Source organism: Geothermobacter hydrogeniphilus (genome assembly GCF_002093115.1).
Lineage (GTDB): Bacteria > Desulfobacterota > Desulfuromonadia > Desulfuromonadales > Geothermobacteraceae > Geothermobacter_A > Geothermobacter_A hydrogeniphilus.
Window position 1 is genome coordinate 1 of the sequence record NZ_NAAD01000013.1, and the last position, 57671, is coordinate 57671.

General features: G+C 58.4%; 56 protein-coding genes (1 of these 56 running past the window's edge). 8 read left to right on the top strand and 48 right to left on the bottom strand.

Annotated features, from left to right (window positions below; all coding sequences use genetic code 11):
• Positions 1–51: 51 nt before the first annotated feature.
• From B5V00_RS10665 to B5V00_RS10735, 15 genes are all read right to left on the bottom strand, one after another.
• Positions 52–438, bottom strand: coding sequence for a RidA family protein (locus B5V00_RS10665; protein WP_085010784.1), 387 nt, complete (start codon positions 436–438; stop codon positions 52–54).
• A gap of 28 nt (positions 439–466) precedes the next feature.
• A complete protein-coding gene (locus B5V00_RS10670; protein ID WP_085010785.1) occupies positions 467–2626 on the bottom strand; it encodes a RelA/SpoT family protein in 2160 nt (719 codons plus the stop codon).
• 236 nt (positions 2627–2862) lie between these two features.
• A complete protein-coding gene (rpoZ, locus tag B5V00_RS10675) occupies positions 2863–3069 on the bottom strand; it encodes a DNA-directed RNA polymerase subunit omega (RefSeq protein WP_085010786.1) in 207 nt (68 codons plus the stop codon).
• A 24-nt stretch (positions 3070–3093) separates the two neighbouring features.
• Positions 3094–3750, bottom strand: a complete 657-nt coding sequence (gene gmk / locus B5V00_RS10680) for a guanylate kinase (RefSeq protein WP_085010787.1) — start codon at positions 3748–3750, stop codon at positions 3094–3096.
• A complete protein-coding gene (locus B5V00_RS10685) occupies positions 3747–4622 on the bottom strand; it encodes a YicC/YloC family endoribonuclease (protein WP_085010788.1) in 876 nt (291 codons plus the stop codon). Before B5V00_RS10685 ends, gmk begins: the two co-directional genes overlap by 4 nt.
• A gap of 195 nt (positions 4623–4817) precedes the next feature.
• Positions 4818–5363 carry a dTDP-4-dehydrorhamnose 3,5-epimerase gene (rfbC, locus tag B5V00_RS10690; protein ID WP_085010789.1) on the bottom strand — a complete coding sequence of 182 codons (546 nt, stop codon included), beginning with the start codon at positions 5361–5363 and terminating at the stop codon, positions 4818–4820.
• Positions 5364–5371: 8 nt separating this feature from the next.
• On the bottom strand, positions 5372–6241 hold the full coding sequence (gene rfbA, locus B5V00_RS10695; protein WP_085010790.1) for a glucose-1-phosphate thymidylyltransferase RfbA: 870 nt from the start codon (positions 6239–6241) through the stop codon (positions 5372–5374).
• Complete coding sequence (gene rfbD, locus B5V00_RS10700; protein WP_085010791.1) at positions 6231–7121, bottom strand: dTDP-4-dehydrorhamnose reductase; 891 nt, start codon at positions 7119–7121, stop codon at positions 6231–6233. Before rfbD ends, rfbA begins: the two co-directional genes overlap by 11 nt.
• Positions 7122–8189, bottom strand: a complete 1068-nt coding sequence (rfbB, locus tag B5V00_RS10705) for a dTDP-glucose 4,6-dehydratase (RefSeq protein WP_085010792.1) — start codon at positions 8187–8189, stop codon at positions 7122–7124.
• Between the two features lie 250 nt (positions 8190–8439).
• Positions 8440–9015 (bottom strand): D-glycero-beta-D-manno-heptose 1,7-bisphosphate 7-phosphatase, encoded by a 576-nt coding sequence (gene gmhB / locus B5V00_RS10710; protein ID WP_085010793.1) that lies wholly within the window; start codon positions 9013–9015, stop codon positions 8440–8442.
• Positions 9012–10469, bottom strand: coding sequence for a D-glycero-beta-D-manno-heptose-7-phosphate kinase (gene rfaE1 / locus B5V00_RS10715; protein ID WP_085010794.1), 1458 nt, complete (start codon positions 10467–10469; stop codon positions 9012–9014). Before rfaE1 ends, gmhB begins: the two co-directional genes overlap by 4 nt.
• On the bottom strand, positions 10466–11062 hold the full coding sequence (locus B5V00_RS10720) for a D-sedoheptulose-7-phosphate isomerase (RefSeq protein WP_085010795.1): 597 nt from the start codon (positions 11060–11062) through the stop codon (positions 10466–10468). The genes rfaE1 and B5V00_RS10720 overlap by 4 nt, the downstream gene beginning before the upstream one ends.
• A 90-nt stretch (positions 11063–11152) precedes the next feature.
• Complete coding sequence (locus B5V00_RS10725) at positions 11153–12109, bottom strand: glycosyltransferase (RefSeq protein WP_085010796.1); 957 nt, start codon at positions 12107–12109, stop codon at positions 11153–11155.
• Positions 12110–12111: 2 nt separating this feature from the next.
• The gene (locus B5V00_RS10730; RefSeq protein WP_085010797.1) at positions 12112–12873 is read right to left on the bottom strand and encodes a sulfotransferase family protein; all 762 of its coding nucleotides are present in this window, start codon (positions 12871–12873) and stop codon (positions 12112–12114) included.
• 94 nt (positions 12874–12967) lie between these two features.
• Positions 12968–13879: a glycosyltransferase gene (locus B5V00_RS10735; RefSeq protein ID WP_085010798.1), complete on the bottom strand. Its 912-nt coding sequence runs from the start codon at positions 13877–13879 to the stop codon at positions 12968–12970.
• 334 nt (positions 13880–14213) lie between these two features.
• Between B5V00_RS10735 and B5V00_RS10740 the strand changes: the two genes are divergently transcribed.
• Genes B5V00_RS10740 through B5V00_RS10760 form a run of 5 tightly spaced genes read left to right on the top strand, consistent with a single transcriptional unit; the run spans position 14214 to position 18763 of the window.
• Complete coding sequence (locus B5V00_RS10740; protein WP_085010799.1) at positions 14214–15239, top strand: glycosyltransferase family 10 domain-containing protein; 1026 nt, start codon at positions 14214–14216, stop codon at positions 15237–15239.
• 52 nt (positions 15240–15291) lie between these two features.
• On the top strand, positions 15292–16092 hold the full coding sequence (locus tag B5V00_RS17200; protein ID WP_172399711.1) for a glycosyltransferase family protein: 801 nt from the start codon (positions 15292–15294) through the stop codon (positions 16090–16092).
• A gap of 49 nt (positions 16093–16141) precedes the next feature.
• Entirely contained in the window at positions 16142–17140 is a 999-nt protein-coding gene (locus tag B5V00_RS10750; protein WP_172399712.1) for a glycosyltransferase family 10 domain-containing protein, read from the top strand.
• A 19-nt stretch (positions 17141–17159) separates the two neighbouring features.
• A complete protein-coding gene (locus B5V00_RS10755; protein ID WP_172399713.1) occupies positions 17160–17990 on the top strand; it encodes a glycosyltransferase family 25 protein in 831 nt (276 codons plus the stop codon).
• Between the two features lie 32 nt (positions 17991–18022).
• Positions 18023–18763, top strand: coding sequence for a glycosyltransferase family 25 protein (locus tag B5V00_RS10760; protein WP_085010803.1), 741 nt, complete (start codon positions 18023–18025; stop codon positions 18761–18763).
• Positions 18764–18827: 64 nt separating this feature from the next.
• Here the strand turns inward: B5V00_RS10760 and B5V00_RS10765 are convergent, their stop codons facing one another.
• From B5V00_RS10765 to B5V00_RS10870, 22 genes are all read right to left on the bottom strand, one after another.
• The gene (locus B5V00_RS10765; protein WP_085010804.1) at positions 18828–19940 is read right to left on the bottom strand and encodes a glycosyltransferase family 4 protein; all 1113 of its coding nucleotides are present in this window, start codon (positions 19938–19940) and stop codon (positions 18828–18830) included.
• A complete protein-coding gene (locus tag B5V00_RS10770; RefSeq protein WP_085010805.1) occupies positions 19940–20836 on the bottom strand; it encodes an ELM1/GtrOC1 family putative glycosyltransferase in 897 nt (298 codons plus the stop codon). The genes B5V00_RS10765 and B5V00_RS10770 overlap by 1 nt, the downstream gene beginning before the upstream one ends.
• Positions 20833–22095, bottom strand: coding sequence for a tetraacyldisaccharide 4'-kinase (lpxK, locus tag B5V00_RS10775; protein WP_085010806.1), 1263 nt, complete (start codon positions 22093–22095; stop codon positions 20833–20835). Before lpxK ends, B5V00_RS10770 begins: the two co-directional genes overlap by 4 nt.
• Positions 22092–23387, bottom strand: a complete 1296-nt coding sequence (locus B5V00_RS10780) for a 3-deoxy-D-manno-octulosonic acid transferase (protein ID WP_172399714.1) — start codon at positions 23385–23387, stop codon at positions 22092–22094. Before B5V00_RS10780 ends, lpxK begins: the two co-directional genes overlap by 4 nt.
• Positions 23368–24060 (bottom strand): lysophospholipid acyltransferase family protein, encoded by a 693-nt coding sequence (locus B5V00_RS10785; RefSeq protein WP_085010808.1) that lies wholly within the window; start codon positions 24058–24060, stop codon positions 23368–23370. The genes B5V00_RS10780 and B5V00_RS10785 overlap by 20 nt, the downstream gene beginning before the upstream one ends.
• Positions 24044–25813 (bottom strand): lipid A export permease/ATP-binding protein MsbA, encoded by a 1770-nt coding sequence (gene msbA / locus B5V00_RS10790; RefSeq protein WP_281249692.1) that lies wholly within the window; start codon positions 25811–25813, stop codon positions 24044–24046. Before msbA ends, B5V00_RS10785 begins: the two co-directional genes overlap by 17 nt.
• A gap of 2 nt (positions 25814–25815) precedes the next feature.
• Positions 25816–26973, bottom strand: coding sequence for a lipid-A-disaccharide synthase (gene lpxB / locus B5V00_RS10795; RefSeq protein WP_139800743.1), 1158 nt, complete (start codon positions 26971–26973; stop codon positions 25816–25818).
• 19 nt (positions 26974–26992) lie between these two features.
• Positions 26993–27763 carry an acyl-ACP--UDP-N-acetylglucosamine O-acyltransferase gene (gene lpxA / locus B5V00_RS10800; RefSeq protein ID WP_085010811.1) on the bottom strand — a complete coding sequence of 257 codons (771 nt, stop codon included), beginning with the start codon at positions 27761–27763 and terminating at the stop codon, positions 26993–26995.
• A gap of 4 nt (positions 27764–27767) precedes the next feature.
• On the bottom strand, positions 27768–28208 hold the full coding sequence (gene fabZ / locus B5V00_RS10805) for a 3-hydroxyacyl-ACP dehydratase FabZ (protein ID WP_085010812.1): 441 nt from the start codon (positions 28206–28208) through the stop codon (positions 27768–27770).
• Between the two features lie 3 nt (positions 28209–28211).
• Positions 28212–29243 carry a UDP-3-O-(3-hydroxymyristoyl)glucosamine N-acyltransferase gene (lpxD, locus tag B5V00_RS10810; protein ID WP_085010813.1) on the bottom strand — a complete coding sequence of 344 codons (1032 nt, stop codon included), beginning with the start codon at positions 29241–29243 and terminating at the stop codon, positions 28212–28214.
• Between the two features lie 15 nt (positions 29244–29258).
• Positions 29259–29780, bottom strand: a complete 522-nt coding sequence (locus B5V00_RS10815) for an OmpH/Skp family outer membrane protein (RefSeq protein WP_085010814.1) — start codon at positions 29778–29780, stop codon at positions 29259–29261.
• 27 nt (positions 29781–29807) lie between these two features.
• Positions 29808–32081 (bottom strand): outer membrane protein assembly factor BamA, encoded by a 2274-nt coding sequence (gene bamA / locus B5V00_RS10820; protein WP_085010815.1) that lies wholly within the window; start codon positions 32079–32081, stop codon positions 29808–29810.
• Between the two features lie 115 nt (positions 32082–32196).
• Positions 32197–32862 carry an ABC transporter ATP-binding protein gene (locus B5V00_RS10825; RefSeq protein ID WP_085010816.1) on the bottom strand — a complete coding sequence of 222 codons (666 nt, stop codon included), beginning with the start codon at positions 32860–32862 and terminating at the stop codon, positions 32197–32199.
• 162 nt (positions 32863–33024) lie between these two features.
• Entirely contained in the window at positions 33025–34275 is a 1251-nt protein-coding gene (locus tag B5V00_RS10830) for a lipoprotein-releasing ABC transporter permease subunit (RefSeq protein WP_085010817.1), read from the bottom strand.
• A 36-nt stretch (positions 34276–34311) separates the two neighbouring features.
• Positions 34312–35796 (bottom strand): lysine--tRNA ligase, encoded by a 1485-nt coding sequence (gene lysS, locus B5V00_RS10835; protein WP_085010818.1) that lies wholly within the window; start codon positions 35794–35796, stop codon positions 34312–34314.
• Positions 35797–35996: 200 nt separating this feature from the next.
• Positions 35997–37095, bottom strand: a protein-coding gene (gene prfB, locus B5V00_RS10840; RefSeq protein ID WP_139800744.1) for a peptide chain release factor 2 whose coding sequence is annotated in 2 segments (ribosomal slippage) — positions 35997–37025 and positions 37027–37095 — 1098 coding nt in all. Because the reading frame shifts where the segments join, the coding sequence is not laid out codon by codon here.
• A 121-nt stretch (positions 37096–37216) separates the two neighbouring features.
• A complete protein-coding gene (lnt, locus tag B5V00_RS10845) occupies positions 37217–38755 on the bottom strand; it encodes an apolipoprotein N-acyltransferase (RefSeq protein ID WP_085010819.1) in 1539 nt (512 codons plus the stop codon).
• A 2-nt stretch (positions 38756–38757) separates the two neighbouring features.
• Positions 38758–39627 carry a hemolysin family protein gene (locus B5V00_RS10850; protein ID WP_085010897.1) on the bottom strand — a complete coding sequence of 290 codons (870 nt, stop codon included), beginning with the start codon at positions 39625–39627 and terminating at the stop codon, positions 38758–38760.
• Between the two features lie 53 nt (positions 39628–39680).
• Entirely contained in the window at positions 39681–40391 is a 711-nt protein-coding gene (locus B5V00_RS10855; RefSeq protein ID WP_245803951.1) for a diacylglycerol kinase, read from the bottom strand.
• The gene (gene ybeY / locus B5V00_RS10860) at positions 40388–40756 is read right to left on the bottom strand and encodes an rRNA maturation RNase YbeY (protein WP_245803952.1); all 369 of its coding nucleotides are present in this window, start codon (positions 40754–40756) and stop codon (positions 40388–40390) included. Before ybeY ends, B5V00_RS10855 begins: the two co-directional genes overlap by 4 nt.
• A complete protein-coding gene (locus tag B5V00_RS10865; RefSeq protein ID WP_245803953.1) occupies positions 40743–43085 on the bottom strand; it encodes an HD family phosphohydrolase in 2343 nt (780 codons plus the stop codon). Before B5V00_RS10865 ends, ybeY begins: the two co-directional genes overlap by 14 nt.
• Positions 43086–43110: 25 nt before the next feature.
• On the bottom strand, positions 43111–44118 hold the full coding sequence (locus B5V00_RS10870; protein ID WP_085010899.1) for a PhoH family protein: 1008 nt from the start codon (positions 44116–44118) through the stop codon (positions 43111–43113).
• Positions 44119–44338: 220 nt separating this feature from the next.
• Between B5V00_RS10870 and eno the strand changes: the two genes are divergently transcribed.
• On the top strand, positions 44339–45631 hold the full coding sequence (gene eno / locus B5V00_RS10875; RefSeq protein ID WP_085010822.1) for a phosphopyruvate hydratase: 1293 nt from the start codon (positions 44339–44341) through the stop codon (positions 45629–45631).
• A gap of 95 nt (positions 45632–45726) precedes the next feature.
• Here the strand turns inward: eno and B5V00_RS10880 are convergent, their stop codons facing one another.
• The 6 genes from B5V00_RS10880 to B5V00_RS10905 all read right to left on the bottom strand — a co-directional run bounded on the left by B5V00_RS10880 (position 45727) and on the right by B5V00_RS10905 (position 50928).
• Positions 45727–46107, bottom strand: coding sequence for a hypothetical protein (locus B5V00_RS10880; RefSeq protein WP_085010823.1), 381 nt, complete (start codon positions 46105–46107; stop codon positions 45727–45729).
• 52 nt (positions 46108–46159) lie between these two features.
• A complete protein-coding gene (locus B5V00_RS10885) occupies positions 46160–46480 on the bottom strand; it encodes a TFIIB-type zinc ribbon-containing protein (RefSeq protein ID WP_085010824.1) in 321 nt (106 codons plus the stop codon).
• Positions 46481–46557: 77 nt separating this feature from the next.
• Complete coding sequence (locus B5V00_RS10890; RefSeq protein ID WP_085010825.1) at positions 46558–47493, bottom strand: hypothetical protein; 936 nt, start codon at positions 47491–47493, stop codon at positions 46558–46560.
• Positions 47494–47560: 67 nt separating this feature from the next.
• Positions 47561–48313, bottom strand: coding sequence for a succinate dehydrogenase/fumarate reductase iron-sulfur subunit (locus tag B5V00_RS10895; protein WP_085010900.1), 753 nt, complete (start codon positions 48311–48313; stop codon positions 47561–47563).
• A 14-nt stretch (positions 48314–48327) separates the two neighbouring features.
• Positions 48328–50241, bottom strand: coding sequence for a fumarate reductase/succinate dehydrogenase flavoprotein subunit (locus tag B5V00_RS10900; protein ID WP_085010826.1), 1914 nt, complete (start codon positions 50239–50241; stop codon positions 48328–48330).
• Positions 50242–50253: 12 nt separating this feature from the next.
• Positions 50254–50928 carry a succinate dehydrogenase cytochrome b subunit gene (locus B5V00_RS10905; protein WP_085010827.1) on the bottom strand — a complete coding sequence of 225 codons (675 nt, stop codon included), beginning with the start codon at positions 50926–50928 and terminating at the stop codon, positions 50254–50256.
• Positions 50929–51383: 455 nt separating this feature from the next.
• Here B5V00_RS10905 and tgt point away from each other — a divergent pair, with 455 nt between their 5' ends.
• Both tgt and B5V00_RS10915 read left to right on the top strand, forming a co-directional pair.
• Positions 51384–52499, top strand: coding sequence for a tRNA guanosine(34) transglycosylase Tgt (gene tgt, locus B5V00_RS10910; RefSeq protein WP_085010828.1), 1116 nt, complete (start codon positions 51384–51386; stop codon positions 52497–52499).
• Between the two features lie 8 nt (positions 52500–52507).
• On the top strand, positions 52508–53284 hold the full coding sequence (locus B5V00_RS10915) for a hypothetical protein (RefSeq protein ID WP_085010829.1): 777 nt from the start codon (positions 52508–52510) through the stop codon (positions 53282–53284).
• A gap of 36 nt (positions 53285–53320) precedes the next feature.
• On the opposite strand, the gene B5V00_RS10920 is transcribed toward B5V00_RS10915, so the two are convergent.
• The 5 genes from B5V00_RS10920 to B5V00_RS10940 all read right to left on the bottom strand — a co-directional run.
• Positions 53321–53959 (bottom strand): outer membrane protein, encoded by a 639-nt coding sequence (locus B5V00_RS10920; RefSeq protein WP_172399715.1) that lies wholly within the window; start codon positions 53957–53959, stop codon positions 53321–53323.
• A gap of 19 nt (positions 53960–53978) precedes the next feature.
• The gene (locus tag B5V00_RS10925) at positions 53979–55679 is read right to left on the bottom strand and encodes an Ig-like domain-containing protein (RefSeq protein ID WP_085010831.1); all 1701 of its coding nucleotides are present in this window, start codon (positions 55677–55679) and stop codon (positions 53979–53981) included.
• 93 nt (positions 55680–55772) lie between these two features.
• Positions 55773–55952, bottom strand: coding sequence for a rhodanese-like domain-containing protein (locus B5V00_RS10930; RefSeq protein WP_085010832.1), 180 nt, complete (start codon positions 55950–55952; stop codon positions 55773–55775).
• 3 nt (positions 55953–55955) lie between these two features.
• On the bottom strand, positions 55956–56738 hold the full coding sequence (locus tag B5V00_RS10935; RefSeq protein WP_085010833.1) for a septal ring lytic transglycosylase RlpA family protein: 783 nt from the start codon (positions 56736–56738) through the stop codon (positions 55956–55958).
• Positions 56739–56767: 29 nt separating this feature from the next.
• Positions 56768–57671 carry the 3' portion of an acetyl-CoA carboxylase carboxyltransferase subunit alpha gene (locus tag B5V00_RS10940; protein WP_085010834.1) on the bottom strand. It continues 50 nt past the right edge of the window, so 904 of the gene's 954 nt are visible here — the last part of the coding sequence; the start codon falls outside the window, past its right edge; the stop codon is at positions 56768–56770.

Consider the following 57671-nt stretch of genomic DNA (forward strand, 5'->3'; position numbering starts at 1 on the left):
TCTCACATCTCACATCTCACATCTCACATCTCACATCTCACATCTCACATCTCACGCGTCATCGTGCGCGATCCATTCGATCTCGACCGATACCCCTTTCGGCAGGGCAGCCACTTCAACGGTGGCGCGAGCCGGCGGCGCGACGGGAAAGAAGCGCCCGTAAATCTCGTTGACAACAGCAAAATCAGCGAGGTCGACAAGATAGATGGTGGTCTTGACAACCTGGCCGAAATTGAGCCCGGCGGCAGCGAGAACTGCACCCATGTTTTTCATCACCTGTTCGGTCTGTTCGGCGATCCCACCGGACACCACCTCGCCGCTGACCGGATCAAGCGGAATCTGTCCGGAAAACCAGACCTGATCGCCTACCCGTACGCCCTGGGCATAGGGTCCGATAGCTGCCGGCGCATTGTCGCTCTGAATAATCTCTTTCGCCATGAATGCTCTCCCTTTTCTGGTGACACCCTCAGCCGCGCAACCGCTCCACCTTGTAAACACCCTTGAGGTTGACAACCGCCTGGCGCACCCGGTTGAGATGTTCAAGATCCTGAACATCCACTTCAAAATTGTTGATCCCCTTGTGATCGGCGGTTGAATGGACGTTGGCACTGATAATGTTGGCGTCGCAGTTGGTGATGGCAGTGGTAATGGCGGCCAGCATCCCCCGCTGGTTCTCGCAGTAGACCCTGATTCTGACCGGACGCGACGCCTTCTTGCGTCGATCCCACTCAACCGGAACACGGCGTTCCGGATCGGTTTCCCGCACCTGGGGGCAATCGCTGGCATGGACGGTCACCCCGCGGCCACGGGTGATGAAACCGACCACTTCATCTCCCGGAAGCGGGTTGCAGCACTTGGCGAAGCGCACCAGGATATCCTCGACCCCGTGCAGTTTGATGGCATTGGAGGGCTTTTTACGAATCTTGTTGACCACCTTGCCGAGGGGCCCGGGCGCCGCCGGCCGGGTCTCGATCTGCTCACGGGGAACCAGCTTGGAAATGATCTGGCCGAGAGTCACCTTGCCGTAACCGAGAGCTGCCAGCAGATCCTCGCCGCCGCTGAAGCCGAATTCCTCCCAGGCTTTCCGCCAGTCGGCAGACGACAGTACTTTTTTCAGGCTCATACCGTACTTGCGGAGACGTTTTTCCAGCAGATCTCGTCCGAGTTCGACGCTGCGTTCACGCTGTTCGGTCTTGATCCAGTGGCGAATCTTGTTGCGCGCCTTGGACGTGCGGACAAACTTGAGCCAGTCCTTGCTCGGATGCTGGCCGGCCTGGGTGGTCACTTCGACGATGTCACCGTTGTGCAGTTCGGTCTTGAGCGGCACCAGCTTGCCGTTGACCTTGGCGCCGCTGCAGTGATTGCCGACATCGCTGTGGATACTGTAGGCGAAATCGACCGGGGTCGAACCGCGCGGCAGCTCCTTGACATCGCCATTCGGGGTGAATACGTAGACTTCCTCGGGAAAGAGATCAACCTTGACCGAGGAGAGAAATTCCCGCGAATCGGTCAGGTCCTTCTGCCATTCGAGCATCTGCCGCAGCCAGGCGAAACGCCGGTCGTGCCGGCCGCTGGCGGCAATCGGGGCCCCCTTTCCTTCCTTGTATTTCCAGTGCGCCGCGATGCCCTCTTCGGCAATCCGGTGCATCTCGATGGTCCGCAGCTGGATCTCCATCCGTTCGCCATGCGGGCCGAGAACCGTCGTATGCAGCGACTGGTACATGTTGGCCTTGGGCATGGCGATATAATCCTTGAAGCGTCCGGGAATCGGCTTCCACAGGGCATGGACGATACCGAGCACCGCGTAACAGTCCTGCACCGAAGGCAGGATGATGCGAAAGGCGATCAGGTCATGCACCTGGTCGAAATCGATCTGCTGCCGCTTCATTTTCTGGTAGATGGAATAAAGATGCTTGGCGCGACCGGAGATCTGGCCGTCAAAACCGTTGTCTTTCAGCATCCGCCCGAGGGTCCGCTTGACCTCTTCGATATAACGGGACTGCTCGCGCTTGCGGCGCGCGATCCTGGCGGACAGATCCCGATAGTCGTCCGGCTCCTGGTAGCGGAAGGAAAGATTTTCCAGTTCGTTCTTGATCCAGCTGATCCCCATACGGTTGGCCAGCGGCGCGTAGATCTCCGCTGTCTCCCGGGCAATCAGCTGCTGCTGTTCGGGCGGCAGAGCGTCAAGAGTACGCATGTTGTGCAGCCGATCGGCAAGCTTGACCAGGATCACCCGGATATCGCGCGCCATGGCGAGCAGCATCTTGCGAAAATTTTCCGCCTGCTCCTCGGCCCGGGTCTTGAATGTCACCCGGCCGATCTTGGTCACCCCGTCAACCAGCTCAAAGACTTCATCCCCGAAAAGTTCGCGGATTTCCGTCTCGCCGGTCAGGGTGTCTGCAAAGGTATCGTGCAGCAGGCCGGTGACGATGGAAGGAACATCGAGCTGTAGCTGGGCGAGGATATGGGCAACTTCGAGGGGATGATGCAGATAGGCTTCGCCGGAGAGGCGCACCTGTCCCTGGTGAACTTTTCCGCAGAAGACATAAGCCTTGCGGATCGGTTCGAGGTCGGCGGTCGGATGATAGCCGGCCACCATGTCAAGGATGTCGTCGAGACGGACCATCAGGGCTCGGGCAAAAAACGGGCAGACAGCTCGGCGGCCGCCTGCCCGGATTTACACCTGAATCAGTGAGCTCCTTGTCGGCGGACAGCACAAGTCATTGATCTGCCTGAGCTTCCCAAAAATCACCAGCGAACCTGTGGGTGCGCTTCAGATTTTTGAAAATCTCACTCAGAGCAAGCACTTGCACTCTCCATCCAACAGGAACTCACTGATTCAGGTTTCAGCCGGCTTTACTTTCAGCTCTTGCGGGTGGGGATTTCGAAATCAACCTTTCCAGCGGCGATTTCACGCAGCGAAACAACGACCTTCTTGTTGTTGGCCTTGTTGTCGATCAGGGGCGCGGCCCCCTTGTAAAGCTGCTTGGAGCGTTTGGACGCGACCATGCAGAGCAAAAAGCGGTTGGGGATCACATCCAGACAATCTTCAACTGTGACACGTGCCATAATCAGAACTCCCTTGGTGTTGACCTATTTTTCCAACCCGAACCAGACCGCCGGCGCACTCTTGAAGCGTCTGGTCCGACAGCGTTCTGCCCGGACGATGGACGCCAGCTGCAGGCGGGCGGCTTCCAGGTCGGCATTGACAACCAGGTAATCATACCACCTGGCGGCGCGAATTTCCTGTTCGGCATTGCGCAGACGATGCCGGATCACCTCATCGCTGTCGGTCTGCCTGGAACGGAGACGTCTTTCCAGCTCCGCGAGCGACGGCGGCAGGATGAAGACGAAGACAGCGGCATCAAGCCTGTCACGCAGTTGCGCGGCTCCCTGGCAGTCGATATCGAGCAGAATATCCTCGCCCCGCCGGCGGGACTCGTCCAGGGTCTTCAGCGCCGTGCCGTAGCAGTTGCCGTGGACCTCCGCCCACTCGGCGAATTCCCCGGCCGCGACCATGCGGTCGAATTCAGCCTGGTCAACGAAATGGTAATCGACGCCATCCCGTTCCGAGCCACGCGGCTTACGGGTCGTGAACGAGACAGACTGACGGATATTGCTGAAATTGTCAACCAGATGTCGGCAGAGGGTGGTCTTGCCGGCCCCGGATGGAGCGGAAACGACGATCAGCAACCCTTCACGGGGCGCTTCGATCGGCTGAAGCCGTTCTGCTGCAGATTTTTCATTCATGCGACGTTCTGTACCTGTTCACGGATTTTTTCCAGCTCCGCCTTGATCTCGACCACCTGGCTGCCGATAACGGCGTCATTGGCCTTGCTGCCGATGGTGTTGGTTTCACGGTTGATTTCCTGCACCAGGAAGTCCATTTTCCGGCCGACCGGTTCCTCCGCAGCAAACAGTCCGCGAAACTGGACCAGGTGACTGCGGAAACGGGTCAGTTCTTCGCTGATGTCACAGCGGTCGGCGAAGACGGCCAGTTCCTGGGCGACCCGCTGCGGTTCAATATCGACATCGGCGGCATAACGTTCCAGCCGCTGGCGCAACTTCTCCTGCCATTCCAGGGGGACTTGAGGCGCCCGTTCGGCCACCCGTTCGATCAAACTGTCGAGTTTTTCCAGCCGCTGCTCGAAATCGGCCTGCAGGGCCTCCCCTTCCGAACGCCGCATCTGGCGAATCTGCTCCAGGGCCTCGTCCAGAGCCTGTTCCAGACACGGCCGCAACTCGTCGAGCGAAATACTTTCGGAGAACTGCAGCACATCCTTCTGTCCGACCAGCAGGTCGAGCGAGACCTTGTCGTCCAGGCCATAGGCCTTCTGCAGCTTATTCAGCGACCGGACCAGGGCGTCGGCCAGCGGCTTGTTGATCCGGGCCTCGTAGGCCTGCTCGCCGATGATTTCCAGGTTGATGAAAATATCGATCTTGCCGCGCGCCAGGCTCTCGGAAACCTTTTTCTTGAGCACGCCCTCAAGGGGCATGGCGGCCCGTGGCCCCTTGACATTGACATCACAGAAGCGGTGGTTGACCGATTTGATTTCGATGCCGATGGCGATATTCTCACCGGCCGCCCGACCCTTGCCGAAGCCGGTCATGCTGTAGATCATCTTATCTCATCCTCTCATGAACTCACGGATTCAGGTCAGAGGTGATGCTTTCGCAAAAAAGCAACAAGTGTGTTGGCTAAGCAAAAAGCGCCGGCAGCAAGGCGCGCGATTGTCGAGCAATGAGGCGTACTTACGTACGTTGAAGCAGCGAGACAAACGCAGCAACGCAGCTGCTGGTGAGTTTTTGCGACGCCATCAGGGGTAACATTCAGCATCGCGAAACGCGGTTCCCGCCGCGTCTTTTTCCGACAGCAGGGGCTGAACATCACGCGGCCAGTCGATCCCCAGGTCCGGGTCATCCCAACGGATCGTCCGCTCATGCTGCGGGGCATAGTAGGCGGTGGTCTTGTAAAGGAGATCCGCCGTCTCGGAGAGTACCATAAATCCATGGGCAAATCCTTCAGGAACCCAGAGCTGCCGCTTGTTTTCATCCGACAGAACAGCTCCGACCCATTGTCCGAATGTCGGTGAAGAACGACGCAGGTCGACGGCGACATCGAAGATCTCTCCGCCGACGGCCCGCACCAGTTTGCCCTGGGGCTGCTGAACCTGGTAATGCAGACCGCGCAGAACTCCGCGACAGGAACGCGAGTGGTTGTCCTGAACGAAATCGTTTTGCAGCCCGGTCAACTCTTCCCAGCGGGCCCGATTGAAACTCTCGAAGAAAAATCCGCGTCGGTCCGGGAATACCCGCGGCTCCAACAGCAGGACATCGGCAATGGCGGTGGTAACAATCCGCATACAAACTCCTATTCGCGGCTGAGCTGTTCCAGGTAGCTGCGGTAACTCGATTTCGGCATGGCCTCGATCACCAGCAGCAGCTGGTCAAGGCCAATATAGCCCTTACGGTAGGCGACCTCTTCAAGACAGCCGATCTTGACTCCCTGGCGCGCCTCAAGAGTGCCGATAAAATGGCTCGCCTCCAGCAGGCTCATGTGGGTGCCGGTGTCGAGCCAGGCGATGCCCCGTTCGAGTTTCTCCACCAGCAGCTCTCCTCGTTCGAGGTAGGCCAGGTTGAGGTCGGTGATTTCCAGTTCCCCGCGCGCCGAAGGCTGAAGCCCGCGAGCCAGTTCAACGACCTTCTCATCGTAGAGATAGAGCCCCGGCACGGCGTAACGTGATTTCGGCTGTCGCGGTTTCTCTTCGATGCCGAGAACCTTGCCCGTGGCGTCGAACTCGACCACGCCGTAACGTTCCGGATCCTGCACCGGGTAGCCGAATACCCTGGCGCCGCCGGCAAAGTCCCGGAAAATACGCGACAGGCCCATTTTGCCGTAAAAGATATTGTCGCCGAGAATCAACGAAACCGCCTTTCCGTCAATGAACTGCTCACCGACCAGAAAAGCTTGGGCGATTCCTTTGGGCTCAGGCTGCACCTGGTAGCTGAGCCGAATTCCCCACTGCGAACCATCACCCAGCAGGGCCTCGAAACGGGGGGTATCCTGGGGCGTGGAAATGATCAGGATATCCTTCACCCCGGCCCGCATCAGGGTCGAGAGCGGATAGTAGATCATCGGTTTGTCATAAATCGGCTGCAGTTGCTTGCTGGCCACCAGGGTCAGCGGATAGAGGCGGGTGCCGGCGCCACCGGCCAGCACAATGCCTTTTTCAATAGCCATGGGTTTTATCCCCTCCCTGTCTCTGTTTGAAATAACGCTTCAGGCTCTCCCGCCAATCGGGAATCTCCACACCGGAGATCTTTCCGATCTTCTGCTTGCTGAGGACGGAATAACGCGGACGACAGGCCGGCAGCGGATAGTCCGCGGTCGTGATCGGGCGAATCTGCCGCACCGCGAGTTTTTCATCATGCCGGGCCAGTTCAATGGCGGCACAGGCGAAATCATACCAGCTGCAGGCACCATCATTACTGTAATGATAGATGCCGTAGTCACCCTGTTCCAGCAGCCGCAGCATCGCCCGGACCAGATCGTCGGTCCAGGTCGGGGTACCGATCTGGTCGGCGACGATGCCAAGACTTTCACGCTCACGGGCGAGACGCACCATGGTCTCGACGAAATTGCCGCCGCCAGCTCCGTAAAGCCAGCTGGTGCGGATAATGAAGCAGCGCTCCAGGCCGCCGGCGAGAATCGCCTGTTCACCGTGCAGCTTGCTCAGACCGTACACCGACAGGGGGTCCGGGGTATCCGTCTCCAGGTAGGGACCGTCCTTTTCGCCGTTGAAAACAAAATCGGTCGACACATGCACCAGCGTCGCCCCGCAATCACGGGCCAACTCCGCCAGGTAGCCGGGGCCCCTGCCGTTGACCGCCTCGGCCTGCTCGACCCGACTCTCGCAGCCGTCGACATCGGTCAGGGCGGCGCAATTGATAATCAAATCCGGGTTTTCCCCTGCCAGGTCAAGAACAGAGGTCCGGTCCGTCAGGTCAAAACCGGGCAGATCATAACCGTGAATATCCCAGTTCCCGGGAGCGAGACGCTGCACCGCGTCGGCCAGCATCCCCCTGGCCCCGATCAGGGCGACCTTCAGCGAAGCACTCATTCAGCGATCTCCGTACATCCGGTCGTAGTAGGCCTGGTAGGAGCCGTCAAGGATAGCGGCACACCAGGGCTGGTTGGCGAGGTACCAGTCGACCGTGCTGCGGAGTCCCTCGTCGAAACGGACCGTCGGCTCCCAGCCGAGTTCCCGCCGGATCTTGCCGGCGTCGATGGCGTAGCGGCGATCATGCCCGGCGCGGTCCTTGACGAAGCGGACCAGCGAACGACGCGGTTCGCCCGAGGCCAGCGGGGCAACTTTTTCATCGAGAATATCGCAGATGGTTTCGACCACCTCGATATTCCGTTTTTCGCTGTTGCCGCCGATATTGTAGGTTTCACCGCACCGGCCGCCGTCCAGGACGACCAGGATCGCCCGGCAGTGATCCTCGACAAACAGCCAGTCACGGATATTGCGGCCGTCACCGTAGACCGGCAGTTCCCGTCCGTTGAGGGCGTTGTTGATAATCAGCGGAATCAGCTTTTCCGGAAACTGGTAGGGGCCGTAATTGTTGGAACAGTTGGTGATCAGCACCGGCAGACCGTAGGTATGGCCATAGGCACTGACCAGGTGGTCGGAGGCCGCCTTGCTGGCCGAATAGGGAGAGCGGGGATCGTAGGGGGTGGTTTCGGAAAAATAACCGGTCTCGCCCAGGGATCCGTAAACCTCGTCGGTGCTGACATGCAGGAAACGCCTGCCGTCACCCTTCCCTCCGTCCCCGAGCCAGGCGCTGCGGGCCGCCTCAAGGAGCGAGAAGGTGCCGTTGATATTGGTCCGGATGAATTCTCCGGGCCCGTCGATGCTGCGATCAACGTGCGATTCGGCGGCAAAATGGACCACCGTATCGATCTCTTCTTCGGCAAACAGCTTCTGCACCAGCTCACGATCACAGATATCGCCGCGCACGAAACGATAGCGGGGATCAGCGTCGAGACCAGACAGGTTCTCGGGATTGCCGGCATAAGTCAGCTTGTCGAGGTTGACTAGGCGGATCTCGTCAGGGCTCTCAAGCGCCAGCCGGATAAAATTGGCGCCGATAAACCCGCAGCCGCCGGTAACAAGAATATTTTTCATGGCAGAAATAACTCCCCCTCAGTCGCATCACTGGGTATTTCCTGAATCAGTGAGGCCCTGTTGGATGGGGAGCGCATGCTTGGTCTGAATGAGATTTTTAAAAACCTGAAGCGCACCCATAGGTTCGCTGGTGATTTTTGGAAAGCTCAGGCAGATCAATGACGGGTGTTCTCCGCCGACAAGGGGTTTACTGATCCAAGTATTTAATCCGGGGCGGAATGGTAGCATCCCCGGCGTGGAAATCAAAGCGTCAATCCTGAACCTGCCGCAGGACAAGGTCGACGGCCTCGACCAGGCTCTCGACCACCGGAACCCTGAGTTCCATCGCCTCGGCAACCGCGGCATTCCCGTATCCGGTTTTCACCAGAATCGAGCCGCAGCCGGCCGACAACCCGGCCCGGATATCGGCCAGCTTGTCGCCCACCATCCACGACCGCGCCAGGTCGATCCCTCTTTCTGCGGACGCCCGCAGCAGCAGACCGGGAGCCGGTTTGCGACAGTCGCATTTCGCTGAACTGTTGTCCGGGAGGTGCGGACAGAGATACCAGGCGTCGATTCGCGCTCCGGCAGCGGCCAGCAGCCGGTCAACATGACGGTGCAGCGTCTCGACATCGGACCGGCCATAAAAGCCGCGCGCGATTCCCGACTGGTTGGTGACCACGACCACCGGCAGACCGGCCCGGTTCAGGCGCCGGATGGCGGCCGGAACCCCATCAATAAATTCAAAATCCTCCACCCGGAAAAGGTAGTTTTTCTCGACATTGATGGTTCCGTCCCGGTCGAGAAAAACTGCGGACCGGGATGTATCAACTGCCCCCGACGTCACGACTGGTAGGCCTGCAGGATCTTTTCAATAAGGTTGCTGGTCGACTTGCCGTCAACCACCCGGATCAGCTCCACCCGCCCGCCCTGACTCTCGACGAACTCCCTGCCGACCACCTCTTCCGGTGTGTAGTCGCTCCCCTTGACGAGGATATCCGGCCGCAGCGATTCGATCAGCGCCAGCGGCGTATCCTCATCAAACATGACCACGAAGTCGACGCAGTCCAGCGCCGCCAGGATATGGGCCCGCTCTTCAGCACCGATCAGGGGTCTCTTCGGCCCCTTCAGACGACGGATCGAGGCATCGGAATTAAGACCCAGCACCAGCAGGTCGCCGAGTTGCCGCGCCTGTTGCAGGTAGCGGACATGGCCGACATGCAGGAGATCGAAGCAACCGTTGGTGAAGACAAGGGTCTGTCCCTGCCGACGTCGGTCAGCGAGAATGGCCGCCAGTTCCGCGAGCGGACGGATCTTGCGGTTCAACCCGGAATCATCACCGGCGACGGTGAGCAGATCAGCGGCGGTCACGGTCGAGGTACCGACCTTGCCGACGACGATGCCGGCGGCGGCATTCGCCAGGGCGGCCGCCTCAATCACCGACAGGCCGGTCGCCACACCGAGGCCGACGAAAACCAGCACCGTGTCACCGGCACCGGAAACATCGTAGACATCCCGGGCACGGGTCGGCATCGGGGTCACCGAACCATCCTCCAGAAAAACACTCATCCCCTCTTCGCTGCGGGTCAGGACCAGGGCCTGAAGAGAGCACTGCGCCATCAGAGCCCGACCGGCGGCACTGGCTGACGCCTCATCCTCAACCGGGATGCCGGAGGCCAGACCGGCCTCGCGCCGGTTCGGCGTCAACAGAAAGGCGCCCCGGTAGCGCAGGAAATCCGCACCCTTGGGATCAACCAGCACTGGAACCCCGGCCGCCCGACCGGCGGCAAGAACGTCCCGCAGCACCCGCTCGGTCAGAACCCCCTTGCCGTAATCGGAAACCAGCACCACCCGCTGCCGGGGGACAAGCGGCAGCACCGTCTCCAGCAAGCGGGCCTCGACATCGGGAGAAATCTCCTCACGACTTTCCCGGTCGATGCGCAGCATCTGCTGACTGTTCGAAAGAACCCGGGTTTTACGTCCGGTCCGGCGATCGGCAACAACCTGCAGAGCCCGACAATCGACGCCAGCCGTCTCAAGCATTTTGCCGAGCAGTTCCCCGTCATCATCCTTGCCGACGACACCCGCGGCACTGACCCGGCAGCCGAGTTCAACCAGGTTCCGGATCACGTTGCCCGCACCGCCGAGTCTGATTTCCTCGTCGGCAACGTCAACCACCTGCACCGGCGCCTCGGGAGAGATGCGTTCCACATCCCCCCACAGGTATTCATCCAGCATCAGGTCGCCGATCACCAGGATCGGACAATCGCGGGCCTGCTCCAGGAATTGACCGACGTTCATGACCTCTCCCGTCGCTCGAAATCATGGTGATCAACGGCTTCGCACAACAGGTGAATCAGCAGAATGTGCATCTCCTGCACCACGGCTGTTGATTCAACCGGAACGGTCAGCGGCAGATCAACCAGATCGCGCAGGGCACCGCCGTCCCGCCCCAACAGACCAATGCTGCGACAACCGATCTCGTTCGCCGTCCGAACCGCGGCCACGACGTTGCCGGAATTGCCGCTGGTGGAGAGGACCACCACCAGGTCCTCCGGACGTGCCAGAGCCGCCACCTGGCGGGCGAAGACCTGCTCAAATCCGTAATCATTGCCGACCGCGGTCAGAATCGAGGAATCGGTGGTCAGGGCAATGGCGGGCAATCCGTCCCGCTCAGCCCGATAACGACCGACCAGTTCGGCGGCAAAGTGCTGGGCATCGGCGGCCGATCCGCCGTTACCCATGATCAGCAGTTTGCCATCATCCTCAAGGCAGGTCACAATCATTTCGACCGCCTGATGAATCAGAGGGACAAGATCCTGTCCCACGGACATCAACGCCTGATGGTGCAACGTCAGATGGGAGCGAAACGGATCATCTGTCTCAGTTGCCATGACCAGCCCCTTAGCTAGAACGAAACAGGATTGTCTAATCACCTAGTTTACCAACAAATTGATTCAAAAATTCAATAAAATTATTTCGTTTCATACAAAGAAAATACGATAATACAACTCACCCCTTGCTATTCTACGAATCCTTTTTCGCAACTTTGGCGGAGACAGATTCAGTGAGCCACCATAATTATGTTTCAGCAACTCCCGATAGAGGGTGCGATTAAAAAAACGCCTATGAGAAGTCTCCAGATGATCGACGTACAGCCGCAACAAATCCTTGTGTGGAAACTCACCGACGGGGATCCTGAAGAGTTGACGCAATAAATCACGCTTTATTGCGCAATCTTCACGAAACCTCATGAGTCTGCCGCTTTTTTTACCGCCAGAATTCGTTTTTCTGAGTTCAGGATTATTTTGCGCATTTGAGTTATGCATACGATGCCTGACCAGCTTGAGGTCAAGAAACCTGATCCCGTTCAGGAGACAGGCAACCAACCCGAGCCACTTGTCGTACATGCATGCGTCGCAGAACGGAAGAGCTTTTGCGACGAGTTCACGAGTCGCCAGGACATTATGGCCAGATATGGAATTTCCCTCAATCTGATAAAACAATGGTGTTCCCTGTACAGCAGGAACTCTTAAAAATTCAAGTTCATTTTCATGGATGATTTCCCCTTCCCCGTCAATGATCATGCCGTTGGAGTAAAGCAGGCTCGCATCGCCTCTATGGGCAACCATGACCTCGATCTTCTCCTCCTCCCAAATATCATCCTGGTCAGAAAAAAAAATCAGCTCACCGGTGGCAAGGGTCGCAGCTTTTTCAAAATTTTTGTTCACCCCCAGTCTTTCGGTATTTTGAAAAACTCTTACCCTGTCAGGAAAACGATCCTGGTACGCCTGAACGATAGTGAAGGATTCGTCATCTGAAAAGTCATCAACAATGATCAACTCATCCGGCAGAAGGGTCTGATTTAAGATACTGTCAATCTGGCTACTTAAATACCTGGCACCATTACAGGTTGCCATAACAACAGAAATTTTATTCATATTTACGATATATTAGTTTTTTCTTCCAAAGAAATAAGCCTCTGATAAATATCAAAACAATTCTTCTTTAATCCAGCATCTTTAATGTTATCAAAATTATCTTCAATTTTATTCCTATAAAGCCCCTTATCAACAAAGCCAAAATCATCAATGGTTGACACATTCATGTCAATATTTAAATTTTCAAAAACTTTATCAATAAACATTTTTGTATTACTTACTATTTTCCCATACGAAAAAAAAACACTATCATTACTATCCACAAAATCAATAATTGACTTGTTATATGCAATCCATATTTTTATACTTTTCTCTAAAGAAAATCCGTCTCTTTTTCTTAAGGATTCTGCAACTTCAAATGGAGACCTGAATACAACGATATATTTCTTATCATAGGGTTCGGAAAATTTTTCCCACACCGGCAACAGACGAGAAATTCGCGGGTCCTTGACACCAAAAATTGTTTTCCCTGAAAATTTTTCACCCAATTTTGTCCTGATCATTGATAGATACTTATAGTATCTAATAAATCTAAAAAAATTGAATTTTATAGGCTCATGATCATACCATGAAGACTTGTACTTCCTAAGAATAGTGTTATTAATGTTGACAAAATCTAGATCTTCAAAATAGCCTTTCGGATTATCATCTGTTGCAGGCATCAAGTTGTCACCGAAATCTATTCCACACTTGCAAAGAATACCTGCCGCAAGAGAAGTCCCACTTCTATGCATACCCAAAACAAGTACAAGCTTTTTATCCATGGCACAATATTCCTATTTACAATTTAATCAATATACAGAACAGACTTACGGCTTAACCGCATGAAAAGGTTTAACCAGCCAAGAAGTTAAAGAATCAATCCATCTGGAGAAAATCGGTTAAACACTTAAAATTTTCCTCATCAGGGCGCAAAAAATAGCTTCCAAGAACCTTTTTCGTCATCACCGGCAGAAGGCTTCTATTTTCCTTCTTTGCCCATCTCCAGACCCGTCTGACATCTTTCTGATAACATTTCATCAATACATTCTTGTCGATGTTGTCTCCGAACTCTTCTATAAATTTATGATGGATGGCGATAGTTGCCTTGAGCATCTCTTTCTTGTCGGCACTATAGTTGCCGCCATGCCATCGATAACCGCAGACAACCTTGTTTATCTTCCCGATACGAAACTTGCTGGAAAGTTTCAGCCAGCTGAAATAATCTTCGATGGTGAATGTTTCTGCATAGCCCCCCATCTCCACCAGGGCATCCCGACGCACCATCGCGGTTGGAGTCTTGATGTAGTTATTCAGCAGCAGGGTTTCGAAAGCCCTGGCAACGGGCCCCTCGGTTTTCCAGGATGAACAGTGCGGACCGACAACATTCCCTTCCGCGTCGATCAGCTCCGCGTCAGCATGCACCAGAGCCAGATTCGGTTCTTTCCACCGGCAGCACGCCTCCCACTCGGCGGCAATTTTTTCCGGATAGAGCATATCGTCGGAGCCGAACAGGTGGAACCATTCTCCCCGGGCGAGGTCCAGCAGCCGGTTGCAGGTCGGTGCGATCCCCCGGTTCGCCTGCCGCAGCAACTCGACCCTTTCAAACCTGTCGGCATGCTCAGCCACGAACTGTTCGGCCAGATTGAATGTCTGATCGGCGGAACCATCGTCCACCACGATCAGTTCCAGACGGGGATAGGTCTGACGCCTGACGCTGTTCAGGCAGTCAAGAATGTACCGCTCATGGTTGTAGGAAGGGATACAGACGGAATGCAGCGGCAAACTCATGACAAATCCTCAAGATCAACCCGAAATCAAAACCGGAAGATTCAATATTTGATTGCTTTCACAAGAAAGCCGAAATGGTGTTGGCTAAGCAAAAAGGGCCATCAGTGAGGCGTGCGTTTGTCAAGCAATGAGGCGTACTTACGTACGTCGATGCGACGAGATAAACGCAGCAACGCAGCTATTGATGAGTTTTGCGACGCCATCAATAATTGACAATGCGGCGGGCTCGGCCTTATAAGTACTATCCTCATTTAAGACAGAATGAACGTGCCTGCAAACTGAAGACAGCAGGACCCTCGTAAAGCCAGTCGACTCTAGCAAACAAGTAACTCGCATGGCAAATTCTAAATCTGATATCCGCGTCAAACTCGTTACCCGCTGGGGAAAGGCAAAAGGCTTCCCCTGGACCACCCAGTGCCCGGGCCGGACTCCCCGCTGGGACCGCTGCGAGTTTACGTCCGACCCCTTCGCGCGTGACTACGACTGGCTGGTCGCTGTCGACGATATCCCCCGGATCATGCCCGGCAACCGGGAGGAGTTGGCCTGCCCGCGAGACAACACCATTCTGGTGACCTCCGAACCGTCTTCCGTGACCCGCTACGGCAAGTCCTTTGCCGCCCAGTTCGGACACCTGCTGACCAACCAGGAGGAAGGGGCGCTGCCCCACCCTCGGGCGATCCGCTCCCAGACCGGCAATATCTGGTTCTACGGCAAGAGCTATGACGAAATCAAAGCGACCGCCGCGATCCCGAAATCCGAACTGATCTCCACTGTCTGTTCCTCCAAGCGGCAGCCCCATACCATGCACGCCCGGCGCTATGACTTCACCTGGAAGCTGAAAAAGGCGCTGCCGGAGCTGGAGATTTTCGGCCACGGCGTCCGTTTCGTCGAGAAGAAGCACCAGGCGCTCGATCCCTATCAGTTTCATCTGGTGGTGGAAAATCAGATCGGCCCGCACCTGTGGACGGAGAAACTGGCCGACGCCTTTCTCGCCGAAACCGTTCCCATCTACTGCGGCTGTCCCAATGTCTTCGACTACTTCCCGAAAGACAGCCTGATCCCCATCGACATCAACGACTTCGAAGGCTCCCTGGCGACCATCCGTTCTATTTTATCCAGAGAAGGTGAATATGAACGCCGCCGGGAGGCCGTGCTGGAGGCCAAGCGGCTGGTGATGGACGAATACAACCTGCCCGCCATGCTCAACAGGATCATTCTCGACCATGAGAGCACCGGAAGCCGTCCCGGCGGCGTAATCTACAACCGCCGGCTGATGCGGATGCGGCACCCGGCCGACTTCCTCTCCTTCGCCGCCTGGAAAACTGGAAATTTGCTGAAAAGTGTGCGAGTATTCCGCTGATTTTCCCGACAGTCTGACATTATTACACAGTTCGCATCCCCAGGCCGCCGACATGACAGCAAAGCAACCCGTCAACATCATCAGCATCCTCTGGGGCAAGGCCTACAGCGAAGAAGATGTCAATATTCTCTTCGCCATGATCCGGCGCAACTCCAGCCGTCCTGTCAACTTCCACCTCTTCAGCAACGAGGCCCTGCCGGAGCTGAACCCCGCCATCATCCGACACCCTGAACCGGCGATGCGGATCAGCCCTCACCAGAACCGTTATGCCTACCGCAAGGAGGCCGGACTCTGCGCCGATGATCTCGGCGGACTGACCGGGCAGCGGGTCTTCTTCTTCGATCTCGACGTGCTGATCATGGACGATCTCGACGAGTTGTTCGCCTACCCCGAGGGGGACAAGTTCTACATCATCAATGACTGGAACAGCAAGGGGGACCGCGTCGGCCAGGCCACCTGCTATTCCTTTGTTGTCGGCACCCTGGGATCTATCCGCGAAACCTTCGAAGCCGATCCCGATCCCATCATCGAACAGTACGGGACAGCGTCGCAGGAATACCTGTCGGCCATGGTAATTCAAAAATACGGCCGATTGAACTTCTGGCCCGAGGCGTGGTTCCGGTCCTTCCGCTTCCACTGCCTGCCCTTCGCCTTCATGCGGCATTTCCAGACCCCGTCACTGCCGCAAAAGGGGACCAAGGTGCTCGCCTTTCATGGTCATCCCGATATCCATGACGCCCTGGCAGGGCGCTGGTCGCCGCCGGATATCCGCAAGGCCGCGCGCGGCTGGAAGCGGATCTACAAGGCCTGCCGGCCCACCCCCTGGATCAGGGACTACTGGTACGAATCCTGATGTGCGCCTCCTGTTCGCAATCATGCTCTCAGCCGCCCGGACGGTCATCATGAGCAATCCCGTCAAACGCATCGCCGTTGCTGATTCACAACGCGACTTCGTCGAGAATATCCTGCAATTCGTTCAGGACCGCTACCGGTTCGAATGGACCGACGACCGGGACGCGGATTACGTCTTTCACTCCATCGACGGCTACGATGTCCTGAAGTACAGTGGGGTGCGGATCTTTGTCACCGGAGAAAATGTCACTCCCGATTTCGCCATCAGCGACTACGCCCTGTCCTTTGAACGGCTCTCCTTTGCCGACCGCGCCATCTGGCTGCCGCTGATCAGACTCTACCGCCCCGATTACGAGGCGCTGACCCGCCCTCGCCCGGAGCCGCAGCAGGCCCTGGAGCAGAAAACCGATTTCTGCGCCTACGTCATGTCCAATACCCGCAGCAGCGCCGAGGAACGCGTGCGGATTTTCGAGCTGCTGTCGCGATACAAACAGGTCAACTCCGGCGGACTCTGGCGCAACAATGTCGGCGGCCGGGTCGCGGACAAGCTGGCGTTTCAATCCCGGCACAAGTTTGTCATCGCTTTCGAAAACTGTTCCCACCCCGGCTACCTGACGGAAAAATTCGCCCAGGCGGCGGCCGCCAACGCGATTCCGATCTACTGGGGCGACCCCGGCATCGGCGAGATTTTCAACCCCGATGCCTTCGTCAACTGCCACGACTTCCCATCTCTTGAGGAGGCGGTCGAGGAGGTCGCCCGCATCGACCGGGACCCCGCCCGCTATGAAAAGATGCTGCAGGCGCCCTGGTTCAGGGACGGGAAGGAGCCGGAAGCACTGCAGGCCGAAACCTATGCCCGATTCCTCGCCAACATCTTCGATCAGCCGCTGCCGACGGCCTATCGACGCAACCGCAGCCGCTGGGGACAGAAACGGGAACAACAGTTGTTCGACATGTATCACCGCCCGCACCTGCAGGCCTTCCGCAACGGCCGCCGGGCCTGGAGACGCTTCTGGCACCGTTTTCTGCCGCGCCGCAAAATGTACTGACGCAGCCCACGGAGTTTTGATGCACACCACCCGACGACACTGCCCGATCTATGTCATCACCCTGGATCACGCCAAAGAGAGACAGCAGACCATCAGCGCCAGGCTGCGGGAACTCGGGCTGGCCTTTGAATTCATCAGCGGCGTGGACGGCCGCGGACTGAAACTGGAGAATCATCCGGACTACGAGCCGATCAAAAGACGGCTCTTCTACGGCCGGGACCTGTCGCAGGGAGAGTTCGGCTGCATCCTGGCTCACCGGAATGTCTACCGACACATGCAGGAACAGCAAGTCGAGATGGCGGTCGTCCTCGAAGACGACTCGATTCTTACCGAAGAACTTCCCGATGTCATTGAAGCTCTGGAACGGATCGCCGACAACTGGGATCTGGTACGCTTTCTCGGGCGCGACAAGAATTACCGTTCCACGCGCCCCATCCGCCCCCTGGAGGGGACCTCGGCCATGCTGGCCCGGCAGCTGGGCATCCCCGGCGGCGCCTACGGCTACATGCTCAACCTGAAAGCCGCGAAACGCCTGAACCGGATGACGCAAAAAAACTGGCTGGCCATCGACACCCTGCACGGGGCGGTCTGGCTGACCGGGCTCAGAACCCTGGCGGTCGCCCCGTCACCGGTCCTGCCCAACGATGAATCCCCCTCCTGCATCGACACCCAGGACGACAATCTGCGCTGGGACAAGACCGTACGCCTTGAAGGAGGCATGCGCCTCATTTATCCGGTCACGCGCGGTCTGTGGAAATTTTACCTGGCCTGCTGCACCGGATGGATCAGGCTGAAAAGCTTACTATGTGATCGGGGAGATGTGAAACGGGTCGGGACTCACGGCTCATAACGGATTCCGAAACTTTTGTTTGAAGGAAAACCATGAATTTTCATGCCTATGTCATCAACCTGGAACACGCGACCGCCCGCTGGGAGCATATGCGCGACCAGTTGGAGCATTCCACCATCCCCTACACACGCATCGAGGGGGTCTATGGTGACCGGCTCAACGAACCGGTTGCGGACTATGACGAACGCCGTTACCAGGTCCGTACCGGCAAGGAGACCAACAAGCGGGAGATCGGCTGCTACTTCAGCCATATCAAGGCGATGCGGACCTTTCTGCAGTCCGACCTCCCCTACGCGCTCATCCTCGAAGATGACGTCAGCCTGCCGGAAAACATCATTCCGCTGCTGACCGAAGCGACAACGCACGACGAAAACTGGGACATGCTGCGCCTGACATCGTCACGAGAGGGCGACTTTCTCCATTTCGCCCAGCTGAGCGGCTGCTACCAACTGGCTTACAACCTGAAGGTTCTGAAAAACACCGGAGCCTATTTCCTCAACCGGCATGCGGCCGAGTGCTGCGTCAACAGGATGCTGCCGATGAGTCTTCCCTACGATGTCGCCCTGGACCGGGACTGGGATTTCGGCTTTAAAACCGCCTGCATCGTCCCCTTCCCGATCCAGCTGGAGGAGGAGTTCCCGGGGCAGATCCCGAAAGCCAGACGCATCCGGCTTTACCGGTCAACGACCTTCCACCTGTTTCACCTGCGGACCCTGCTTGAACGGCGGCGGCATCGCCGGCGCTATTACCGGCAGGCACAGGCAGGTCAATGACTTGTGCTGTCCGCCGACAAGGAACTCACGGATTCAGGAGGATGATAAAAAATCATTCACCCGTTCAGCAGATCCCGTTCTCCCGTCTCACCGATAACTCGTTATAAACAGAGACCGTTTTTTCAACCATCAGGTCAAGGTTGAAATTCGTCGCAACATACTGCCGCAGATCCCGGAAAGTCTGCCCGCGGGCCGCCTGGATCCGCTGACCGAGTTCGTCACAGTCTCCGGGAGCAAAAAGAAAACCGGTCCTGCCGTCCAGAACGATATCCAGCACGCCCCCATGAGCCGTCGCGATCACCGGCACCTCCATGGCCAGAGCTTCAGCCGCGGCCCGGCCGAAACTTTCCGGCTTCTTTGAAGAGGAAACCACGACATCACTCAAGGCATAGATTTCCGCGATCTTTTTCTGACTGCCGGTGAACAGCAGGTGTCCCGCCAATTGCTGATCTCCGGCCCGTCGCTTGAGGACTTCGAGGTAGGTCCGTTTATCCTCACGGACACCGCCGACAATCAAACCGAGGATATCAGGCATGCCCCTCCGCAGTCCGGCAATGGCGTCGATGAAAGTTTCAAAATCCTTCAGCTGGGTTATCCGCCCGACAGAGGTGACAACCCATCGGCCTTCGAGCCCGTGGTCGGCCCGGAAACGGGCCATGAACTCCCGGTCAAGATTATCGGGATCGAAAGCCTCCAGGTCCACCCCGCGCGGAATCACCACCAGTTTTTCATCGAGCACGCCATAGTGCTGTTTGACGTAATCCCTGATCGCCCCGCTGACGCAGATCACCCTGTCGCCGTAAGTCATCACCCGGCTGTAGGCATTGACGCTGTTGAAACCATGCACGGTGGTGACGAAGGGGACCCGCAAGGAACGATTGGCCAGACAGCAGAGCCAGGCCGGAACCCGGCTGCGGGCATGCAGGATATCGGGTTGCAGCTCCATCAGCAGGCGGCGCAGCCGACGGATGCGCGCCGGCGCCGTCAGGGGGTTCTTGCTGCAGACATCCAGTCGGCAATGACGTCCGCCGTCCTGCTCGATGACCTCAGCCAGGCGGCCGCCGTTGCTGATCACGGTGCTGGAAATTCCCCGGGCGACCAGTTCGCGGCTCAGCTCGACCGTTCCCCGCTCAACCCCTCCTTCGTTCAGTTCCGGCAGCACCTGCACAACGTGCATCACAACACCCCCTTGAGCAACTGCTGAAGGTCAATCTTGGCACGGCAATGACCGAGGGTACCGTCGAAGAGATGCACCATCCCCTGCTCTTCCAGGTGACTGATCATAGCGGCGATCTTGCTGTCCGGACGGCGATAATCAACCGGCAATATCTCCACGCAACCGTTCCCGAAACTGACCGCTTCGCTGACCATGGAAGTCGAGTCGCCGGTCAGAAAAACATGGTCACTGTAGGCGAGGTAATCGGGGATCGGGTTCTTCGGCGTTCGGGAATAAATCACCCGGTCGGCGAAATCGAACGTTTCCAGCATCCGTTCCACCTCGTCCGGAGTTCGCCGGGAGGTGGTCACCAGCTTGTCCGCCGCGGGAAAAAGAGCAAAGATCTCCTCGACCCGGACCTTCAGCGCCGCCGCGTCCAGGCGGCAATGGCGACTGTTGCCGCCGATAATCAGGGAAATATAACGGCGATCGGGGTCGGGACGGAAAACGCCTCGGGGTGAGACGCGGCAAAGATTGATCGGCAGAGAGACCAGGTTGTCCCTGGACGGAGGGTTGTCATGCTCCTGGGCGAGGATGAGATCGAAATCATAGCGAAACCCCCGCGGCAGCATGATCGCCACCGAACGGGCCCGCAACCGCCGGGCAAGCACCTTGTTGGCGTAATAGGTCTCGGAACCGGCAGAGACAACCAGGTCGTAATGCCTGTCACAGGTCACCGGAGTAAACAGCGAAGAGGAATAGACACCGCAACGGTCAAACAGGTAGCCGAGGCCTTTGGCCAGCCTGCCGCGAGTCCGGACTTCGATCAGGTCATGATCACACCCTGACAGTTCGGCAAAAGCGAGGGACTGGTTGACATGTCCCGGTTTACCGTCGCTGAGAACCAGAGCCTTCATTCGCCGGGTGCAGATCCTCCGGGCAGGGATTGGGCTTCATCGATCAGCATCACCGGAATATCGTCCCGAACCGGGAAGCTGAGCCGGCAATGATCGCAGAGAATCGCGGTCTGATCTTCGTTGCAGTGCACCTCGCCCTTGCATTGCGGGCAGGCGAGAATTTCGAGCAGATCTTTTGAAAGCGGCATGGCCTGACCATCCTTGTTCAGCAATCCTTCGAGCATCCCCTCCAACCGATCCTGCCCCGAAACAAACTCCATGCGCAACGGCACCTGGTAGCAGGGACGGGGCAGATCTGTATCAGCCAGTTTAACACCGTCCTTCTCGGTGGTGAGGAAAAAATCAATATTTTCAGCCAGTCCGGCAACCTGGTCAATCATCGCCGGAGAATAGTCACAATGGTCGGCAAAAACCAGCGTCGCCTCCAGCCGGAACCCCATGTCGCGCAGCTGGTTGAAAAACGATTCCGGGTCGGCGATACCGCAAAAGGCGGCGGCACGCCCCTGTGGGGCATCCCTCGGAACGAGCTCACCATTCAATCCCCGCAACCGGTCACCGAGACAATGTCGGGCACGAACCGCGTCGTCAAGAGTGGCGGGAAGCTTCACTCCGGGATGCCAGCGGGTGAGAATGACCAGATCGGCCCGCTGCCGGGCACTGGCCGGTTCCCGCAGATAACCCGCCGGCAGAACCCGGCCGTTGGCAAACGGCCGCCTGGCGTCCAGCAGCAGCAGGTCGAGATCGCGCTGCAACCGCAGATGCTGAAAACCATCATCGATCAGCAGAAGTTCGGCGCCATGTTCCCGGACCGCGCACTCGGCGCAACCGACCCGGTCACTGCCAACCACGACCACCGCCTGCGGATGACGCGAGGCCAGCAGCCAGGGCTCGTCTCCCGCCTCGGTCGCCGAGACCAGGGGCCCGTTGCCGGCACAGACGGTCAACACCCCGTCGTGACGTCTCCCGCCGTAACCACGTGAAATAACAGCGGCACGCACCCCTTTACGCTGTGCCCAGTCCAGCAGCCAGGCGACCATCGGCGTCTTGCCGGTTCCACCTGTCGCCAGGTTGCCCACGGAAACCACCGGCACCGGCGGTCGGTAAGAACGCAACCAGCCCTTGCGGAAGAACCACACCCGCGCCCTGCCGACCCATCCATAGACCAGGGAGGCGGGGAGCAGCAGGGTAAACAGCAGGGCCTCAATCCCCTTCTCCGGCCCCTCGATGGCGAAGCGGCGATACCAGCGGGTAAACTTCATCCCCGCCGCTCCAGCAACACCGAAAGCAGTTCCAGGCTGCGGTCCGTGGCACCGGCATGACGATCAAGCAGTGCTTTTCCCGCCCGCCCCATCCGCTCTCTCTGCTCGGGGTGAGCCAGCATCTCGTTCAGCACCCGCACCAGGTCGGAAAGGTCGTTGACCTGCCGACCGCCGCGGGCGAACAGCACCAGCCGGGAAATTTCCCGGAAATTATTCATGTGCGGACCGAACAGGACGGGTTTCTGCAGCAGCGACGCTTCGAGAATATTATGCCCGCCGACCGGAACCAGGCTGCCACCGACGAAAACGATGTCGGCGAGGTCATAAAACTTCAGCATTTCGCCCAGGGTATCACCGATCAGGATCGTCTCCGCGTCCAGCGGCAGGCCCTCGCACTGGCTGCGCAGCCGGGTCTCCAAGCCGGCCTGGGTGATCATCCCCGCCACCTCCGGGGTTCGCTCGGGATGCCGGGGCACCAGCATCAGGCGGAAACCGGGGTTGCTCTCCAGGCACGCCCGGTAAGCCTGCACCAGCAGTTCTTCCTCGCCGTCATGGGTACTGCCGGCCACCAGCAGAACCTGCTCGGGAACCAGACCGAGCCGGGTTCTGAAAAGATCCGTTTCACCGGTTTCGAAAACCGGCGAGCCCATGTCGAACTTGAGATTCCCGGAAACTCCGATCCGGTCGCGCCCGGCGCCGAGGTCATGAATGCGTTCGGCGTCCAGCTCGGTCTGCATGGCATAGAGCTCAATGCAGTCGAGAATCGGCCGGAGCAGCCGGCGGAAACGCTTGTAACGCGGATAGGAACGATCAGATATCCGGCCGTTGACCAGGGCAACCGGAATGCCCCGACGATGGGCGAGGCGGACAAAATTGGGCCAGATTTCGGTTTCGACCAGCACGATCAGCTCGGGCCTGATCCGACCCAGAACCCGGCGGATAACGACGGAAATATCAAAGGGGAAAAACAGGCAGAGATCTACGCAGTCCAGTTCAGCGGCGATGGAATGGCCGGTTTCAGTGACATTGCTGAGGACGATGGCATGGTCGGGATGAGCCCGGCGCAGGCCTTCCAGCAGGGGGACGGCAGCCCGGGTTTCACCAACCGAGACCGCGTGGACCCAGATGACCTTGCGGCCGTCAAGCGGCGCCAGGTGCCCGGCGGCGTACAAACCGAGCCGATCCCGGATACCGCGCCGGCTTTTGCCATACTTCAAGCCGCGCAGCAGGTAATAGGGGATCAGGCCCAGGCCCGCCAGAATCAGCAGCAGGTCATACAGCAGATACACCACGTTCCTCCAGTCGTGAAACGGCCCGTGCCTCATTCTCCGCCATGGACCGGGCAAGCCGCTCGCAGAAGACTTCGGCCTGCTCGCCCGGTTGATGCCAGATCGGCGGGCCGAAGGAAAAAACCCCGCGGGCGAACGGTGCCGGCAGCAGAAAACGGTCCCAGGAAGAGAAACGATGCCCGCGGCTGGAAACGTAAGCCATCGGGATCACCGGTCGGCCGGAAATCCTGGCCAATTGGGCAACGCCCGGCTTGACCTGGTGGCGGGGGCCACGGGGGCCGTCGGGGGTGAAAACCAGATCAAACGGCTCGCGCATCAGTTTGACCATCTCCCGCAACGCGCGGCTGCCGCCCCGACTGGACGAACCGCGAACCGTTCCCTGGCCGAAAAGCTTCATCGTCCGGGCGATCAATTCGCCGTCCTGCGATGAACTGATCAGGATCCTCGCACCGCCACCATCCGCCACGCCCTTCCTGACATGCTGATAGCCCTTGACCATCAGCAGCAGTTGATCATGCCAGAAAGAAATGATGATACGCTCTCCCCTGGTGAACAGCTCCCGGACATGGTCAACGCCCAGATACTCGGTTCTCTGGCTGGCGTGGATCAGGTTGATGACTCCCCACCCCAGCACCGGAACGCAGGCCGCGGCCAGGCGCTCAGTCCAACGACCCATCAGTATCCTCTTTGAACTGCATGTCATGCAATCGGCGGTACATGCCACCCCGCGCCAGCAGTTCCTCGTGGGTTCCGATTTCGCAGATGGTTCCCTTGTCGAGAACAACGATGCGATCGGCATGTTTCACCGTCGAGAGCCGGTGGGCGATGACGATCGTCGTCCGGTTCTCCACCAGGTTGTTGAGCGCCTCCTGGACAATCGCCTCGCTTTCGGTGTCCAGAGCGCTGGTCGCCTCGTCGAGAATCAGCACCGGCGCATTCTGATAGACGGCACGGGCAATGCTGATCCGTTGCCGCTGACCGCCGGACAGTCTGAGACCACGGTCACCGATTTCAGTCTGGTAGCCGTCAGGAAGCTCTTCGATAAACCCGTCGGCATAGGCCTGGCGGGCGGCTTCCCGCACCCGGTCAAGTGAGCCCTCGGCGCTGCCGTAGCTGATGTTGTTGGCGATGGTGTCGTTGAAGAGAAAAGCCTCCTGGTCGACCATGGCCATATTGCGATGCAGACTCTCGGCGCTGATCTCCCGCAGATCATGACCGTCAAGCCGGATCGATCCTGAATCGGGATCGAAAAACCGCAGCAGCAACCCCATCAGGGTGGTTTTTCCCGAGCCGCTCGGCCCGACCAGGGCGACCATTTCTCCCGGCTTGATCGTGAGCGACAGGTCGCGGATAACCGGTTCCAGGGACGCGGTGTCATAGCTGAAGCAGACATGATCCAGCACCAGTTCACCTCGAACCCGGTCAAGCCGGACGGCGTTTTCCGCGTCGAGGATCTCCGGTTGCGCTTCAAACAGTTCGAACACCCGCTCGGCCGCCCCCATCGCCGACTGGAAGACATTGTTGACCCTGACCAGACGCTTGACCGGTCCATACATCATCAGGATGGCGGCAACGATGGAAAACAGCTGCCCCTGGGTCATTTCTCCGGCCAGCACCCGGTTGAGTCCGTACCAGAGGACTCCGGCGACGCCGAGGGAGGTCAGCAGCTCGGTGACCGGAGACGATGCGGCATCATACTTGATGACCTTGCGCCAGAAATTGTAATAGGAGCGATTCTTGTCGAAGAAGCGTCGTACCTGGTCCTTTTCGGTCCCGAAGGACTTGATCACCTTGATGCCGGAAAAGGCCTGTTCAAGCGCTGTGGTCAGAACCGCGATAGCACCCTGGCTCTTCTTCACGTAAGCCTTGATGCGCCTCGCCAGCAGCGCCGCCGGCAGGGCCGTTGCCGGCAGCGCGGTGAAAGCGATCAGAGCCATTTTCCAGTCGGTATAAAAAGCCAGCCCGACCAGCACCACCAGGGTAAAGCTCTCCCGCAGGATGATCACCAGGACATCGCCGAGAAAAGCCTGCAGCATGCCGATATCATTGAGCACCCGCGACATGATACTGCCGGTCCCGTTGCTGGAATGAAACCGCATCGACAGGGACATCAGGTGCTTGAAAACCTGGTTGCGCAGATCCTGGATCGCCAGTTGCCCGGCGGTCAGGATATAATACTGCTGAACATACCGGGACAACCCCTTGAACGCCGCCAGGCCGATCACAATTAACGGAACCAGCTGAATCAGGTCACGGTCCCCGGCGATGATCAGCTTGTCGATAAACGGCTGAACAAGCTTCGCCATGGCGCCGTCGGTCGACGCCACGCCGAGAGACGCGAGCATGGACAGCAGGATTCTCCTGCGGTAGGGCCACGCGTAAGACCAGACCCGCTTGGAAAGATTCTTTATCTGCCTGGAATCATCCACGATCAATACACCATCTCTTTCAGCAAAACGGCAACCTTCCGGGAGCACCCCGGCTCACCGAGCAGCCTGCGCACCTCGGCCAGATCATTTATCATTTCAGCCCGGCAGGAACCGTCCGACAGCAGCCGTTTAAGCTCGGCGAGCAGATTCTCGACATTCGCCTCGTCCTGAAGATATTCCGCGACAACCTGTCTGCCGGCAACGATGTTCGGCAGGCTTACATAGGGTATTCTGATCAACCGTCGGGCCAGGGCATAGGTCAGGGAGGAGGCCTTGTAGATGACCGTCATCGGGATACCGGCCAGGGCCACCTGCAGGGTGACAGTCCCCGAAACAGACAGGATAGCGGAACAGATTCCGGCAACCGAATAGATATCCTCCCGACAGATCATCAGATCCGGAAAAGCCGGGGTCAATTCTTCCCGCAACAGGTCTTCACTCAGAGACGGTGCCAGTGGAACAACAAACTGCAGTTCGGGACGCTCGTCTTTGAGAGCCCGCGCGGCTTCGACCATGGTCGGCCAGCAGTAGCGGATTTCACTCCGTCGACTGCCGGGCAACAATCCTACGATCGGCCGCTGCGGATCAAACCCGAGTCGTCCACCGAGGTCCACGTCCCGGCGGGCCCCGGAGAACTCGTCCAGCAGGGGATTGCCGACATAGGCAGTACGGATTCCGGCGGCGTTGAACAGCTCTTCCTCAAAAGGAAAGATCACGGCCAGCTGATCGATACACCGGGCCATGGTCTTCATCCGGCCGGGCCGTGAAGCCCAGACCTTGGGAGCGATGTAGTAGAGGACCGGCACCCCGGCCCGCCTGGCGGCACGGGCGAGCTTGAGGTTCATCCCTGGATAATCGACAAGCACCAGCAGGTCGGGACGCACATCGCCTCCCGGCTGCATCATTCGGCAGAGATCGCGATAAACCCTGCGGATGGCCGGCAGACGTCCCAGCACCTCCACAACGCCCATGACCGAAAGCGATTCCATGGGAATCCGGACATCGCACCCCGCAGCCCGCATCCGGTCCCCGCCGACCCCGAAAAAGGATAGCCCGGGAGCAAGCTCCCGGGCTGCCCGGATAAGATTGGCGGCATGCAGATCTCCGGAGGCTTCACCGGCTACAATCAGCACCCGACGGTGCTCTGTCCGTTGCGACATCACCGGAACCGGGACCTGCTCAGCGCGCGATACCGCGCTCACCCCGCTTCAGAAAATCAACCAGGACACTCAGTTCCGGTCCGTCTTCGAGTTCCTCCTCAATACGGCTGATGGCGGCTTCAAGGCGCAGGTCACTGCGAAAAACCAGCTTATACGCCGCCTTGAGAGTTGCCAGCGCCTGATCCGAGAACCCGCGCCGCTTGAGACCGATCAGGTTCAGACCGACAATTTTGGCCCGGTCACCCTGGGCGATAGCGTAGGGGACAATATCCTGGGTGATCATCGATCCGCCACTGATCATGGCATGCGCCCCGACCCTGGTGAACTGGTGGACAGCGGACAGCCCGCCGAAGATGGCAAAGTCCTCGACCAGCACGTGCCCAGCCAGGGTTGCGGCGTTGGCGAGGATCACATGGTTGCCGACCTGACAATCGTGGGCGACATGAGAGTAGGCCATAAACAGGCAGTCATCACCGATCCGGGTCTCTCCGCCACCGTCAGCGGTGCCGCGGTGCAGGGTGGCAAACTCGCGAACACGGTTACGGTCACCGATACGCAGCCAGGAAACTTCCCCGCCGAATTTCAGGTCCTGCGGTTCGGCGCCGACTGAAGCAAACTGGTAGATATGGTTGTCCCGGCCGATTTCCGTATAGTCGTCGATGACCGCGTGGGCACCGATTTTCGTCCCCGAACCGATGCGGACATGTTCCCCGATGACGGCAAAAGGCCCGACCTGAACGTTCTCACCCAGCTCCGCCTGGGGATGGATCTGTGCCGTGGCATGGATCATGATTTCATCCTTCCCGGTCGACAAAGGTCGCCTTCAGTTCCGCTTCGGCAACCACTTTGCCGTCCACCAGCGCCTTGCCGGCAAAAGTATAGATCCCCCTGCGAACACCGACCATCTCCAGCTCAAGACGCAGACTGTCTCCGGGGACCACGGGCCGTCGGAACTTGGCCTTGTCGATACCGACGAAGTAGGTCACTTTATCCTCCCCGACCTCGTCACTGACCACCGCATAGACCCCTCCGACCTGGGCCATGGCTTCAATGATCAACACCCCCGGCATGATCGGGTGGCCCGGGAAATGCCCCTGAAAAAAGGGTTCATTGATGGTGACATTTTTCAGCCCGACAATCCTCTTTCCCGGCTCCACGGAAAGAATCCGGTCCACCAGCAGAAAGGGATAACGATGCGGCAGCATAGCCATAATCTTTTTATAATCGAGAACCATCCTTCAAGACTCCTTCAACAACGCCTTCAGCTCATCAACCTGACGTTTCAGACGCGAAATTTCTTTTTTCATTTCAGGCAGTTTCGGCAGTATCATGGACATCTTCAGCCACTCCCGGTGAGGGATGGCCGGGGCACCGGAAATCACCTGGTCACCCTCGGTATGACTGGTGACTCCGCCACGCCCGGCAACGGTGACGTTGTCACCGATACGAATATGGCCGGCGGTCCCGGACTGGCCGCCGAAGGTGCAGTGTCGACCGATGACGGTACTGCCGGAAACACCGGACTGGGCCGCCATGACGGTATGCGGCCCGAGATCGACATTGTGTCCGATCTGCACCTGGTTGTCGAGCTTGCACCCGGTGCCGATACGGGTTACGCCGAGTGCGGCCCGGTCGACACAGGCGCAGGCCCCGATTTCAACATCGTCTTCGATGACAACGATGCCGACCTGAGGAATTTTCTCATACCGTTCGCCGTCCGGGGCGAAACCGAAACCATCGGAGCCGATCACGGCATTGGGCTGCAGGATGACACGGTTACCGATCCGGCAATCCTCGCGCACCACGCACCCGGCCTGGATCAGGCAATCGTCGCCGATTGTCGCTCCCGGATAAATAACCACATTGGGGTGCAGGACCGTACCACGACCTATCCGTACCCCCCGACCGACATGACAACCGGGATGAATGCTTACATTCTCACCGACTGAAGCTTCAGGGTCGACAAAAGCCCCGGGCATAATGCCGAGCGGGGCCGGGTTCGCGGGCTGCAGGCACTGGAGAACCCGGGCGAAGGCCAGGTAGGGGTTCGGACAGACCAACTGGGCGAGGGGCAGATTCTCCCGCTCCTCGTCCAGTATGACAGCGGAGGCCCTGGTTTCGCCGAGGCGACTGGCGTACCCCGCCCTGGTGACGAAAACGATATCTCCCGGCTCGGCCTCCTCGAAGGTCGTCAGACGGTTGATCTTCAGTTGCGGGTCTCCAACCACCCGACCGCCGACAAGGTCAGCCAGTTCCTGCAGACATGGCATCCGGCTTCTCCCGAGTCACTTCTTCTTGGACTGATTGTAGCGCTTGATCACCTGGTCGGTCAGATCAATTTTCTCATCGGCGTAAACCAGGGAACTCTCATTTTTTTCAAAAATGGCGGTATAGCCCTTTTCAGCGCCAAACTTCTCAACAACCTTGATGATCTCATCGAGAATCTTGCGCGTATAATCATTGTCCTTCATGCGCAACTCATCCCGGACATCCTTGGTAAAACGCTGCAGTTCCTTGAGCTTCTGCTGGTATTCACGCTGTTTTCTGGAACGGGCTTCTTCAGAAAGGAGCAACGCCTGTTTTTCAAGTTCTTCCTTGGCCTTTTTCAAATCCTTCTGCTGCCGGTCAATCTGGACCTCGTACTCCTTCACCTTCTTGGCAATTTTTTCCTTGGCCACCTTGCCGCTGTCAGATTCATTGAGAACTTTCTGCAGGTCGATGTACCCGATCTTTACATCGGCCGCCGCATAGTTCACGCCACCCAGCAGCAACGCAAAAATCGCCAGAACCATCATGATCCGTTTCATAACAATCTCCTTTAAATGAACTTGAAATTAAAAGTACTTGCCCATGGTAAAATCAAACCGGCTTTGCTGTTCGCCATCCATGGGGTCGAGGTTATACCCCCATTCGAGGCGTAACGGTCCCATGGGACTCGTCCAGCGAATTCCGGCACCCGTACTGTAGCGCATACCGGAAAAATAATCTTCGTTGGTATCCCAGGCATTGCCGATGTCAAAAAAGACAACACCTTTGAATTTGACTTCCTTGATCAAGGGGAAAACATATTCAAAGTTGGCAAAAGCTTCCTTGTCGCCACCAATATAATCGTAAGCCCCCGGAATCGGGGTCCCGGTACTGTCCTTCAGCTGGACCCGGGGGCCGACTTCCCGCCAGTCAAACCCCCGGATGCTGGAAAGTCCTCCGAGGAAGAATTTCTCATCGACCGGCAGAGTTTTGTCGCCAATCGCCCCCAGGTAACCAATCTGCCCGTGAATGACAAAATAGGTTTCCCACTTGAAGGGGAAAAAGTGCCGATGCTGCAGAATCAGTTTGGCATACTGCTCACTGCCGCCCCACCCTGCCAGTTCCGAAGAAAATTCAGTCAGATACCCCCGCGTGGGATCTAGTCGGTAATCTGTGCGGTCGCGGGTAATCCTGGTTGAAAGCGAAGAGATGGTGGACCGGCCCAGGGATTCCTTGATTTCAAAAGCGGCGGCGGGATCAACATCGGTGATATCTTTCTGTTCATAGCGATAAATGAACAGGGCACTGTTGTCATCTCCGAACTGGAAGCCGAGCTTGATATCCCCCCCGATCGAGGCCCGGTCATATTCACTGTATTCGTACTTGGTTTTGAACAGGTCGCCTCCCAGCGCGAACCGGGTATCAAGAAAATGAGGGTCCAGCAGCCCGATATTATAGGTCGTGGTCCGCCCGCCGAAGGAGCCGCTGAGATTAAGTTTGAGCGCGAGCCCGAGAAAATTGTCCTGACTGACCGATCCCTGCGCAATCAACCCGTCGATCGAGGAGTAACCGGCTCCGATACTGAAATTTCCGGTCGGACGCTCCTTGACCTGAATATCGATATCCATCAATTGTTCGTTGGCGGTCTTGTTCGTCGAAACCTCGACTTCCTCGAAAAAACCCAGGTTGTTGATGCGTCTCCGGCTGGCTTTTATTTTGGTCGAACTGAAAAGCTCCCCTTCGGCAAGCTGAACCTCACGTCGAATAACCTTGTCACGGGTCTTGGTGTTGCCGGCGATATGAATCCGATTGATACGGACCAGGGGACCTTTTTCGATATCGAACTTGAGATCGACCAGTCTGCGTTCGGTGTCCAGCTGGGTCAGGGGAGCGACATTGACGTAGGCATACCCCTGGTCGGCATAGGCATCATTCAACTTGAGAACATCCCTACGCAGAACATTCCGCTTGAAGATATCACCGGGCTTCGTCTTCAGTTCCGCGAGCAGTTCAGCCTTGGGCTTGATCAGGTCACCGGCAATATCCAGCTTCCCGACCCGGAACTGGTCACCCTCCTCGATCTGAATATAGATATCGACATATTTACGATCTTCGCTGATGAGGATGACCGGTTTCCTGACCTTGACCTGAAGATAACCGATATTGAAATACTGATCCGCAATCAGTTCGAGATCGTTCTGCAGCACATCCTCCAGGAAGGTTCCGCGACCGGTCAGCCAGGAAAGCCACCAGCGTTCCTTGGTTTCCATGATCTTGCGGAGCTTGCTGTCGGGGATCACCTCGTTGCCGTCAAAGAGGATGTTGTCAACCAGTACCTTGTCGCCTTCCTTGATCTTGAAGGTGACAACCGCTTCGGCCCGGTCATTGATCTGCACCTCGGGTTTGATCTCGATGCCGTAGAACCCCTCCTTGAAATACTCCTTCTTCATCGCCTTGACGCTCTCGTCGACCACCCGGGGTTCATAAATGTCAGGGGTCTTCAGAGTCACCAGGCTTTCGAGCTTGGCATCATCGAACTCATCATTGCCCTCGAACAGAACCTTCCGCACCAGCGGGCGTTCCTTGAGGTGATAGACCAGGACCTTGGCGCCGTTCTGATCAATGATCTCGGCACTGATGTCCTCGAACCGACCGAGCTTGTAGATGGCCTGGATATCCCGATCGATCTGTTCACTGGTCACCTTCTGCCCCGGCTTGACGAACAGCAGCGGCAGGATGGCCTCCTTCTCGACTCTCCGGTTCCCATCGACGGTAACATCGTCAACCCGGTAGACCTGGCTCCAAGCCGGAGAGGCAACACATATGAGCAGCGCAACGACGGCGCAAATAAATTTAAACATGGAACCTGGTTCTCCGGAATTGAGATTGTCCCCGCATCGGCAGCGAATTCACAGATCCGCACTGCCCACAAAATGGGTCATTATAGGAAACGGCCCCGAGGGGTGTAAACCCTTTTCACCCCGAAATTTCCCCATCTTCAATATGCACGATACGATCAAGACGCTGTGCGAGCCGACTGCTGTGCGTTACGATAACCATGGTCAGGTTATGTCGTTCATGCAGTTCATTGAGAAGACGGAAAATCCCGTCACTGGTTTTCGAATCAAGGTTTCCCGTGGGCTCGTCGGCCAGCAGCACCTCCGGAGCCATCACCAGGGCCCTGGCAATCGCAACGCGCTGCTGTTCTCCGCCCGACAGCTGCCCGGGTTTGTGGCCGAGACGATGGGCCAGTCCGACCTCTTCAAGCAGGGCCCGCGCCGCAACAATGCCTTCGCTGCGCGAAGCACCGCCGATCAGGGCCGGCATCATCACATTTTCCAGGGCGTCGAATTCAGGCAGCAGCTGATGAAACTGAAAAACAAAACCGACGGTGCGATTGCGGAACGCGTCCAGCGCCGTCCCGCGCAGCCGGTAGAGATCCTGCCCGGCAAAATGGACCGTTCCTGACGTGGGACGATCAAGACCGCCGAGAATATGCATCAGGGTGGTCTTGCCGGCTCCCGATGAACCGACCACGGCGAGGCGTTCACCCCGTCCGACCCGCATATCGATACCGCGCAGAACTTCAACCACGCCGTCATCGGTACGGTATTCTTTTTTCAGTCCGCCGACCTCAATCATTGCGCCCGCCTGTCAGGGTATTGAAAAAGTCGAGTTCCCCGGGCTGAGCAAAAATGCCCAGATGCAAGGCGTCCGTACCCCCGCGGAATAAGGCGCACCGAAAGGTACGTCGTTGACGCGGGGGTAGGACAACGCAGCAGATGGACGTTTTTCCTCAGCACGCTATTCATAACGCAGAGCCTCGGCCGGATCCATCCGCGCCGCCTGCCAGGCCGGGTAGATGGTCGCCAGCAGGCAGATGGTCAATGCCACACCGACGACCGTTATCACATCCCCGCTGTTGACCACGGAAGGAAAATGGTCCATGCCGTAAACCGACTGGTCAAAAATCTTCACTCCCAGAGTTCGCTCCAGCCACTTGATGATCGGATCGGCATTCTTGGCCAGCACGACTCCCAGGGCCGCCCCGAGACCGGTTCCTAGGACACCGATCACCAGTCCCTCGAACAGGAAAATCTTCATGATGCTTCGCGAGGTGGCGCCCATAGAACGCAGGATCGCAATGTCCTTGCTCTTTTCCATCACCACCATGATCAGGGTGGTGGCAATATTGAAGGCGGCAACCAGCACGATGATGCCGAGGACAATAAACAATCCGAGTTTTTCCAGCTTCAGGGCCGAGAGAAACGAGCCGAACATATCCTCCCAGGAGCGAATCACGTAGGGAAAATGGTATTCACCCCGCAGTTGCGCGGCAACCGGGCGGGCCTGGTCAAAGCCGTCAACCTCGACTTCAATACCGCTGACCTGACCTTCACTGTCGAAAAAGGACTGTGCCTGCGCCATGTCGATATAGGCGTAGAACGTGTCAAGAAACCCGCCGCCCTGCCGGAAAATGCCGACGATGCGAAAGGGCTTCATCTTGGGGATCATACCGAACGGCGTAATGGTGAACATCGGCGGGATGACATTCACCGAATCGCCGATGGCCACACCGAGACTGGTGGCGGTATCGAGCCCGATCACGATGCCGGGCAACTTTCCGTTTCGTTCGAAAAGCAGCTCGCTGACCGGTTTATGGTCGATACTGAGAAATTTCTGGTTGAGAATCTTGTGCCCCGGTTCGATCCCCTTGACATTGACCGCGGCCACATTCCGGCGCGACAACAGCATCGCCTCCTTGGCGACAAAGGGCGCAACCGACGTAACATGAGGAGAGGTCCGGACCTGTTTTATGATCTGCTGATAATCACTCAGACCGCCGCCCTGGCGTTGAATCAGCACATGTGGAATGTTGCCGAGAATCTGCTGGCGGACACCATCATGAAAACCGGTCATGACCGCCAGGACCACGATCAGCGCGGCAACCCCCAAGGTCACCCCGGCAATCGAAATGAAGGAGATGATCGAGATAAAGGTCTGTTTACGTTTGGCCCGCAGGTAGCGCAGGCTGACAAACCATTCGTAGGCCATGGCGATAAAAAAGAAGGTCAGGCGCGGAACGCCCGCCTACCTGGTTTCCTTGCGTAATAGGGGGAACAGGATGACGTCGCGGATCGAGGCGGCATCCGTCAGCAACATCACCAGCCGATCAATACCGATCCCCTCCCCGGCCGTCGGCGGCAGTCCGTATTCGAGGGCCCGCACATAGTCTTCATCCATGGCGTGGGCTTCTTCATCCCCCGCTTCCTTCTCCTGCAACTGTTTCTCAAATCGCTGCTTCTGGTCAATCGGGTCATTCAACTCGGAAAAAGCGTTGGCCAGTTCCCGACCGACAACGAACAGCTCAAAACGATCGACAACATCGGGGTTGTCGTCGTTCTTGCGCGACAACGGCGAAATCTCGGTCGGATATTCAGTGATAAAGGTCGGTTGCCAGAGGTTCGGTTCGACAACCTCGTCGAAGATTTCGGCCAACAGCTTGCCATGCCCGATCGGCCCATCGAATTCAAGACCACATTTTGCCGCGTAGGCCAGGCACTGGTCATAATCATTCAGGACCTCAAGACTGACATCGCCATACTTGCAGATCGATTCACGGACCGTGAGCCGGTCCCAGGGGGGCGTCAGATCGACGTCCCGGCCCCCGTAGGAGATCTTCAGCCCTCCGCAGATCGTTTCAGCCAGATGGCAGATCAACTCCTCGGTCATGTCCATCAGGTCGTGATAGGTGGCGAAGGCCTGATAAAACTCCATCATGGTGAATTCGGGATTGTGCTGGATGGAGATGCCTTCGTTGCGGAAGTTGCGATTGATTTCAAAAACCCGTTCGAAGCCGCCGACCACCAGCCGCTTCAGGTAGAGTTCAGGGGCGATGCGCAGGAAAAGGTCCATGTTCAACGCATTGTGATGCGTCACGAAAGGTTTCGCCGTTGCCCCGCCGGCGATCGGCTGCATCATCGGCGTTTCGACTTCAAGAAATTCCCGGTCAACCATGAACTGGCGGATCAGAGCAATGATCCGGCTGCGGTTGCGGAAATTCTCCTTGACATCGGCATTGACCATCAGGTCGAGATAACGCTGCCGATAGCGAGTTTCGACATCCGTCAGACCGTGCCATTTCTCCGGCAACGGCAACAGGGATTTGGTCAGCAGCCGCAACGAAGAGGCCCGCAGGGAAAGTTCACCGGTTTTGGTCCGGAAAGGTCGACCGACGACACCGACAATGTCTCCGAGATCAAGCTTACGGAAGAGTTCGAAGTTTTCCTCCCCCAGGCCGGCCTTGTTGACATAGACCTGCAGCCGGCCGCTGCGATCCTGGATCTGGATGAAAGCCGCCTTGCCGAAATCGCGCCGCGCCATGATCCGACCGCCGACGGCATAGTCAACCGACTTCTCCTCCAGCATCTCGGCCGTGTCTTCGGCATGCAAAGTGGCAACATCGGCCGCCGTGTGGCTGACCTCGAAACCGTTGGCATAGGGATTGATCCCCGCGGCCCTCAATTCTTCGACTTTCGCCAGCCGCTGGCCGCGAATATCGCCTGTTTCTTCCATCGTCTGAACTGCCTTTCAAAAACGTTTTACCCGAACCCGCGACTCATGCCGGACAAAAAGCGCAAAATCTGGACATGAGTTGTACAGTCCACCGGCAACGAACTTGCTGATTCAGGGTTTTGTACAAGCCAGCGAGTTTATATATCCAGCCTTGACAAGTCAAGAAAATCAACGGTTTTCAGCAGGCCCCAGGTGTTCTGTCAACCCTTCTGGCTGAGCAGGTAGGCCTCGATGAACTTGTCGAGGTCGCCGTCGAGAACCGCGTCGGTATTGCCGACTTCGTAGTTGGTGCGATGATCCTTGACCATCCGGTAGGGATGCAGCACATAGGAACGGATCTGGCTGCCCCAGGCGATCTCTTTTTTATCTCCCGCCAGGGCAGCGGCCTCTTCTTCCTTTTTCCGCAGCTCCATTTCGAACAGCCGGGCCTTGAGCTGTTTCAGGGCAATCGCGCGATTCTTGTGCTGGGAACGTTCGTTCTGGCAGGCAACGACGATTCCGGTCGGGACATGGGTGATGCGGATCGCCGAATCGGTCTTGTTGATATGCTGCCCGCCGGCGCCGCTGGCCCGGAAGGTGTCGACCTTGAGGTCCTTCTCCTGGATGTCAACTTCGACTTCATCGGTCAACTCCGGAAAGACGAAAACCGAGCAGAAGGACGTGTGGCGGCGGGCGTTGGAGTCATAAGGAGAGATCCGTACCAGGCGGTGGATACCCTTCTCCGCCCGCAGCCAGCCGTAGGCGTAATCTCCCTCAACGGTAAAGGTCACCCCCTTGACGCCGGCCTCTTCGCCCGGCTGGTAATCGGTGATTTCAGTCTTGAAACCGCGCCGTTCGCAGAAGCGCAGGAACATGCGCAGCACCATTTCCGCCCAGTCCTGGGCCTCGGTGCCGCCGGCGCCGGCATTGATGCTGACGATGGCGTTGTTGGCGTCATATTCGCCGCTGAGCATGCGGGCGAACTCCATCTGCCCGACTTTTTTTTCGAGGTCCGGCAACAGCCCGCGAATTTCGTCACGAGTCGCCTCGTCTTCCCCCTCTTCACCCAGTTCGCAGAGTATCAGCAGGTCATCGAGTTCCCGGCTGCATTCCTGCCAGGTTTCGACCGTCTTCTGCAATCCGTTGCGCTCCCTGAGGATCTCCTGGGCCTGCTCGCCGCGGTCCCAGAAATCGGGTTGGGCCATCTCGGCGTCGAGTTCCAGCAATCTTTCCTGCTTGCTGTCGACGTCAAAGATACCTCCTCAGCTCGACGAGCTTTTCCTTCAGATTCTGCAGTTGTTCTTTTTCTTCACGAAACATGAATAACCTCGCACAATGTGGCGGCCGGGCCGGCGCCGTACCATAGATGACAATTTCCCGGCGGGAGGCGCGATTATAGCCCCCCTCCGTTCCGGGAGCAAGCACCGTAAACCGGATTCCTTCATTCCCCGGAAAGCTGCCCCCGGAAACGGCGGCAGGGTCGCAGCCGGGCGGCAAATCCGAGCAGCACCGCGATCAGCAGGCAACCCTGCGGAAGCAGATCGCCGATCCGTCGATAGAGAGACACCCCGGCACCGGGATAAACCTTCCCGACCAGCAGGGCCGGTTTAAAGAGGGGGGTCTGCTGCCTGATCTCACCCAACGGAGAGATCAGCGCAGAGATGCCGGTATTGGCGGCACGGGCGATCCAGACCCGGTTTTCCACGGCACGCACGGCACTCATTTCCAGCAGCTGCCAGGGCGCCGAAGAACGGCCGAACCAGGCGTCGTTGGTGATATTGACCAGCAGGTCGCTGCCGCTGTTGACGTAATCGCGGGCCAACTCCGGAAAGATCGCCTCGTAACAGACCAGCACGCCGAGCCGGTGTCCGTTCATAACCAGCGGCTCGACCCGTCCCGGTGAAAAATCACCGATGCCGACCACCAGTTTGTCAATAAAAGGAAAAAGCCACTTCAGGGGAACGTATTCACCGAAGGGAACCAGATGCACCTTGTCACTGCGCCCGAGCTGTCTACCGTCCGCATTCAACAGATAGGCGCTGTTGAGGTAACGCACCTTTCCTTCCTGGCGCAGGTAGGCCGGACTGCCGAAGAGAAGAAAACCTTTGAGTCTGCGAGCCGCCTGCTGAACTTCACGTTGTTCCTGCCCCGGTTCCTGATAATAGAAGGGTACGGCACTCTCGGGCCAGATCACCAGATCGGCCCCCGCGGCAGCGGCCCTGGCGGTCAATTCCCGGTAGGTCCGCAGCGTCCACTGGCGAAAAGCGGGATCCCACTTGACCGCCTGGTCAATGTTGCCCTGCGCCAGGCCGATGGTCAGGGGCTTTCCGGCAACCGGCCGCTGATCCAGCCGCCATCCGCCGTAACAGAGCGCGGCGATCACCAGTACTGCGGTCAGACCGGCGGCGAATAACGGTCTGCGCCGTTCTCCCCTTCCGGCCCACACTAATCCCGCCAGCGACGCGTTGGCCAGCACCAGCAGGAAGCTGAGGCCGTAAACGCCGAACAGATCGGCACTTTGCAACAACGTGGTGAATGGCTGCTGGGAATAGCCGAGCAAGGCCCAGGGGAAACCACTCAGCAGATGGCCTCTCAGATACTCAAGACCAGTCCAGAGCAGCGGCAGACTGAACACATGCGGAAGCCCCAACCGTTCCCGCAACTTGCAGCTTCCCCACCAGGCCAGTCCCCAGTAAAGGGACAGGTAGGCGACCAGCAGCAGGTAAGCCGCCATCGAGAGGAGAGGCTCCAACCGGCCGTAGGTGGTCATGACGATATTCAGCCAGTAAAGAACCAGGGCGAAAAAACCGCAGCCGGCCAGCCAGCCGTTGCGGAAGGGGCGGCGTTCCCCGGTCAACAACAACGGCAACAGCCCGAACCAGGCGACAACAAACCAGGACGGTCGGGGGAAGGCAAGTGCCGACACCAGACCGGATGCCAGGGCGCACAGGGTATCCCGACGGGGAAAACGCAGCACCATGATCAGTCCTCAGCCTCGTCCTCGGCTTCGTCCCGCCCGGTGACAACCAGCCGAACCTTGCTGATCCGACGTTCATCAGCTTCAAGAACCGTCATCTGCAATCCGGCATCCTCAATCGTTTCACCGACCACCGGGACATGACCGAAAAGATGGCAGAGATAGCCGCCGAGAGTATCGATCTCCTCACTGTCGATCAGTGGCCGATCGAGATGTTCCTCAAGTTCGGACAGGCTGAGGCGGGCGTCAACCAGATAGCTGTCCGGTCCCTCGACAGAGAAAAGACTCTCCTCCAGGTCATATTCATCCTGGATGTCACCGACGATCTCCTCGATCAGATCCTCAATGGTGATCAGCCCGGAAGTCCCGCCGAACTCATCGACGGCAATCGCCATGTGTATGCGCCGGCTCTTGAAATCCTTGAGCAGTTCTTCGATTTTCTTGGTTTCCGGAACAAAAAACGGAGCGCGCATCTGCTGACGGATGCTCAACCCGTCCGGGGCCCTGCCCCAGTAACGCAACAGGTCCTTGGCGTAGATGACGCCGACAATGCGGTCTGTGGTCCCTTCGAAAATCGGAAAACGGGAGTGCCCGGAACGGATGATGATCTGCAGCAGGTCTTCCATGCTGGCGTCGACCGGACAACAGACCATATCGGTTCGCGGCACCATCACCTCGCGAACAATGGTTTCACCAAATTCAAAAATCGAAGCGAGCATTTCGCTCTCTTCCTCATTGATGATCCCGTCCTCTTCCGATTCTTCGATAATCGCCTGCAGATCCTCCTCCGAAAGAGCCCGGCGCCGCCCGCCGAAAAACCGTCGCCAACCGGAAAAGAAAGATTTTTTCTGTCCTGATGGTTGTTCCTCGTCCAAACGATCCTCCGTTTTTTCCAGAAAACCCGGGATCAGTGAACCCGATGACCGGTTCACAAAATCAGGTGAATCAGAAGCGTTATCGCCACACCGATGGCAGCGCCGACCAGAACTTCACGCAGGCTGTGAATCTTCATCAGCAGGCGGCTGTGGCTGACCATGGTCGCCAGCAAAAGCGCCATCACCACGATGACCAGACTGACATCGGTGACGGCAATCGAGGTCGCGATCGAAAACGCGACCGCCGCGTGACCGCTCGGCATGCCGCCATGCAATGGGGTCCCGCCGGCGAAACGGGCCTTGAGCAGAACCACCAGGATCGTCACCGCGAGTACGGCGATAACACTCACTTCGCCGGGAGGATGACGCAACAGGTTCAGTCCCTTGCTCAACGGCGGCAACAGGTACTGGGAAAGCGCCAGGTAACCCATCACCGCCGCGCCGATACTGGCAATCAGCACCGATCCGGCGGCAACATCCTTGGCACGCTTGGCCAGGGGATGATAATCGGGAGAGATCATATCGACCACCACCTCGACGGCAGTGTTGATGATCTCGGCAAACAGCACCAGGATGATGGCAAAAACCAGCAGGATCAGTTCCAGCACCGAAACCCGGAAAAACAGCGCCACCAGCAGCACGCAGATACTGCCGAGAAAGTGCCACCGCAGGTGCGGCTGACTTTTAACCGCCCAGAGGATGCCTTCAATGGCGCAGTTGACGCTCTCCAGCCAGTTGCCCGGCTTGATCGGCTGCCGGCTCACGTCGGCAGGAATTCCGCTTTGATCAGGGCGAAGATTTCCTGCTCGCGTTCCTCCATGCGCCGGGCCTCCTCTTCACCGCTGCGTTCATGGTCGTAACCGACCAGGTGCAGAATACCGTGCAGCAGCAGAAAATAGAGTTCATCGCGATAGCCGATCCCGGCTTCGGCCGCGTCACGAGCCGCCGTTTCGGTTGAAATAACCACATCGCCGAGCAGATCAGCGCTGTTTTCGGGGCCATCCCCTTCGCGCATGGCGAAGGAAATGACATTGGTCGACCGGTCGCGCTGCAGGTAGTCACGGTTGATCTCGCGGATGTGCTCATCGTCAACCAGCAGAATGGACAATTCGGCGTCAGGACATGCCAAGACGCTTAAGATCCTCTGCGCTACCCTTTCGAGCATGACCGGATCGGTCTGCTGATTCCTGGCCTGATTCTCTATCTGTATGGTCGCCATTTTTTTTCTTCGTCTGGTCCTTTTCCTTGTGAACCGGCTCGGGATAATCAATACGATAATGGAAGATTCCCGCCAGAATGCGGTTGAAACTCTTGGCGATGTTGTGCAGGTCTTTCAGCGTCAGTTCACACTCATCAAGCTGGCCGTCGATAAAGATATTGTTGATGATCTTCTGCACCATTCCCTGGATCCGGGCCGGGGTCGGGTCGGCCAGGGTCCTGCCGGCGGCCTCGACCGCGTCGGCCAGCATGATCAGGGCCGCTTCGCGGGTCTGCGGCTTGGGGCCCGGGTAGCGGTAATCTCTTTCATCGACCTGCTGCACATCGGGATCCTGCTGATTTTTGGCCTTGTCATAGAAAAACTTCATCAGCGCCGTACCGTGATGCTGGCGGAGAATATCGATCAGGGCATCCCCCAGCCGGTTCTCACGTGCCAGCTCGACGCCGTCCTTGACATGCGCCATCAGCACCAGGGCACTCATCGACGGCGTCAACTTGTCATGCCGGTTTTCGCTGCCACTCTGGTTTTCAACGAAATAAAGCGGTTTTTTGATCTTGCCGATATCATGATAGTAAGCCGCCACCCTGGCCAGCAGCGGATTGGCGCGAATCGCTTCGGCACCGGCTTCGGCAAGGTTGCCGACGACGATCGAATGGTGATAGGTCCCCGGCGCCTGGACCATCAACTGTCTCAGCACCGGGGTGTTGAGATTGGCCAGCTCCAGCAGTTTGATATCGGTCGTATACTTGAAGACGGTTTCAACCAGGGGAACCGCGGCAGTAACGACGATCGCCGAGAAAATTCCGCCGCCGAAAGCGAAACCGAGCTTGTAGAGCAGCTGCAGATCAAGCTGATGACCTCCCAGTAGATGCAGACCGACCACGGTCGCCATGTTGATCAGCGAGAGATGCCAGCCTGCCCGATAAAGCGTCGACCGTTCGTTGCAGTGGCGCACCCAGTGCGCACCGGTCAACGAACCGACCAGGGTAAAAAGGGACAGGAAAAGGCTGTTGCCGAACATGAATCCGACGACCAGCGCGATCAGGGCGGCGAAAACCAGCGCGATTTCCGAGTTGAGGACAATCCGCACCACCATCGCACCGGCGGCAAACGGAAAGAGATAGAAAAAACTGCTCGATTCAATCATCGGAAACGCGGTATCGACCGCGGCAACGATAAAAATCGAGAGTTTGATCAGCACCATCAGGCCGATGAAGGTTGTCACCAGGAAAAAGAGGTCTCGTGATTTCAACCGGTATTTGCTGATGTTGCGTTCCGCGTAATTGTTGCAGACGATCAACAGCAGGAAGATCGTCAACAACAGGCCGGTTGCCAGAGGGAGGCGTCCCTGATCCTTGTTCAGGGCCCGCACCGCAGTCAGCTTTTTGACCTGATCGGCACTGACCCGGGCCCCCTCGCGGACAATCATCTCCCCCTTCTTGACCTGGGAAAGAATCGGTTGAACCGCTTCAGCAGCAAGCCGTTTGCGTTCCTCGGTGGCATTCTTGTTAAAAGTCAGATTCGGCCGGGCCAACCGACCGAGCAGGTCGGCCAGAACCTTGCCGTTGCTCTTCTTGAGACCGGCAACGCCCTTCACGGCGGCAAGAATCCGGTTACGCAGTTCTCCGACCCCGACCACGGTGGTCAGATCCGCCAGCTCGGTTTCACTGTTGCTGACCAGGTTGCGAACCATCACCCCGCGACTGCGATCCTGCTGAAAAAGGCGCAGATTGGCAACCGCCTTGGTCTTGAGGGCCTTGACCAGCCCCTGCTGCAAAGCGGCATGGATTTCTTCCTGTGACGCCAGCGCCACCAGGGTCTTGAATTCCTTCTCCTCAAGATTGACCCCGAGAATTTTTTCAACCTCGGGCTGCAGGCTGCCGGGAGCCAGGTTATCCTGCGGACCACCCTTTAAAAGAATAAAAACCTGGCCAAGACGATCCGCCAGTCCCCGCCCGACAGAGGGGTCATAATCATACAGCGGCAACACCGCCTGCTGCGCCTCGCGGCGTTTCTTTTCTGTCAGTTCGAGATCCGGGATCAACAGATCCCGCGGCGCCTTGATATCCCGCGATGCGATATCGCCCGGTGCGTAATGCGCCGGCGCCCCCCCGCCCTTGGGAATGATAATCAGGGTCAGCAGCAGAGCGAGAATCGCCAGCAGGACCAGCGACTGGTTGTGCGACGGAACCTCCCGCAGGGTAGCGGACACGCCATTGTCACGCGTCTTCTTCCTCACGGGTGTTTCCGGTTTGCGTTCCGGATTAGTCATGGTGAACCTGTTTCATCCTTGGCTGTGCCCGTTTTGGCAGTCGTGCGGCACGCTCGTAGGCCTGCACGATGGTCTGCACGATCGGATGCCGGACCACATCCTGATCGGAAAAGGTCGTGATTTCAATGCCCTGAACGCCCCTGAGAATCTGTATCGCCTCAAGCAGTCCCGAAGCACGCCCGGAGGGCAGATCGATCTGAGTGATATCGCCGGTCACAACAGCCTTGCTGCCGAATCCAAGACGAGTCAGAAACATTTTCATCTGTTCCGTGGTGGTATTCTGCGCCTCGTCGAGAATAACAAAAGCATCGTTGAGGGTGCGACCGCGCATGAAAGCCAGGGGAGCAACCTCGACGATTCCTTCCTCGACCAGCTCCTGTCCGCGGGTCAGCTCGACCATGTCGTACAGCGCGTCGTACAGCGGCCGCAGGTAGGGATTGACTTTCTCGGCGATATCCCCCGGCAGGAAACCGAGTTTCTCGCCCGCCTCCACCGCCGGCCGCACCAGCAGAATACGGCTGACTTCCTTGCGCATCAGGGCGGCAACGGCCATCGCCATCGCCAGGTAGGTCTTGCCGGTTCCGGCCGGACCGACACCGAAAACCACGTCATACTCGCGAATGGCATCAATATAATTTTTCTGCGCCAGGCTTTTCGGCGTAATGATCTTCTTGCGCGCCGAAACATAGATGGTATCGAGGAAAATATCCTTCAACCGGGTGCGGGAATCGGCAGACAGGATGCGAATGGCATAATCGATATCCTGCGGATAGAGGGGGTATCCCTGCCGGAGCAGGTCGGTCAGTTCCTCGAACAACCGCCGCGCCAGTTCAATCCGACAGCGATCTCCACGGAAATGAAGAATCGTTCCTTTTGAGCCGATCCGCAGATCCAGCAGCCGTTCCACCAGCTTGAGATGACGATTCTGACGTCCGAACAGACGTGAAGCCAACTCGGGATCAGGCGCTTCAAAACGATTGGAATGATCACCTTCGTTCAAGTAAAAACCACCTTTGACGACAGTCGGAACCAGGGTCCGCCGGCGACTGAGGGCCGACACCGGCCAAGAGACAAATAAATATCATTCCAGGTTCAGAAAAGCAACGCTGTTGCCTGTTCTCCGGCGACAGGAAAAACCCTTCCCAAATCAAATCCTTATGATATAAATAGGACCGGCCGTTTCGGCCCAAACTTCCAATCCCATCGCCAAGGGGGCAAAAATGAGCGAAATTATTGATGTTTACGCCCGTGAAATCCTTGATTCGCGCGGCAACCCGACCGTTGAAGTTGAAGTTTTCCTCGAAAGCGGCGCCATGGGCCGGGCGGCAGTTCCGAGCGGCGCCTCGACCGGCGAACGAGAGGCCCTGGAACTGCGCGACGGCGACACGTCACGCTACCTCGGCAAGGGCGTTCTCAAGGCCGTCGAAAATATCAACGAAATCATCGCCGACGCCCTGGTCGGCTGGGAAGCGTCGGATCAGGTCGGCATCGACCGCAAGCTGATCGAGCTGGACGGCACCGAATACAAGAGCAACCTCGGCGCCAACGCTACCCTCGGGGCCTCACTGGCCTGTGCCAAGGCGGCCGCCGAAGAAGCCGGGCTGCCCCTCTACCAGTACATCGGCGGCGCCAACGCCAAGGAACTGCCGTTGCCGCAGATGAACATTCTCAATGGCGGCGAGCACGCCGACAACAACGTCGACATTCAGGAATTCATGATTCTGCCGGCCGGCGCCACTTCCTTCAAAGAGGCCCTGCGGATGGGCGCCGAGATCTTTCACCGGCTGAAAAAGGTCCTGAAGGACAAAGGCTACAACACCTCCGTCGGCGACGAAGGTGGATTCGCCCCGAACCTGGCCAGTAACGAGGAAGCCCTGCAGGTGATTGTCGAAGCGATCGAGGCTGCCGGTTACAAACCCGGGGAAGATGTCCTGCTGGCCCTCGATGTCGCCGCTTCGGAAATCTACGAAGACGGCAAATACAACTTCGCCAACGAAGAGAACGCCATCAAGACTGCAGAACAGGTGGTTGACTTTTACGAAGATCTGGTCAACCGCTACCCGATCATTTCGATCGAAGACGGCATGGCGGAAAATGACTGGGACGGCTGGAAACTTCTAACCGAGCGGCTTGGGGAACGCATTCAGCTGGTCGGCGACGACCTGTTCGTCACCAACACCCGCATCATCAGGGAAGGGATCGAGAAAAACATCACCAACTCGGTCCTGATCAAGCTCAACCAGATCGGCACCCTGACCGAAACCCTTGAAGCGATCGAGATGGCCAAACGCGCCGGTTACACCGCGGTTGTCTCTCACCGCAGCGGCGAGACCGAAGACACCACCATCGCCGACCTGGTGGTCGCCACCAACGCCGGCCAGATCAAGACCGGCTCTCTCTGCCGTACCGACCGGATCTGCAAATACAACCAGTTGCTGCGTATCGAGGACGAACTCGACAAGGTTGCGGTCTTCAACGGCAAAGATGTTTTCTATAACCTGCGCAACCGGTAAACCTCCGGGCAGGACCCATAAAAAATGCCCCCGGTTGACAGGCCGGGGGCATTTTTATTGGACCAGATGCAGCTCTGATTCGGGGCGGATCCACGTCATCCCGAAGGATAGAGCCGATAACTGCCTTTTTCTTTTTCCCGGCGCAGACGACCGTCACCTTCCATGCTGCGCAGCAGTTGCTGCAGTTTCCGACGCGGCAGTTCGGCAAACCGGTCATACAGGTCCGTCTGCAGCAATCCGGGTTCGGCAGAGACAATATCCTGAATCCGTTGTTCGACATCAGCCTCCTCCGGGGGTTCCTGGGACCGGATCTCCGAAGCCTCTTCCGCTGCCGCCACCTCACCCCGTTCAGCGGCGGCGACCTGTTCTTCGGCCATCTCCCGCCGGATATCCTGCTCGATGTCGAGCAGACGACGGTAAAACCACCCTCCGGCGAGAATCAGAATCACCAGAATCAGAAACAACCAGAAACCCATCACAAGCTCCTCCCATCAGGGCGATACCACGGACATCATGACCGCCGCGACACTATTCGGCAAGTTTCTCGGGATAATCATCGGCAGCATTGAACCACTGGTCAAACCAGTTGCGATGATCCTTTCCGGAAAGAATCTGGAGATCATTGGGCCCCAGCCAGATGCCGCCGCAACCGGGACATTTGTCAAGGGGAACCCCGCGAAAGGTCATCGCCTCAATCATCTCTCCACACTTGGGACAGCGACCACGGCAGAGGTCATGAATCAGCTCTTCGCGCGCGTCCTTCTGCATTTTGCGGATTTTTTCTTTTTCCTGGCGATAGATGTATTCGTTTTCCAAGGCCTTTTCACGTTCTTTCCAGATATCGACCATTCGTCACCCCCTTGATTTTACAAGCCTTTTCTCCATTATACCGGGCAATCGGAGGGCCGCAACAGTTGCCGGAGAATTCAACGGCACTTCCAGGCGCCGCCGCCATAGGAAGCTCCCTTGCCGAGATTAAGCAATTGACCGACGACAAACAGAGGACGAAGTTCCTCCCGCCATGGATCCGGCAGGTCGATCTCCCCTGCCAGGCCGCCAAGGTCCTGAGTTGAATACCCCTTGTCAAGGGTTCGCCAATCCTGCCAACGCAGACGAAGTGCCCCTTCATCCACCACGGCGAAGTGCGCAAGCAGTTCAGCGGGGTTCGGGACAACCTCCACTCCGCACCAGGCAACGCACATGCCGGTCAGACGGCGTAAAAAAAAGGGAAGCAGGTCGGTATGGTTCGGGGCAAACAACGGCCGGCCACGAACCAGCAACCGGGCCGGAGAAAGGAATGTCAGGGACGCGTTGCAACGCTGCGATTCGACCAGGTCAATCGCCTGAAGAATGGGCAGTTCGGGTTCGACTTCAGGACCGTCTCCAAATTCAAGATCATGCCAGGTGTCACCGGGACGCAGGGCCGCGACCCGGGAAACGCTGAAAACACCCTCCCGGCAGTGGATACCGATCCCGCCCAGGGTCAATAACAGCCTGTAGAAGGATCCGATCAATTGTCTTCCCTCCCCCCAGAAGACCACATCGAGAGGGAAAAGATCCCCCGCTGAGAGGACCGCGGGCAGGTTTCCGGGCAGCTGAATGACAAAGGGGGGCGGATAAAACGGGAATGCCTTGCGTGTCCGGGGATCCGGATTTCGGCAAGGCGTGAACAACAGGTCCAGCTGCGCCTGCAGCTTCTCCTCCTGACAACACCCGACGAGAATTTTGCAGGCCGTTTTCAATTCGCGGCGCAACTGCAGCAACACGTCCGGCCCCAGCTCAAAATCACTGTCGAATTCGAGTTGAAAACGCACATGGACGTAGTCAACCTGCCTCAGGGCCTGGGTATCGAACCATTCCATCGCGTCAGACTAACAAAAAAAGGGCGGATCCGAAAGGACCCGCCCATAAAAGCTGGATACAGAGGAGTTAATCCTGGGCGCCTTTCGGCAGCGCCTTGATCAGCTCCTTGTTCAGGTACGAGATAAAAGCGGTCTTGACCCCTTTCGGGCAGGCGGCTTCACACTCGTAGTGGTTGGTGCAGTTACCGAAACCTTCGAGGTCATGGGCGGCAATCATTGCCTTGACCCGGCGGGCGCCTTCCGGCTTACCCTGCGGCAGCATATTCAGGTGCGCCACCTTGGCGGCGGTAAAGAGCATCCCCGAGGCATTCGGGCAGGCGGCGACACAGGCGCCGCAGCCGATGCACTCGGCAGCATCCATGGCCCGGTCGAGCTGCCATTTCGGAATCGGGTGATCGTTGGCATCCGGAGCCCCGCCGCAGGTGATCGAGGTATAGCCATAGGCCTGCATGATGCGGTCGAAGGCACCGCGATCAACCATCAGGTCCTTCTCAATCGGAAAGGCCTTCGAGCGCCAGGGCTCGATGAAGATGGTGTCGCCATCGTTGAAACGACGCATGTGCAGCTGGCAGACGGTGACCAGCTCTTCAGGACCGTGGGGGACACCGTTGATCACCTGGGAACACATGCCGCAGATGCCCTCACGACAATCGTGATCGAAGACGATCGGCTCGATCCCCTGCTTGATCAGCTGCTCGTTGGTCACGTCGAGCATTTCGAGAAAAGACATGTCCGGAGAAATACCTTTGGTCTCGTAACGCTCCATTTTTCCGGGTGCTTTGGCATTGGCCTGCCGCCACACGTACAGCGTAAGATTCATCGTTTTCTCGGACATTATTTGTAACTCCTCTGGGCAAGATGGATATTTTCAAACTTGAGGGGCTCCTTATGCAGCTCAGGAGCCTTCCCTTCGCCCTTGTACTCCCAGGCGGCGACGTAAGCGTAATTCTCGTCGTCGCGCAACGCCTCGCCTTCTTCGGTCTGGCTCTCGACCCGGAAGTGGCCGCCGCAGGATTCCTTGCGGTTGAGGGCGTCAAATGCCAGCACCTCGGCAAACTCGAGGAAGTCGGCAACGCGGCCGGCGTTCTCCAGCTGCTGGTTGACCTCTTTGTCGTTGCCGACACACTTGAGGTTCTGCCAGAATTCTTCACGCAGCTTGGGAATTTCGGTCAGAGCCTTCTTCAGGCTCTCTTCCGAACGGGCCATGCCGACGTTGTCCCACATGATCCTGCCCAGCTCGCGATGGAACTCGAACGGGGTCTTGTTGCCCTTGATCGAACGCAGTTTCTCGATCTGCGCCTCAACTTCGGCTTTCGACTCCTTGAAGGCGTCGTGATCAGTGGTGACCGCGCCCGGGGTGGTCGAGGCAAGGTAGGGACCGATGGTGTAGGGAATGACAAAGTAGCCGTCGGAGAGTCCCTGCATCAGCGCCGAAGCGCCGAGACGGTTGGCACCGTGGACCGAGAAGTTGGCCTCGCCGAGGACGAACAGTCCCGGGATATTGCTCTGCAACTCATAGTCAACCCAGAGGCCGCCCATGGCGTAGTGCGGAGCCGGGTAGATACGCATCGGCGTCTTGTAGGCATCCTCGTCAGTGATCTTCTCGTACATCTGGAACAGGTTGCCGTAGCGCTCGCGGATCGCCTTTTCGCCGTCACGCTTGATGGCATCGGCGAAATCGAGGTTGACCGCGTAACCCGAAGCCCCGACCCCTTTGCCGGCATCGGCCTGCAGCTTGGCGTTACGGGAGGCAACGTCACGCGGCACCAGGTTGCCGAAGGAGGGATACTTGGTTTCGAGGTAGTAGTCGCGCTCGTCCTCGGGAATCTCATTGGCCGGACGCTTGTCGCCAGCCTTCTTCGGCACCCAGACGCGGCCGTCGTTCCGCAGCGACTCGGACATCAGGGTCAGTTTCGACTGATGGTCACCGGTCACCGGAATGCAGGTCGGGTGAATCTGGGTGTAGCAGGGGTTGGCGAAGAATGCGCCCTTCTTGGCCGCCTTCCAGTTCGCCGTAACACTGGACCCCATGGCATTGGTCGACAGGTAGAAGACGTTGACGTAGCCGCCGGTTGCCAGCACCACGGCGTCGCCCCAGTGGGATTCGATCTCGCCGGTGATCAGGTTGCGGCAGGTAATTCCCTTGGCGTGGCCGTCAACCACCACCAGGTCGAGCATCTCGCGACGGTTGTGAATCTTGACCTTGCCGGCCTTCACCTGGCGGGAAAGGGACTGGTAGGCGCCGATCAGCAGCTGCTGGCCGGTCTGGCCGCGGGCGTAGAAAGTCCGGGAAACCTGGGCGCCGCCGAAGGAACGGTTGACCAGGTAACCGGCGTAGTCGCGGGCAAAGGGGACACCCTGCGCGACACACTGGTCGATAATGTTGTTCGACACCTGGGCGAGACGCCAGACATCGGCCTCGCGGGCACGGAAGTCACCGCCCTTGATGGTGTCGTAGAAGAGCCGGCGGATGCTGTCGCCGTCGTTCGGATAGGCCTTGGCCGCGTTGATGCCGCCCTGAGCGGCGATCGAATGGGCGCGGCGGGCGCTGTCCTGGTAGCAGAAACATTCGACATTGTAGCCGAGTTCACCCAGGGTGGCCGCGCCGGCACCGCCGCCGAGACCAGTTCCCACCATCAGGATCTTGTATTTACGTTTATTGGCCGGGTTCACCAGCTTCATGTCAAAGCGGTGACGATCCCAGGAAGTTTCAATAGGCCCTGTAGGGCATTTGCCGTCGAGAATCACTGTATGTACCCCCTAGAGTTTGACAATGCCGACCATGATAAGGACGGGAATGGAGATGAAGCCGATGGAAACCACCAGGGCAAGGAATTTGCCGACCGCCTGGTATTTCGGCTGAACACATTCGTTGCTCAGCCCCAGGGTCTGCAGAAAACTCTGGAAGCCGTGGCTGACATGGAAGAACAGCAGGATCATGGCGGCCACGTAGACGAGAACATTGATCGCCTTGCCGAACCCGGTCACGACCATGGTGTAGACATCGAAATGCTCACCCATATAGGCCTTGGCGAGTTGATCGACATTGTCGACACCGACGTGCAGGGTGAAGTGCAGCACGTGATAGATGACAAAGGCCAGCAGCACCAGTCCGCTGATAATCATGGTCTTGGCGGCGAAGGTGGTGACGAGGTTCTTTTTCTGCTGGTAGTCGACCGGACGGGCCGCCCGGTTTTCCAGAGTCAGCTGGATGCCGAACCAGACATGCAGCACAAAAACCACCAGCATCACCAGGCGCACGACCCACAGCAACGGGCCGAGATCCCTCAGGTGAACAGCGTAGGCGTTGATGCCTTCCGGGCCGACGAAAATCGACATATTGCCGAGCACGTGGCCAAGGATGAAGAGGACCAGGATCGCCCCGGTCACGGCCATGGTGAGCTTTCTGCCCACGGAACTTTTCAGCATACTCATGTTTAATCCCTCAAAGTAGTGAAGTGAACTAAAGAATCAGGGGAACGAGACACCAGCCTCGCCGCCTCCCTGCAACGGCGATGGCACTGAGGCTGGACAGTTGGAACGGGGTGGACCTCTCCATTCGATCACAGATTGCATTTGACAAACCCCCTGTATCAAGAGTTAAAAAGGTTGAAAAAGGAACAAAAAATGCAGGAACCGGACAGTCGCTTCAAGGTCCGGTTCAGCCCGCCCTACATACCACTCGAAACGTATACATGTCAACTGAAAACATGCACACTGTATACAATGTTTCAAACTTTGTTCTTCTCCGTCAAGGGCCCATTTCATGCGGGTTTGAATGCCTGTTGAGGGGCGATAAAAAGAGCCGGTAATGCTTGTCGATATCGCCGTTTTCTGGTAAAAGAAGAGGCCTTTTCAATGCCCGCAATTCAACCGAAAGAGACCGACTGATGTTTCCCTTCGAGCTTCTCGCCAACGATACTGGCAGCCGTGCCCGGCGCGGTCGTCTGACCACCCCGCACGGGGTTATTGAAACACCGATTTTCATGCCGGTCGGCACCCACGGCGCCCTCAAGGCGATGACCCCCGACCAGGTCGATGCCGCCGGCGCGCAGATCATCCTCGCCAACACCTACCACCTGCACCTGAAACCGGGGGAAGGACTGGTGGAAAAAGCCGGCGGCCTGCACCGCTTCATGAACTGGGACAAGCCGATTCTCACCGACAGCGGCGGTTTTCAGGTCTTTTCCCTGCCGAAGAAACAGATCGGCGAAGACGGGGTCACCTTCCGCAACGAGGTGACCGGAGAACAGACCTTTCTCGGCCCGAAAGAGGCGATCGCCATCGAAAACGCCCTCGGCGCCGACATCATCATGGCCTTCGATGAGTGTATCCCCTACCCGTCCAGCCACGACTATGCCGCCCAGTCGATTAAAAAGACCCTGCGCTGGGCCGAATCCTGCCGCAAAGCCCACCGTCGCGAGGACCAGGCACTGTTCGGCATCGTCCAGGGCAGCGTCTACCAGGATCTGCGCCGCGAATGCGCCGAGCAGCTCGCGGCGATGGATTTTCCCGGCTACGCGGTCGGCGGCGTCAGCGTCGGCGAGGGGCTGGAACTGCTGAAGCAGGTGGTCGAGTTCACCGAGCCCTTCCTGCCGGAAGATAAACCCCGTTACCTGATGGGGGTCGGTCTGCCGGAGGATATCCTCGAAAGCATCGAGCGCGGCATGGACATGTTCGACTGCGTAATCCCGACCCGTTACGCCCGCAGCGCCACCCTCTTTACCCGACGCGGCAAGCTGCGCCTGACCAACCGCAGGTTCCGGCGTGACTTCTACCCGGTCGACACCTCCTGCGACTGCTACTGCTGCCGCAATTTCACCCGCGCCTACCTGCACCACCTGTTCAATGCCAACGAGGTGCTCTCGGCGACCCTGTCGGCGATCCACAACGTCCACTTCTACCTGACCATGGTGGCGGAAGCACGCCGGGCGATCGAGCGGAACGACTTCGTCGCCTTCAAGAAAGCGTTTCTCGAAGAGTACGGATTCTATCGCCAGGGCTGAGCGGAACCATGGGGGATGAGCGAGACAAGGCGAGCAGGCTGCTGCGCGCCCTGCGAGCCGACGGGGATGAGCTGTTCCAGCTGGTCCGCGACTCCGACCCGGAGGTGCTGTTCAACCTGCTGAAGAACCCCGGATTCGGGGAAGAACACCTGCTGGTGCTGCTGAAAAGGCATGACCTGCCGGAAGGACTGCTCAAGGCGATCGACCAGCGCATTCGGGGGCAGGCCGGGCACCGGCTGCAACTGGCGCTGGCGCGCAATCCGAACACCCCGGCGGCCACCGTGCTGCGCCTGCTGCCGCACCTCTACCTGTTCGAACTGCTCGACCTCTGCACCCTGCCCGGCCCCACGCCCGACCAGCGCCTGGCGGCCGAGCGCCAGATCATCCTGCGCCTTCCCGGCGAGGAACTCGGCAACAAGCTCAGCCTGGCACGCCGCGCCACCTCCGCCATTCTGCAGATCCTGATCAGAGACGGCGACCCGCGCCTGGTCCAGGCCTGCCTCGACAACCCGCGCCTCAAGGAAGTCGCCCTGCTGCAGTTCCTGCGCAGCGGCAAGGCCAACGCCGAGAGCATCTCGCAGATCGCCCGCCATCCGCGCTGGCAGCAGCATCGGCAACTGCGCCTGGCCATCCTCAAGAGCCCGAAGACCCCCGCCATCTGGTACACCCTCTGGCTGCCGCGACTGAAAAGCGGCGACCTGCGCGCCCTCGCGGCACAACGTAGCCTGCAGGTGCGACAACGGGAGATGGTCAGGACCGAAATGAAAAAACGCGGGCTCGCTTGAGAGCCCGCGTTAAAACAACATCCCCCTGCAGAGACTTCAGAACGACGCCCGCAACCCGACCATGAAGCTGTGGTTGTCATACTCGCCGTCAAACTCCTCGCCGGTCGCGTCCTTGAAACTCGGACTGGTGGTGCCGAAATAGCGGTAACCGAGATCCAGTTTCCAGCGCGGGCTGAACTCGTAATCGACACCGAGTCCGACCTGGTAGGCCAGCACCAGGTCGTCATCATCGGCCAGCGGGGAACCGGCCACGGTCACCGTGTCGAGGGAGATCGAGGCGATACCGAGTCCAGCGCCGAAGTAGGGAGTCCAGGGGGTGCGATTACGACGTTCACCATAGCTGCAGAGCAGCAGGCTCCAGGCGGTGATGTCGCCGTCACCGGCAAACTTTCCTTCAGCGAACTCGACCTTGTCGACGGCATTCTGCCGCCAGGCCGCTTCGATTTCGACCCGGCCGCCATGATAGGCAGAGGACTCGGGCAGAGCGTAACCGAGGCTCAAAGACGCCATCACGCCGGGATCTGATTCAGTAATGAAGGTCCCGTCGGCACTGCTGTTGTCGGCATCATTCAGCAGGCCGGCTCCGGCATTGACCTGGGTGTAAAAAGTACCGTCAAAAGTCCACCCGCTGATCGGCCAGCAGAGCATCAGAATCGTCAACAGCATCGTTTTCATCGCCATGCTCCTCCCCGGACTACTGCACATTGACCGTCACCGTGGCTGTCTGACCGCCGAAAGCGGCCTGCACGTCAATGGTACCGACATCAACCCCGGTGAGAAGCCCCGGGTGGCGCACCAGATCCATAAACGTCGCAATCGATTCGTCCGGACTGCTCCAGATCACGTCGGCACTGACATCCTGGCTGCCGCCGCTGTAGGTGGCCGTCACCGCGAGCTGCACAGTCGCCCCGGGAGAAACATTGACCGTCAACGGAACGATACTGAGCGACTGGAGAGTCGCCGCCTGGACATCAAGCGTGGCGGTCCCGTCCGGCACCCCGCCGAAAGCGGCCGAGATCGTAGTCTGGCCCGCCGCCACCCCGGTCGCCACCCCCCTGACCGGATCGACCGTACCGATGCCGGCCACCGCCGAGTTGGAGCTACTCCAGGCCGCGTCCAAGCTCAGATCCTGAGTCAGCCCCCCGGCAAAGATCCCGGTTACGGCAAAGGCCTGTTTGGTGCCGATGAAAATAATGGGCGCGCTCGGACTGATGTCCAGCCTGTTCAGACCAGGTGTGCTTACAGTCAGACTGAGCGATGGAGAGAAGGTGTCATAGGTGGCCGTGATGATCGATGTCCCCTGCGCCAGGGCCGACAACCGGCCCTGCAGACCGCTGACATTGCTGATGGAAGCAACGGCCTGGGTGCCGGAGTTCCAGGTCACCAGCGACGTGATGTCACGGGAGGTATTGTTGCTGAACTGCCCAGTGGCGGTCAGCTGCGCGCGGGTTCCGGCAACCAGCGTCAGGGGAGATACGGGAGTGATACTGATACCGGTCAGATCCCCGCCGGTGACCTTGAGTCCGGTCCCGGCGTTGACCCCGTTGAGTGTCGCGCTGATCGTCGTCTGCCCCGACTTCAGACTGGTGACAACCCCGGTCGCGTCAATTTCGGCAACCGTGGCATCCGAGGAACTCCAGGCGACCTGGGCCGTCAAATCCTGGTTCGTTCCGTCCGAAAAGGATCCGGTCGCCGTGAAAGAACGCAGCGAGAGGCTTACCATGGCGGCATTCTGGGGAGCAAGGGCGAGGCTCTGCAACACCGCCGCGGTCACCGTCATGGTGGTGGAGGCCGTCATGCCATCGAAGGTCGCGGAGATGTCGGTCGTTCCTTCGAGCAGTGCCGAGGCCAGCCCCTCACTGCCGCGACTGTTGCTGATGGCCGCCACCGTCGGCACGGTCGAAGACCAGGAAACATCGCTGGTCAGATCCTGGCTGGTCGCGTCAGAGAAGGTGCCGGTAGCAGTGAATTGCCGGGTCAAACCCTTGCCCACGCTCGGAGTCAGGGGGCTGAGGGTCAGGGTGGAAATGGTCGCATTGCTCACCGTCAGCAGAAAAACGGCCGTCACCCCGTCGAGGTCGGCGGTCAGGGTTACGGTCCCGGGAGCAACGGCCGTCACCCGCCCCTCGCTGCCGGGCTGGTTGTCAACCGTGGCAATGGCCGGATCGGAACTGCTCCAGGCCACCTCGGCGGTGATGTCGCGGGTGAACTGACCGGAGAAATTGCCGATCGCCGTCAGTTGGGCGGAAGTCAGGTTGGCAATCTGCGACAGGCTGGAGGTGACCTCGATGGCGGTCAGCGGCAGGAAATTGTTGCTGCGGGTGGCATCATTGCTGCTGCCGCAACCGGTCAGCAACCCCAGCAACAGAACAGGAAACCAGAGACAAAAACGCATCACCCCTCCTTTGTCCTGAATCAGTGAGCTTGTCACCTGCACTCTTCATCCGGCACAAACCCACTTATTCAGGGTTGAATAGCACCCGAAAGGTTAAGCGGAACGGGACGCAAGAGGCCGCGGCAGAAACCCGCAATCGATCGGCACCCGCCAGAAAGGCATGTGCAGGGCGCCCGGAATATGGCCGCCGCGATATTCAAAACCGCTGCGGACATCAACCACCAGCGGGGCATCCACCCTGCCGAGCTGTTTCGCCAGATCTTCAGACTTCATCGGCTACTCCGTCGCCACCACGAAGGCTCCGGCATAACCCTGCCCGGCAAGCCGCACGCGAGCCGCCTCGGCCGCCTCCAGGCTGCGGTAACGCCCGGCCCGTACCCGGTAGAAACGTTGTCCGGACACCCAGCCTTCGGCGACGCTGGAAGCACCGTAGCGGACCCGCAGCCGATCGGCCAGGCGGTAGGCATTGTCGGCCAGGGCGAAGGCTCCGACCTGGATCGAGAATTCGCCGACATCATAACTCTGCGGCGCGCGATAGGCGACCTTGCGGTCCGAACCCTGCTCGGCATAGCCGAGGGCCTCGATCCTGACCGGGGCAGTTCCCGGGCCGACCACGCCGAGCTGCTTGGCAGCGGCGTAGGAAAGGTCAATGATCCGGCCGGCAACGAAGGGACCGCGGTCATTGATCCGCACCACAACCTGGCGACCGTTGCGCTTGTTGGTCACCCGCACCGAGACTCCCAGCGGCAGGGTCTTGTGCGCCGCGGTCATCTTGTACATGTCATAGATTTCGCCGTTGCTGGTCTTGCGGCCGTGGAATTTCCGACCATACCAGCTGGCCATCCCCTCCTGGACGAAACCGTTCGACTGCCGCAACGGGTCATAGCGGCGGCCGTTGACCATGTACGGCTTTTGATGACCCTGCAGCTCCCGGTTCTGCGGGGTGTCGATCACCCGCGTCCGATAAGCGGGACCGCCGCAGCCGCCAACCGCCAGCGCCAGCAGCAGCGAAGCCGCGAACGGCAACAGACCGGGAAAACGCGAAAGAACGGGGGCCAAGGGATATCTCCAGCCGGGCGGCGAAAAAGCTATTCCTGCACCCGGGTCATAGCCCGGAATTTCTGATAGCGCTGTTCGACCAGCTCTTCGCCCGACAGGGCCTGCAGCTCGCCCAGGTGTTTCTTCAGGGAACGCTTGAGGTTGGCGGCCGCCAGGACATAGTCGGTGTGCGCTCCGCCGACCGGTTCGGGAACTACTTCATCGATCACGCAGCCGAGGGAATCGATATCGGCGGCGGTCAGTTTGAGGGCCTCGGCGGCTTCGGGGCCACGGGCGCCGTCCGACCAGAGAATGGCGGCACAGCCCTCGGGCGAGATCACCGCGTAGACCGAGTACTGCAGCATCAGTACCCGGTTGCCGACGGCAATCGCCAGAGCTCCGCCGGAGCCCCCCTCGCCGGTGATGGTGACAATCACCGGAACGGTCAGGGCCGCCATTTCGCGCAGGTTGCGGGCGATCGCCTCGGCCTGGCCGCGCTCCTCGGCGCCGATCCCCGGAAAGGCGCCGGGGGTATCAACGAAACAGAAGATCGGCAGGCCGAACTGTTCAGCCATCTTCATCACCCTGAGCGCCTTGCGGTAGCCCTCCGGGTTGGGCATGCCGAAGTTGCGGTAAACCTTGGACTTGGTGTCCCGCCCCTTCTGGTGCCCGATCACCGCGCAGGGCTCGCCGTCGAGGCGGGCGAAGCCGCAGACCAGCGCCGGGTCGTCACGAAAGTTGCGATCGCCGTGAACCTCGAACCAGTCCGTAAAGACATGTTCAATGTAGTCGAGGGTGTAGGGCCGGTCCTGGTGACGAGCCAGCTGGGTCCGCTGCCAGCGGCTCAGCTTGGAGAAGATCTCGTCCCGCAACTTGGTGGCCTTCTTCTCCAGCTTCTTGATCTCGCTGGAAAAATCGACGTTATCGGTCGAGTAGTCGCGCAGCTCGCGAATC

Coding starts and splice junctions, on each gene's coding strand:
- B5V00_RS10815 (WP_085010814.1), bottom strand. CDS start 29,780: ATGAAACGGATCATGATGGTTCTGGCGATTTTTGCGTTGCTGCTGGGT.
- B5V00_RS17200 (WP_172399711.1), top strand. CDS start 15,292: ATGACAGCAAAGCAACCCGTCAACATCATCAGCATCCTCTGGGGCAAG.
- B5V00_RS10735 (WP_085010798.1), bottom strand. CDS start 13,879: ATGAGTTTGCCGCTGCATTCCGTCTGTATCCCTTCCTACAACCATGAG.
- B5V00_RS10770 (WP_085010805.1), bottom strand. CDS start 20,836: ATGAAGGCTCTGGTTCTCAGCGACGGTAAACCGGGACATGTCAACCAG.
- lpxB (WP_139800743.1), bottom strand. CDS start 26,973: ATGTCGCAACGGACAGAGCACCGTCGGGTGCTGATTGTAGCCGGTGAA.
- B5V00_RS10730 (WP_085010797.1), bottom strand. CDS start 12,873: ATGGATAAAAAGCTTGTACTTGTTTTGGGTATGCATAGAAGTGGGACT.
- B5V00_RS10925 (WP_085010831.1), bottom strand. CDS start 55,679: ATGCGTTTTTGTCTCTGGTTTCCTGTTCTGTTGCTGGGGTTGCTGACC.
- B5V00_RS10685 (WP_085010788.1), bottom strand. CDS start 4,622: ATGATCTACAGCATGACCGGCTTCGGCAAGGGTCGGGCGGCCGGTGAG.
- rpoZ (WP_085010786.1), bottom strand. CDS start 3,069: ATGGCACGTGTCACAGTTGAAGATTGTCTGGATGTGATCCCCAACCGC.
- rfbA (WP_085010790.1), bottom strand. CDS start 6,241: ATGGCTATTGAAAAAGGCATTGTGCTGGCCGGTGGCGCCGGCACCCGC.
- B5V00_RS10750 (WP_172399712.1), top strand. CDS start 16,142: ATGAGCAATCCCGTCAAACGCATCGCCGTTGCTGATTCACAACGCGAC.
- rfbB (WP_085010792.1), bottom strand. CDS start 8,189: ATGAAAAATATTCTTGTTACCGGCGGCTGCGGGTTTATCGGCGCCAAT.
- B5V00_RS10825 (WP_085010816.1), bottom strand. CDS start 32,862: ATGATTGAGGTCGGCGGACTGAAAAAAGAATACCGTACCGATGACGGC.
- fabZ (WP_085010812.1), bottom strand. CDS start 28,208: ATGGTTCTCGATTATAAAAAGATTATGGCTATGCTGCCGCATCGTTAT.
- rfbD (WP_085010791.1), bottom strand. CDS start 7,121: ATGAGTGCTTCGCTGAAGGTCGCCCTGATCGGGGCCAGGGGGATGCTG.
- rfaE1 (WP_085010794.1), bottom strand. CDS start 10,469: ATGAACGTCGGTCAATTCCTGGAGCAGGCCCGCGATTGTCCGATCCTG.
- rfbC (WP_085010789.1), bottom strand. CDS start 5,363: ATGCGGATTGTTACCACCGCCATTGCCGATGTCCTGCTGTTGGAGCCG.
- B5V00_RS10915 (WP_085010829.1), top strand. CDS start 52,508: ATGGGGGATGAGCGAGACAAGGCGAGCAGGCTGCTGCGCGCCCTGCGA.
- B5V00_RS10895 (WP_085010900.1), bottom strand. CDS start 48,313: ATGAATCTTACGCTGTACGTGTGGCGGCAGGCCAATGCCAAAGCACCC.
- B5V00_RS10765 (WP_085010804.1), bottom strand. CDS start 19,940: ATGCACGTTGTGCAGGTGCTGCCGGAACTGAACGAAGGAGGGGTTGAG.
- B5V00_RS10740 (WP_085010799.1), top strand. CDS start 14,214: ATGGCAAATTCTAAATCTGATATCCGCGTCAAACTCGTTACCCGCTGG.
- B5V00_RS10885 (WP_085010824.1), bottom strand. CDS start 46,480: ATGGTCGATATCTGGAAAGAACGTGAAAAGGCCTTGGAAAACGAATAC.
- bamA (WP_085010815.1), bottom strand. CDS start 32,081: ATGTTTAAATTTATTTGCGCCGTCGTTGCGCTGCTCATATGTGTTGCC.
- B5V00_RS10720 (WP_085010795.1), bottom strand. CDS start 11,062: ATGGCAACTGAGACAGATGATCCGTTTCGCTCCCATCTGACGTTGCAC.
- B5V00_RS10930 (WP_085010832.1), bottom strand. CDS start 55,952: ATGAAGTCTGAAGATCTGGCGAAACAGCTCGGCAGGGTGGATGCCCCG.
- B5V00_RS10785 (WP_085010808.1), bottom strand. CDS start 24,060: ATGGGTCGTTGGACTGAGCGCCTGGCCGCGGCCTGCGTTCCGGTGCTG.
- B5V00_RS10890 (WP_085010825.1), bottom strand. CDS start 47,493: ATGGAATGGTTCGATACCCAGGCCCTGAGGCAGGTTGACTACGTCCAT.
- lnt (WP_085010819.1), bottom strand. CDS start 38,755: ATGGTGCTGCGTTTTCCCCGTCGGGATACCCTGTGCGCCCTGGCATCC.
- lpxA (WP_085010811.1), bottom strand. CDS start 27,763: ATGATCCATGCCACGGCACAGATCCATCCCCAGGCGGAGCTGGGTGAG.
- B5V00_RS10880 (WP_085010823.1), bottom strand. CDS start 46,107: ATGGGTTTCTGGTTGTTTCTGATTCTGGTGATTCTGATTCTCGCCGGA.
- B5V00_RS10830 (WP_085010817.1), bottom strand. CDS start 34,275: ATGGCCTACGAATGGTTTGTCAGCCTGCGCTACCTGCGGGCCAAACGT.
- eno (WP_085010822.1), top strand. CDS start 44,339: ATGAGCGAAATTATTGATGTTTACGCCCGTGAAATCCTTGATTCGCGC.
- lysS (WP_085010818.1), bottom strand. CDS start 35,796: ATGGAAGAAACAGGCGATATTCGCGGCCAGCGGCTGGCGAAAGTCGAA.
- B5V00_RS10755 (WP_172399713.1), top strand. CDS start 17,160: ATGCACACCACCCGACGACACTGCCCGATCTATGTCATCACCCTGGAT.
- B5V00_RS10725 (WP_085010796.1), bottom strand. CDS start 12,109: ATGAATAAAATTTCTGTTGTTATGGCAACCTGTAATGGTGCCAGGTAT.
- gmk (WP_085010787.1), bottom strand. CDS start 3,750: ATGAATGAAAAATCTGCAGCAGAACGGCTTCAGCCGATCGAAGCGCCC.
- lpxK (WP_085010806.1), bottom strand. CDS start 22,095: ATGAAGTTTACCCGCTGGTATCGCCGCTTCGCCATCGAGGGGCCGGAG.
- B5V00_RS10665 (WP_085010784.1), bottom strand. CDS start 438: ATGGCGAAAGAGATTATTCAGAGCGACAATGCGCCGGCAGCTATCGGA.
- B5V00_RS10670 (WP_085010785.1), bottom strand. CDS start 2,626: ATGGTCCGTCTCGACGACATCCTTGACATGGTGGCCGGCTATCATCCG.
- tgt (WP_085010828.1), top strand. CDS start 51,384: ATGTTTCCCTTCGAGCTTCTCGCCAACGATACTGGCAGCCGTGCCCGG.
- B5V00_RS10760 (WP_085010803.1), top strand. CDS start 18,023: ATGAATTTTCATGCCTATGTCATCAACCTGGAACACGCGACCGCCCGC.
- B5V00_RS10920 (WP_172399715.1), bottom strand. CDS start 53,959: ATGAAAACGATGCTGTTGACGATTCTGATGCTCTGCTGGCCGATCAGC.
- B5V00_RS10905 (WP_085010827.1), bottom strand. CDS start 50,928: ATGAGTATGCTGAAAAGTTCCGTGGGCAGAAAGCTCACCATGGCCGTG.
- lpxD (WP_085010813.1), bottom strand. CDS start 29,243: ATGCCATGTCTGCAGGAACTGGCTGACCTTGTCGGCGGTCGGGTGGTT.